The following is a 55,282-nucleotide window of genomic DNA, read 5'->3' as shown; positions in this document are numbered from 1 at the left end:
CCGGCCACGATGACCACCGCGCCCTCGTCCAGCGCGCCCTTGAGGCGGCCCGGGGTGACGTCGATGATCCGCGCCCTGCCGTGCACCGAGGTGGTGATCACGCCGGCCTGCGAGCCGGTGAACGAGCGGGCCTCGTACCCCAGGTTGTGGATGGCCATGGCGAGCAGCGCCATGGAGATCCGCTCCCCGGCGGTGAGCAGCATGTCCAGCTCGCGGCCGGGCGGCAGCGGGCTGACCTGGTTGGCCAGGTCGAGCAGCTCGTCGGTGGTGTCCCCCATCGCGGAGACCACCACCACCACGTCGTCGCCGGCCTTGCGGGCGGCGACGATGCGCTCCGCCACCCGCTTGATCCGCTCGGCATTGGCGACGGAGGACCCGCCGTACTTCTGCACCACGAGTGCCACGACGGTGCACTCCCTCCCAGCGACCCTGAGCGTGCCGACGCCGCCGGGATCCGGTCCGGCGGCGCGTGTCAGACCTCACCAGGGTATCCGGCGGCGCGCGACACCGGGTCGGGTGATCCCACCATCCGGCCCGGCGGGGGCCGGCCCACCAGGGCCGGACCGGCCGGCGGGCGGGCGGTGCGACACGCCGGAACGGCAGCCGTACGGCGGGCTCCCCGCACCCCTCGCCACACCGCAGAATGTCCCGGTGCACGCTCATTTCCGCGCGGCCCGGCGACTGACCGGCGTCCTGGCGCTCACCCTGCCGGCGCTCCTCGCCGCCTGCGCCGCCGACCCGCCGGCGCCGGCTCCACTCGCCACCGCCGACCCGGTGCCCGCCGGGATGGACGCGGCGCGCGACGAGCTGGCCGCGCTGGCCGCCGCCGCGCAGGACCGCCACCTCACCGCGCGGTACACGTTCGGCACCGCCGACGTCCCGGTCCGGACGATCGTGGTGACCAGCGCGAACGACGGCACCTGGCGGGTCGACGTGCCGGCGTGGGGACTGGGCGGCACGGTGGACGTCTCGCTCGCCGCCACCGCGGACGGGCTCTTCCAGTGCGCCCTGCCGTCGGCCGGCCGGCCGGAGCCGGCCACCTGCGTACGCCTCGGCGATCCCGACGAGGCCGTGCCCCGGCGGTTCGACCCCCGGGTGCAGCACCCGTTCACCGACTGGCTGGAGGTGCTCACCGACCGGCGGGCCCCCCTCGCCGTCTCGCCCGCCACGGCGCCGCCCGGGGCCACCGACCAGTGCTACTCGGTCGAGTCGACCTCCGCCTCGCTGAACGCCCCGCTGGACGTGGGCATCTACTGCTACCGGGAGGACGGGACCCCGACGGCCGTCCGCGCCGACTTCGGCACCCTGAAGCTGGCCGGCGAGCCCGGCCCGGCGCCGGCCACCGTGCAACTCGCCGGGCCGGTGGTGGACGGCGACCCGGTCGGCCTGACCGCGCCGTCCCCGTCCGACACCCCGAGCGCAGGAACGCCCTGACCCTGGGTCACGTTACGGGTGCTCTTCGCCACATCGGTCCGGGCCGCATCGCGGGGCGAATCCCCCATAGGGGACTCTTATCCCATGGCCGACCTCACCCCGCTGCTCGCCTTCCGCTGGAGCCCCCGGTCCTTCGACCCGGACGCCGAGCTGGCCGGCGACGAGGCGTCCTCGCTGCTCGAAGCCGCCCGCTGGGCACCGTCGGCGGGCAACGCCCAGCCGTGGCGGTTCGCCCTCGGGCACCGGCAGGACGAGACCTGGAAGCGGATCCTGGTCAGCCTCACCGCCGACGACCAGCGTTGGGCCCGGCACGCCTCCGCCCTGGTGGTCGGCGCGCACATCGGCGGTGACGCCGAACGGGCCGCGTACGACCTGGGCCAGGCGATCGCCCACCTGACCGTGCAGGCCACCGCCCTCGGCCTGCACGTGCACCAGCTCACCCGGTTCGACCGGGCCGGACTCGCCGCCGAGCTGGACCTGGCACCGGAGGTCCGACCGCTGGTGGTGGCCGCCGTCGGGCGACTCGGCGACCCGTCCGCCCTGCCCGAGGAGCTGCGCTGCCGGGAGACCTGGCTTCGTCGTCGCCAACCGGTCGCCGCCCTCCTCCTCCGCTGACCCGCCCCGCGCCCGGTATCGGCGCCGGGTCACTCCCCCCGGCTGGCCCGGAGCAGGACGGCGGCGGCCTCGGTTCCCCGGTAGAGGACGTGCCGGCCCTGCCGGGACCGGGAGACCAGACCGGCGGCGTGCAGGGCGGAGAGGTGCTGGGAGACGTTCCCGCAGGACATCCCCGCCCGCCGGGCCAGGTCGGTGGTGGTGGCCGCCGTGTCGAGCAGGTTGAGCAGCGCGGCCCGCCCCGATCCGAGCACCCGGGCCAGCGGGTCACCCGCCGCCGCCGGGGGCGTCTCCCAGAGGGTGGCCACGGCCCGCACCGGGTACGTGCCGCCGGGCGGGGAGTCCTCCAGCAGGTTCCACAGCACCCGCTGCGGGGTGAAGATCCCCGGGTTCAGCGCCAGCCCACGGCCCCCCAGGTCGAAGTCGAGCCGCCAGGGATCGTCGCTGACCACGCGGTCACCCGCCCAACGCACGGTCGGGTGGAGCGTGCCGAGGGCCCACCCGGCGCCACCCTCGGCGAACTGGCTGGCCCGGTGGGCGATGTCCGCCTCCAGCAACGCCCGCATCCGCGGCCAGTCCGGGGCGATCGCCGCGTCGTGCCACACCCGTACGGCGGTGACCAGCAGGGGCAGCATGGCCTTCGGGTCCCTGCGCAGGGCGTCCCCGAACGGGCCGAGCGGCCCCCGGCGGGTGGTGGCGAGCAGGTCACGGACCACCACCTCCGGCGCCGTGCCGGCGATCTGCTCGAGCTGTTCCTCGAACTCCGCGTCCGGTCCGGGCGGCGGCGGGGTCAGGAAGTCGGGCAGCCACCGCTGGGGGCGGGTCAGCTCACGGAGCGGGCCGACCGCGGCCGCGACGTCGGGCCGCCGGATCACCTGCCGGGCGCGGTCGATCCAGGGCAGGTGGACGGCGTTGCGCACGGGAGACCGCAGCGTCCAGAGACTGGACACCGTGTCCCAGGCCGCGGAGACGCCGAACCGGAGCCCCGCGACGTCGGACACGCCGAACCGCAGCTGCGACAACCCTCACCCCCGTCGAAAGATTCGCTTGAGCCTAAAAGGCTCGACCCGGCGGTGGGGGGGCAGGTTTGCTTGGCGGCATGGGGACCAGGGACACCATCCGCACCGCCGTCCGGGACGTCGTACCGCCGGCCGGGCTGACCCGCGCCCTGGCCGTGCAGGCCATGGTGTACGCGGTCGGCCACGGCCTCTTCATGGCCGGCAGCGCGGTCTTCTTCACCCGGGCGCTCGGCCTCAGCCCCGCCCAGGTCGGGCTCGGGCTGTCGATCGCCGCCGGGGTCTCCCTGCTCGGGACGGTCCCGCTCGGCGCGTTGACCGACCGGTACGGCGCGCAGCGGGTGTGGCTGGTCGGCATGTTCGCCGAGGCGGTGCTCTTCGCGGCGTACCCCTTCGTGGGTGGCTTCGCCGGCTTCCTGGCCGTGGTGGTGGCGCTGGCCGTGGTGGACGCGACGACCGGGGTGGCCCGGCAGGTCTACTCGATCAACGTGCTGGCGCCGGAGGAGCGGGTGACCGCGCTGGCGTACCAGCGCTCGGCGTTGAACGTCGGATTCGGGCTCGGCGCGGTGATCAGCGGCGTGGTGCTGGCCGTGGACACGATGGCCGCGTACCGGGGAATGGTCTGGTTCAACGCCCTCATGCTGCTGGTCACCGCGGTCTTCGTGTACCGGCTGCCCCGGGTCCCGGTCGCGGCGGCGCCGGCGCGACGGACCAGCCGGCTGGCGGTGTTCCGCGACCGGCCGTTCCTGGCGGTGTCGCTGCTGGCCGGGCTGCTCAGCTCGCACGGCACGCTCTACCTGGTGGTGCTGCCGCTCTGGGTGCTCAGCCACACCGACGCCCCGCGCACCCTGATCGCCGCACTGGTGCTGCTCAACACGATCCTCGCGGTGCTGCTCCAGGTCCGGGCCAGCCGGGGCGCCGACACGGTGGCCGGCGCCGGCCGGGCGCTGCGGAACGGAGGGCTGCTGATCGCGCTGTTCTGCCTGATCCTGCCGGTGTCGGCGCTGACCGGCGGGGTGGCGACCATCGGGGTGCTGGTCGGCGCGGCGGTGGTGCTCACCCTCGCCGAGCTGGTCCAGTCCGCCGGCGCCTGGGGGATCTCCAGCACCCTGCCGCCGGCCGCGCACCGGGGCGCGTACGTCGGCGCGTTCCGGCTCGGCGGGCAGCTCCAGAACCTGGCCGCGCCGGCCGGGCTGACCGCCCTCGGGGTGAGCACCGGCGGCTGGGGGTGGCTGCCGATGGCCGTGCTCTTCATCGCCGCCGCCCTCGCGGCCGGGCCGATGGTCGCCTGGGCCGACCGTCGCCCCCGCCTCGGCGAGACCGTCCCGATGAGCGAGACCGTCCCGACGAGCGAGGCCGTCCCGGCGGGCGACACCGTCCCGGCGGCCGAACCGGCCGAGGGTCAGCGGCCGCGGGCGGCCCGGGCCATGTCCAGCGCGACCGGGAGCGGCACGCTGGACAGGTAGAACGCCTCACCGGTGGCCTTGTCGACGGCGACCGGGCCGATCCCGGGCGGCGGCGCGTCGTCGGGGGAACCGGAGGCCATCGCCCGCCGGGTGGTCCACTGGAGCACCCAGCACCAGCCCTGGTCCTCGGCCCCGCCGCTGAGGACGGCGTCCGGAACGCCGGGCGGGGACGCGGCGAGCAGCCGGGTGGCGGCGTCGCGGGCCTGCGTCACGTCCATCGTGGTGATCCTCAATTCGTCCGCATGAACTGGAACCCGGAGTAGTTCTCCAGGTACGCGTAACCGCCGGTCTGTCCGTCGATGAAGTGGACCGTACCGTTGCGGTTCACCGCGTTGAAGACGTGACCCGCGACCGGGTTGCCGTTGGCGTCGACCCGCATGCCGTGCACGATGCCGCGCGCGCCGTCCCCGGCGTTCTCCAGCTCGCTGGCGATGTCGTCATATCCGCCGGCCGAGCGGAGCGGGTTGTTGCCGCCGAGCGCCTGGTTGACCCCGTGCGGCCAGTCGAACCGCGGATCATTGATCAGATTCCCGTTGGCGTCCTGGTAGAAGCGACGGGGCACCGCGGAGGTGGCGTTGCCGGCGAGCGAGCGGTCGGTGGCGGTGACGCAGCTCTGGCAGTTGATGCCGAAGGCCGGGTCCTTGCCGAAGTTGGGGTTCACCCCGTGGGACAGCTCGGGGAACTCCTTGGCGAAGTCGGCGGGCGAGGAGTTGCCGTAGTGCCGGGTCCGGGCCATCACGTCCTGCGCGGCCTTGGCACCCGGCTTCGCCCCCTTGCGGGCGAGCTTGCCCTCCACCCGCTTGAGGAGCTGCTTCGCCTGCGCGAAGAGGCGCTTCAGCTCCCCCTCGACCTTGTGCACAGCCTGTTTGATCAACTGGCGGCAGGCGACCCGGGCGGCCGCGACCAGGCCGGGAACCGCTGCCGCAGCCGCGCCGAAGGTGGCCGCCGCCGCGGCCAGCGCCTCCGCCACCGAGATGGCCAGCATGATCAGCTGAACCATGAAAGCGATCTTCAACGCCAACGTCACGGCCGCGAAGATGATCAAAGCGCAGCCGATGATCTCGGCGGCGGTGATGTCCTCCAGGAGCCGCAGCCGGGGCCCGTCGTCCCGCTCCCACCAGCGGCGGAACGCGTCGGCCGTCGCGCCGAAGTTGTACGACCCGACGGCGCCCGCAGCGCCCTCGGCGCCCTGCGCCACCGTCCGCAGCGTGCCGGCGAACGCGAGCCACTGCTGACCGGCGGCGAAGAGCAGTTCCTCGTCGGCCTCCGGCCAGGTCAGCCCGACCCAGCTCAGCGGCTCGGTCAACCAGTCCGGCAGTTCCAGGCCCATGTCAGCGGGTCGCCTCCGCCCGGAGCCGGACGGTCGTGGCGTGGACCGGCACGCCGCACCTCCCAGATGATCACTTTCGGGACGGGCAGAGCCTAGCGGCCCGGAAACGGTCGCGGGGGGCGCGACGGGGCTGGGATTCGGGTCTCACCTGATGGACCCGGCTACCACGGGCCCCCGTGATCACGTAGGGTCACCCTGTCATGTGGCAGGCGTACCTTCTTCTTGGCTGCCGCGGCGAGGCCTGACGGCCGGCACCTCGCCGCGGAGTTGAACCGCGCCGTCCAGCAGATCCGAACCTCACCTCGGCACCGCCCGGGCACCGTGGCCCGGCAGCACCGCCGACACCTTCCGATTGCTGACGCCACATGTTCCCAGGGAGCACTCCGCCATGGCTCAACCCGCCACTGACGCCGAGACCGATCCGATCGCCCGCCAGCGCCCCAGCCGGATGCCGTTCCAGCGCTACCTGCCCTACCACCAGCAGTTCCGGCTCGACCTGCCGGACCGCGGCTGGCCGACCCGCCGGGTCGAGACCGCCCCACGCTGGTGCGCGGTCGATCTCCGCGACGGCAACCAGGCGCTGATCGACCCGATGTCGCCGGAGCGCAAGCGCCGGATGTTCCAGCTGCTGGTGCAGATGGGCTACAAGGAGATCGAGGTCGGCTTCCCGTCGGCCAGCCAGACGGACTTCGACTTCGTCCGGCAGCTGATCGAGCAGGACCTCATCCCGGAGGACGTCACCATCCAGGTGCTGACCCAGTGCCGGGAACACCTGATCGAGCGGACCTTCGAGTCGCTGCGCGGCGCCCGCCGGGCCATCGTGCACTTCTACAACTCGACCTCGACGCTGCAGCGCCGGGTGGTCTTCGGCCTGGACCGGGACGGCATCACCGACATCGCCACCCAGGGCGCCCGGCTCTGCCAGAAGTACGCCGAGATCCACACCCCGGACACCGACATCCACTACGAGTACTCGCCGGAGTCGTACACGGGCACCGAGCTGGAGTACGCGCTGGAGGTCTGCGCCAAGGTCATCGAGGTGGTCGACCCGACCCCGGACCGCAAGCTGATCATCAACCTGCCGGCCACGGTCGAGATGGCCATGCCGAACGTGTACGCCGACTCGATCGAGTGGATGCACCGGCACCTGCCCCGGCGCGACAGCCTGGTGCTGAGCCTGCACCCGCACAACGACCGGGGCACCGGGGTGGCCGCCGCCGAGCTGGGGCTGCTGGCCGGCGCGGACCGGATCGAGGGCTGCCTGTTCGGCAACGGCGAGCGGACCGGCAACGTCGACCTGGTGACCCTGGGGCTCAACCTGTTCTCCCAGGGCATCGACCCGATGATCGACTTCTCGAACATCGACGAGGTCAAGCGGGCCGTCGAGTACTGCAACCAGCTCCCGGTGCACGAGCGCCACCCGTACGCGGGCGACCTGGTCTACACCGCCTTCTCGGGCTCCCACCAGGACGCGATCAAGAAGGGCTTCGACGCCCTGCACGTCGACGCGGCGGCGGCCGGGGTGCCGGTCGACCAGTTCACCTGGGCGGTCCCCTACCTGCCGATCGACCCGAAGGACCTGGGCCGCACCTACGAGGCCGTCATCCGGGTCAACTCGCAGTCCGGCAAGGGCGGCGTCGCGTACATCATGAAGAGCGAGCACCAGCTCGACCTGCCGCGCCGGCTCCAGATCGAGTTCTCCGGCGTGGTGCAGCAGGTCACCGACCACGACGGCGGCGAGGTCGACCCGGGCACCATGTGGGAGATCTTCGCCCGCAACTACCTGGTCGACCACCAGGTCGACCCGGCGGTCAGCCTGGCCGGCTACGCCATCGGCACCGCCGACGGCAAGGTCGAGATCGAGGCCGAGGTCGGTTTCGGCGGCGAGGCCCGCTCGCTCGCCGCGGTCGGCAACGGTCCGATCGACGCGTACGTCAACGCGCTGCAGTCCCTCGGCGTGGCGGTACGGGTGCTCGACTACCACGAGCACGCGCTCTCCTCCGGTGGGGACGCCCAGGCCGCCGCGTACGTCGAGTGCGAGGTGGACGGCCGGACCGTCTGGGGCGTCGGGACGGACGCCAACATCGTGACCGCCTCGGTGAAGGCGGTCACCAGCGCGGTCAACCGCGCGCGGAGCTGAGCCCGCGGCGGCGTCCGGCACCCCGCCGGGCGCCGCCCGGGCACCGTCCGCCCCGGCCGGTCAGCCGCGCCGGGCCGCCAGCGGTGCCAGGCGGTCCGCCGTGCCAGGATCGGTCGGCCGGGCCGGCGGCCGGTCAGCCGTCGGTGCGGGGCACGCCCTGACTGGTGAGCCGCTCCACGACGGCCCGCTCCTGCTCCGGACCGGCGATCGGGGCCCGCACCGCCACCGGCGACCCGGTGTCCCGGACCAGCCGGTCCAGGTAGGACCGGAGCAGCGGGTCGGCGGGGCGCAGCGCCACCGCCGCCGGATCGGCCACCTCGACCACGATCACCGACTGGCCGTACGGGTCCCGGCCGTACCGCCAGCCGGTGACGTCGGCCCAGGCCACCGCGGCGTCGTACGCCGGGTCGGCCGGTTCGCCGGTGCGCCGCTCGCGGAGGCTCGGCACCCGGTACCGGACCCGGACGCCGTCGGCCGAGAGCTCGGCCATCGGCAGCCCGACGCTGTCGTCGCGGCCGGCGCGGCGGCGGTGTTCCAGGGGCGCCCCCGGCAGCAGGGCGAAGAACACCACGAACAGGAAGGTGCAGACGGCGCCACCGATCGCGGCGACCGGTGACCGGGACCAGAGCAGCACCACCACCAGCACGGCCAGCAGCGCGGCCACACCGAGGCCGACCGGCACCAGCCAGCCGTACACCGGATGGCCGGGCCGGCGGGGCGCCCGGACGACCAGCCGCTCACCGGCCCGGGCCGGAGTCAGCTCGATCATCCGGCCAGGTCCCGACGGAGAGCGGCGAGGTTCTGCTCGATGTCGGCGGCCCGCTGGGAGAACTGCGCCATGGTCGCCTTCAGCTCCGGGCCGACGCCGAAGTCGCGCAGCAGCTGTTCCGGGTCGACCGGCGGACGCGCCGTCGCCTCCTGGACCCCCTCGGCCCAGTTCGCGGTCGCCGCGCGGATGGCGGCGAGGATCGAGTCCCGCAGGGTGTGGCTGTCCAGCCGCATGGCCCGGGGGTTGATCTCCAGGTCCTGCACCACGCCGCCCGCGCCGACCCGGGCGGTGATCAGACCGTCCTCGCTGGTCCCCTCGCCCACCGTTTCGGCGAGCACGGTGCGCTGCTGCTCGAACGCGTCCAGCCGTTCCCGCACCTGCCGCATGGCCTGCTGGATCTGGGCCTCGAAGCCGCTCATCGACGCTACCTTCCTCGGTCAGGCGGAGTGCCAGGCGATCTTGAGTTGTCGCAGGTCGGGCGTGCCGTCGCCCTGCTCGTCGAAGGTCTGCACCGCGGCGAACTCCTTGACCACCCCGGAGAGCAGGGTGACGGCTGCGGTGGCGACCGTGATCACGGTGCCGGTGGCGGTCAGCCAGGAGGCGCTGGCGGCCGCGCCGAGCGCCTGGATGATCGGCTGGAGCACCAGGGCCTGCGGGCCGATCGAGGAGAGCGTCAGGTCGAGGATCACCACGAAGAACTCGGCGGTGAAGGCGATGAAGGCCAGCCAGAATCCGGTGAGCAGGCCGGCCACGGCCAGCAGGGACGACGACAGCGCGCTGAGCGCCTTCTGCACCTGCCCCAGCTCCCGGCTCACCTGGGCGACGACGTCGCGGTACTCGACCACGCTGCCGTCGACCCAGCCGGCGGTCGCGCCGGTGGCGTACCCGTCGAACTTCTTGATGACCGAGCCCTCCAGGGTGGCCGCCACCGCGCCCAGCTCCCGGGCCGCCTCGATGACGGAGAAGCCGTTGGCGACCATGGCCGCCGCCGTGATCGGCGCGGGGAGGTAGTCCGGGGCCATGGCCGCGGTGGCGATCCCGAGGCCGACGAACATGGTCTGGCTGGCGACCGTCAGCGCCTCGGCGGCGCCGTCACCCAGCCCGTCGATCCCGCCGAGCGGGTCGGTGAAGAGGCGGGGGAAGCCGGCGTCACCGAGCCCGCCGAGGTAGCCGTCCGGATCGGCGGCGGCGGGCGCCAGCAGCATCTCGACGTTGGCCTGCTCGGCGGCGTGGTAGTTGGCCACGGTCCGGCGGAGGCCGGCGGCGACCGACCGGACGACCTCCGCCGCCGTCTCCAGGTTGCTGAGCTGGTAGTCGGCGACGGAGTTGTAGTAGGCCTCGGCGAACGACAGCAGCGCACCCAGGCCGGGCGGGTCGAGCCGGTACGCGTCGGCCGTCCGCCGGGCCGCGTCCGTCAGGTCCGGCGCGACGAAGTCGTCCAGCCCGCGCGCGGCGTTGGTCAACTGGCCCGGATTGATCTCGATCTGAGTCAACGGTCCTCCGGTCGGTGGCTGGCCGCCCGGCCACGCACGGTGGCCGCCGCCACACCCTACCGAGTGGACGCTCGCCCGTCAGGCCCCGCGACGGCGGCGGTCGTCGGGCGGGGTCGACGCGGGCAGCGACGGGCACGGCTGGGCGCCGGGCGCCTCCCGGGACGGCCGGTGGATCAGCAGCGCGGCCATCGCCGCGCCGGCCAGCAGCAGCCCGGCGCACCAGAGCAGCGCCCCACGGTAGGCGCCGGTCAGCGCCGACTTCTGCTCGTAGCCGGCGCCGGAGAGGCCGACCAGCAGCGGCAGCGCCGCCACCGCCAGCAGGCTCCCGGCCCGGGACGCCGCGTTGTTGAACCCGCTCGCCACCCCGGCGAAGCGGTCGGCCACGGCGGCCAGCACCGAGGCGGTCAGCGGCGCCACCACCAGGGTCAGGCCCGCCCCGAACAGGAGCACCCCGGGCAGGACGTCCGTCAGGTACGACGCGCCCGGCCCGACCCGACGCAGCAGCAGCAGGCCGACGGCGGCGACCACCGGGCCGACGGTGAGCGGCAGCCGGGGGCCGATCCGGGCGGAGAGCGCGCCCGCCCGGGACGAGCCGACCGCCAGCAGCACCGTAAGCGGCACGGTGGCCAGCCCGGTGAGCAGCGCCGACCAGCCCACCACGTTCTGCAGGTAGACGGCGAGGAAGAAGCTGAAGCCGCCGAGGGCCGCGTACACCGCCACGGTGAAGACGTTGAGCACGGAGAAGAGCCGGCTGGTGAAGAGGCCGGTGGGCAGCATCGCGGTGTCCCCGCGGCGCCGCTCCACCAGCAGGAAGACCACCGCGGCGGCCACGCCGACCAGCACCGAGACCAGCACCGGCAGGGAGCGCACGCCGCGGGCCGGGGCGTCGATCAGGGCGTACGTGACGCCGCCGAGGCCGAGCGCGCCGAGCAGCGCGCCCGCCACGTCGAACCGGCGCCGCCCCGCAGCCGTACGCGAGACGTTCTCGTCCCGACTCTCCGGCACCCAGCGCGTCGCGGCGAGCACCACCGCCACGGCCAGCGGCAGGTTGATGAAGAAGATCCACCGCCAGGAGAGCGCGTCGATCAGCCAGCCGCCGAGAAGCGGACCGAGCGCAGTGGAGACGCCGGAGAGCCCGGCCCAGGTGCCGATCGCCCTGCCTCGGTCGTCCGGGTGAAAGCTGGCCTGGAGCACGGAGAGCGACCCCGGAGTGAGCAGCGCCCCGCCGGCGCCCTGAAGGAACCGGGCCGCGATCAGCCAACCGGTGCCCTGGGACAGCCCGCAGAAGACGGAGGCGACGGCGAACCACACCACCCCGAGCAGGAAGACCCGCCGGCGGCCGAACCGATCGCCGAGCGCCCCGCCGAGCAGCACGAACGCGGCCAGCATCAGCAGGTATCCGTTCACCGTCCACTGGAGATCCGCGACGGTCGCGTGGAGTTCGGCACCGAGGCGGGGCAGCGCCACGTTGACCACCGTGGTGTCGAGGAACACCATGCCGGAGGCGAGGACGGCGGCGAGCAGGGTGCCCCGCCCGGCGGCGGTGCCCATCCGGAGCGCGGGCGCGGGTGCGGTCATGGCTAACAATCTGCCCGCGATCCGATCCGGACGCCACGAATCACGGAAACCGGCCCGGGGTACTGTGCGGGATCGCCCGGAGCCCGCAAGCTGGAGAGGTGTCGTCTGTGCGTACCAGATCAGGAGCTCGCGCCGCGGCGGCGGTCGCGCTCGCCGCGGCGATCGCCCTCGGCGCGGCCGGCTGCGTGCCACCTGCGGAGCCGGAGCCCACGCCGAGCAGCGCCGGGAACGTGAGCAAGCAGCTCGGTGAGCTGACCGTCGCGAGTGCCGGGTCGATGAAGGGCTACAGCCGCTCCCGGTTCCCGCACTGGCGGGGCACCGGGAAGAACTGCGACGTGCGGGACAGCGTCCTGCAGCGCGACGGGGAGAGCATCAAGCTCTCCGGCTGCAACGTGGTGGGAGGGCGCTGGGAGAGCGCCTACGACGGCCGGGTGTTCACCGACCCGGCAGATGTGGACATCGACCACGTCGTGCCGCTGGCCAACGCGTGGCGCTCCGGCGCGGACGAGTGGGACGACTCGAAACGCGGGGACTTCGCCAACGACCTGACCCGGCCGCAGCTCATCGCGGTTTCCCTGACCTCCAACCGGGCAAAGGGTGACCAGGACCCGTCCCAGTGGAAGCCGGCGAACCGGTCGTACTGGTGCCAGTACGCCGCGGACTGGGTGACGGTCAAGCACTACTGGCGGCTGACGGTGACCAGTGCCGAGAAGGCCGCCCTCACCGACATGTTGGAGGGCTGCACATGGGCGAGCAAGCCGTGACCGGGGCGGGAGCGACACCCGCGCCCGAACAGATGCCGGACGCCGATGGCGGGGCCGCCGCCGCGGCCGCCGGCGGCGGCACCGGACCGACCACGGCCGGGATGACCGTGGACGGCGCCCCGGCGGCACCGGCCGACGTCTCCGGGGCGGGCATGTCCGCCGACGCCAACCCCGCCGCGCCCGCCGCGCCGGCCACCCCGGCCGAGGGGGCCACGGCCGGCGGCGGGGCGCAGCAGCGGACCGCGGACATCACGGCCGGACCGGGCGGGGTGATGACCGACGAGGCGGGCGTGGTGACCGGGGAGCTGACCCTGCGTACCGAGTACGCAGACGGCCAGGTGACCCTGCGGGTGCAGTACAAGGACGCAGACGAGTGGTACGCGGTGACCGGCGGCAGGGTCGCGTTGGCCGACCCGGCCGGCCTGGACGCCGTGCATGGCATCGCGGTCGCCCTGCTCAACCGCCCCGAGGGCTGACCCGGAACCGACGAGACCCCTTCTCCGACGCGGGGAAGGGGCCTCGTGCGGTCGTCACGGGGTCGGGATCAGCTCACCGGTGTCACCCGGCGCCCCGCCGTCGTCCGGGCGGACCAGCTCCGGCTCCACCTCGTGCGGGCGGATCCGCCCGGCCGCGATCTCTTCGGCGAAGTGGCAGGCCACCCGGTGCCCGCCGAGCACCTCGCGCAGCGCCGGCCGCTCGTCGGCGCAGCGGGTCGGCTGGGCCCACGGGCACCGGGTGTGGAAGCGACATCCGGCCGGTGGGTTGGTCGGCGAGGGGAGGTCACCGGCGAGCAGGATCCGCTCACGGCGGTCCTCCACCAGCGGGTCCGGCACCGGGACCGCCGACATCAACGCCTTCGTGTACGGGTGCATCGGCTCCCGGTAGAGGTCGTCGCTGGACGCCTCCTCCACCAGGCCACCCAGGTACATCACGCCGACCGTGTCGGCGATGTGCCGGACCACCGCCAGGTCGTGCGCGATGATCAGGTACGTCAGCCCGCGCTCGTTCTGCAGGTCCTCCAGCAGGTTGAGCACCTGCGCCTGGATCGACACGTCGAGCGCCGAGACGGGCTCGTCGGCGACGATGAGCTCCGGGTTGAGCACCAGCGCACGGGCGATGCCGATCCGCTGCCGCTGGCCGCCGGAGAACTCGTGCGGGTACTTGCTCAGCGCCGAGGCGGGCAGGCCGACCGCGTCCAGGGTCTCCCGGAGCCGCTTGCCGGTGGCCGCCTTGTCGTCGGCCAGGCCGTGCGCCTTGAGCCCTTCGACCAGCAGGGACTCCACCGACTGCCGGGGGTCCAGGCTGGACAGCGGGTCCTGGAAGATCATCTGCATCCGGCGGCGGGCCCGGCGCAGCGACTCGCCCTTGAGCGAGCGGACGTCGGTGCCGTCGAAGACGATCTCCCCGTCGGTCGGCTCGACCAGCCGCAGCAGGCCACGTCCCAGCGTGGACTTGCCGCAACCCGACTCGCCGACCAGCCCGTAGGTCTCACCCGCGTTGATCGACAACGAGACGCCGTCGACCGCGTAGACGTACCCCACGGTGCGGTCGACGAGCAGACCGCTCTTGATCGGGAAGTGGACCTTGACGTCGCGCAGTTCGACCAATGGTTCCGTACGCTCAGTCACGGCACCGTCACCTCCACCGGAACGGGGTTGTTGCATCGCAGGTCGCCGCCGGTCGCGGTCGGCTCCAGCGGGGGTGCGCCCTCCAGACAGGCGTCCACCACGTGGTCGCAGCGGGGCGCGAAGGCGCACCCCTCGGTCCATGGGATGTTGTCGGCCACCGAGCCCCGGATGGCGTGCAGCCGCTCACCGCGCACCGAGTCCAGCCTCGGCACGGAGTTCAACAGACCGTGCGTGTACGGATGTCTGGGCCGGGCGAACAGCTCGTGCCGGGCCGCCCGCTCCACCACCTTGCCGCCGTAGAGCACGTTGACGGTGTCGCAGAGGCCGGCCACCACACCGAGGTCGTGCGTGATCATGATGAGCGCGGTGCCGGTCTCGTCGACGAGCTGCTTGAGCAGGGTGAGGATCTGCGCCTGGATGGTCACGTCCAACGCGGTGGTCGGCTCGTCGGCGATCAGCAGCCGCGGCTTGCAGGCCAGCGCGATGGCGATCAGCGCGCGCTGGCGCATCCCGCCGGAGATCTGGTGCGGGTACTCCTTGAGCCGGCGTTCCGGGTCCGGGATGCCGACCGCGTCAAGCAGCTGCCGCGCCTCCCGCAGGGCCTTCTTCCGGTCCATCCCCTGGTGCCGTTCGAGCACCTCGGCGACCTGCACCCCGATCGGGATCACCGGGTTCAGCGAGGAGAGCGGGTCCTGGAAGATCATGCCGATGTCCCGGCCGCGCCGGTCCCGCATGTCGTCCGGGCGCAGCTTGAGCAGGTTGGCGCCCTCGAAGAGCACCTCACCGGTGACCTTGTTGCCCCGCTTCGGCAGCAGGCCCATGATCGCCAGGCTGGTCACGCTCTTACCGCAGCCGGACTCGCCGACCAGACCGACGGTCTGCCCCGGCTCCACGCTGAAGCTCACCTTGTCGACCGCGGTGAACGGCCGCTCACCGCGGCGCTGGAACACCACGCTCAGATCGCGTACGTCGAGCAGGCTCATCGGGTCACTTCCTCACGGTGCTGGTACTTCGCTCGCGACTGCGGGGCTCGCAACCTCACTCCTCGCGCTCGCCGCCGGCGTCCGCCGGCCGTGCTGGTCCGTCGCATCGCCGTCACCGCCGGTTCTTCGGGTCGATCGCCTCGCGCATCGCCTCACCGAGCAGGGTGAAGCCGAGCGCGACCACGATGATCGCGAGCGCCGGGTAGTAGGCAAGTTCGGGACGGACCTCGAAATAGCGCTGACCGTCCACACCGAGCATCAGACCCCACTCAGCGCGGTTGATGTCCGGGTCGCCGAGCCCGAGGAAGGAGAGCGAGGCCGCCTCCAGGATGGCGGTGGACAGGGTCAACGTGGCCTGCACGATCACCGCGGTCATCGCGTTGGGCAGCATGTGCCGGAGCACGATGTTGCGTTGCTTCACGCCCAGCGCCCGGGCGGCCAGCACGTGGTCGCTCTCCCGCTGGGCCAGCATCGAACCACGCAGCAGCCGGGCGAAGATCGGCACGTTGACGATGGCCACCGCGAAGATGACCGTCCACTGGCTGGACCGGCTGGCCATGGCCACCAGGCTGATCGCCAGCAGCAGGGCGGGCAGGGCCAGCATCACGTCGGTGAAGCGCATCAGGATGTTGTCGACCCAGCCGCCGAAGGCGCCGGCGATCGCCCCGACGAGCACGCCGAGGCTCAGCCCGATCAGGGTGGCGACCACGCCGACGAAGAGGGTCTGCCGAGCCCCGTAGATCATGCGGGAGAGGAAGTCCCGACCGAGTGGGTCGGATCCGAGCGGGAACTCGCTGCTGGCGCCGGGAATGTTGTCGACGGTCAGGTTCTTCGTGAGCTCGTCGAAGCGCTGCGCCGGGTCGTGTGGCGCGAGCAGCGGCGCGAAGATCGCCACCAGGACGAAGAGCGCGACGATCGACGCACCGACGATGGCAACCGGGTTGCGCCGCAGCCGACGGAACGCGTCCCGGACGAGGCTCACGCCGCCCTTGTCGGCGCTCGCGCGGGCCAGTTCGTCCAGTCGCGCCTTCTTGCGCTCGCCGAGCAGGCCGATGCCGCGCTCGCTCATGCCCGGACGACGCTCGTCGGTGCCGGGTTGGTCTGCGCCGTCGCGGGGGGCGGCCACGCCGGGCCGGGTGATCGGGTCACTCATCGCACACGCACCCTCGGGTCGATGAAGGCGTAGGAGAGGTCGACCAGGAGGTTGACCACCACGAAGACCAGCGCGGCCAGCAGGATCAGCGCCTGGAGCACCGGATAGTCGCGACCGCCGCTGATCGAGTCCGTGATCAGCGTGCCGAGGCCGCCCCAGTTGTAGACCTTCTCGGTGAGCACCGCGCCGGAGAGCAGCGCGCCGGTCTGCAGGCCGATGGTGGTGACCACCGGCAGCAGGGCGTTGCGCAGGATGTGCCGGCCCCGGATGACGCGGTGCCGCAGGCCCTTGGCCTCGGCGGTACGGACGTAGTCCTCGTTGAGCACGTCCAGCACGCTGGCCCGGGTGATCCGGACGATCACCGCCAGCGGGATGGTGGCCAGGGTGAACGCCGGCAGGATGAGGTGCCAGAGCGCATCGGCGGTGGCGTCGAACTCCCGGGTGAGCAGTCCGTCGAGGACGAAGAAGCCGGTGACCTCGGTGTTGTCCACGCCGGTGCTGAGCCGCCCGGAGGGCGGGAACCAGTGGATGTTCTGGGTGAAGACGTCCTTGAGCAGGTAGCCCAGGAAGAAGATGGGGATCGAGATGCCGAGCAGGGTGCCCGCGATGCTCAGATTGTCCAGCAGCCGGCCGCGGTGCCGGGCGGCGAGGTAGCCGAGCGGCACGCCGAGCCCGACCGCGATGATCAGAGCGGCCACGGCCAGCTCGATGGTGGCCGGGAAGGCGCGGCCGATCACCGCGGTGACCGCGTCACCGGTCCGGATCGAGTTGCCCAGGTCGCCGGTCACGACCCGCTGCATGAACTTGGCGTACTGCACCAGGATCGGCTGGTCGTAGCCGAGCGCCTTGGTCAGCAGCACGCGCCGCTCGGGGGTGGCCCGCTCACCGAGCAGCGCATCGATCGGGCCACCGGGAAGGTTCCGCAGCCAGATGAAGATGAGCGCGGACAGCGCTATCAGGGTCACCACCAGCTGGAGCAGGCGGCGGACTATGACTCGCAACATCTCTCACACCAGATTCTCGATATCAGCGGTTCGGCCCGGGCCGGGGCGTATGCCCGGCCCGGGCCGATTCCGCGTACGGCGTCAGCGGTTCAGCGGCGTGCTCAGCCGACGCTGACGGTGTTGAATCGCTCGTCGGTCAGCGGGCTGGCGACCAGACCCTTGACGTCCTTGGTGACGACGATGGCCGGCGGGGCGTGCCAGATCGGGACGGCCGGCAGCCACTTGGCGGCGATGTCGCGGTTGACCTGCTCCCAGGCGGCCTTCTTGCCGGCCTCGTCGACCGTGCCGTCGGCCTTGGTGATGGCGTCGAACATGTCGGTCACCGCCGCGTCACCGAACTCGGTCTTGGCGCGACCGAAGAAGGTGCCGACGAAGTTGCCCGGGTCGTTGTAGTCACCCGTCCAGCCGAGGATGTGCAGGTCCTGCTTGCCGAACTGCTGCACGTCGTCCTTGTAGCCACCGTTCCACGGGCGGGCCACACCGTTGACCTTGATGCCGACGGCCTGCAGGTCGTTGGCGAGGACGGTGAAGATCTCCTGCGGGTTCGGCATGTACGGCCGGGAGACGTCGGTCGGGTAGTAGAAGTTGAGCGTCAGGTTCTGGACGCCCGCGTCCTTGAGCAGCTGCTTGGCCTTCTCCGGGTTGTACTCGTACTTCTGCACGTCCGAGGCATAGCCGAGCACGGTGTCCGGCATGAACTCGTCGGCGACCTTGGTGCCGCCCGGGCCCTTGGTCTGGACGAGCTGCTGACGGTTGAGGGCGTAGGCGATCGCCTGCCGCACCCGCAGGTCCTTCAGCTTCGGGTTCTTCTGGTTGAAGCCCAGGTAGAGGATGTTGAACGCCGGACGGTCGAGGACCTGGAAGCCCTCGCCGGAGAGCGCCTTGCGGTCGGCCGGGGCCGGGAAGTCGATGCCCTGGACGGTGCCGGCGCGCAGCTCCTGCTTACGGGTGTTCTCGTCCTTGATGACCTTGATGACGAGCTTGTCGACCTTGGCCTTCTCGCCCCAGTAGTCGGGGTTCCGGTTCAGGGTGATCTCACCCTTGGCCTTGTCCCAGCCGCCGAAGGTGAACGGGCCGGTGCCGACCGGGTGCTCGTTGGCGAACGCGCTGTACTCGAAGGAGTCGCCGTTCTGCTTGACCGTGTCGGCGTCGTACTTCTTCAGCGCGTCGGGGCTGGCGATCGACAGCGCGGTCAGCGCGAAGGCGCCGGGGAAGGCGCCCTTGTACTGGTTCATCGTGAGGACGGCGGTGCCGTCGTCCTTGGCCTCGCACTTGTTGTAGACCGACTTGCCGGCGTCCGGACTGTCGTTCTTGGCGAAGCCGCCGAAGACGTCCATGTAGTAGAGCATCTGCGACTGGGCGGCGGCGCCCTTCATGTTGTACCAGCGGTCGAAGTTGAAGCAGACCGCGGCCGCGTTGAAGGGGGTGCCGTCGTGGAACTTCACGCCCTTGCGCAGGTGGAAGGTCCAGACCTTGCCCTCGGCGTCGTGCTCCCAGCTCTCCGCCAGGGCGCCCTGCAGATCGGCCGTGCCCGGCTTGTTCTGGATGAGGGTGTCGTACATCTGCCGGACGGGACGGAAGGACTCACCGTCGTCGTTGAAGATCGGGTCGAAGTTCTTCGGGTCACCGGCCCCCGCGAAGACGAAGGTGCCGCCAGTCTTGGCGCCCCCGCTCTCACTGTCGCGCTCGCTCTTGGCGCAGCCGGACGCCCCGACCGCCAGAGCGGCAGCGGCCGCGAGGGCCACGGCCGCTTTAAGCCTGCCTGCCTGCATCTCTCACCTCTGTCATGCGCATGACCACGCCGAGTTGTGGCTCAGTCCGTGAGCGGGAGGCTATGACACGACACACAGAAGCGGAACGGCCGTTAGGCAATCGCTATCAAGCCGACACCAAGTAGCCGGGTCTGACAGTGCCGGATCTCCAGACAAACGGGGCTGTCACAGCAGGAGGCCTACCGTGAGATCGGGCGGATCGCCACAAACCGTCCAGTTGGCGGGACCCGCAACCGGGCACGTGGCGCTCGGCACTCGTCCCACATACCGGGTACGCGGACGAAGCTGGCCGGCACCCCGAGGAGGGTGCCGGCCAGGGTGGCCACGGCGTCGGTCAGACGGCCCGGCGTCCCTCGAACGCCCGGCCCAGGGTGATCTCGTCGGCGTACTCCAGGTCGCCGCCGACCGGCAGTCCGCTGGCCAGCCGGGTCACCGAGATCCCCATCGGCTTCACCATCAGGGCCAGGTACGTCGCGGTCGCCTCGCCCTCGGTGTTCGGGTCGGTGGCGAGGATCAGCTCGCGCACCGTGCCGCCGCTCAGCCGGGTCATCAGCTCACGGATCCGCAGGTTGTCCGGGCCGATCCCCTCCAGCGGGTTGATCGCCCCGCCGAGCACGTGGTACCGGCCGCGGAACTCACCGGTCCGCTCGATCGCCACCACGTCCTTCGGCTCCTCGACCACGCAGAGCACCTCGTCGGTGCGCCGCGCGTCGCGGCAGATCCGGCACTGCTCCGACTCGGCCACGTTGAAGCAGGTGGTGCAGAACCGCACCAGCTCCTTCACCTTGCGCAGCGCGCCGGCCAGCCGGTTCACGTCGGCGGGATCCGCCGACAGGACGTGGAAGGCGATCCGCTGGGCGCTCTTCGGGCCCACGCCCGGCAGCCGCCCCAGCTCGTCGATCAGGTCCTGGATGGCACCCTCGTACATCTGCCGGCTCAGAACCCGGGCAGGCCGAGGCCGCCCATGCCGCCCGCGACCGGGCCCATCTTCTGCTCGGTCAGCTCCCGGGCCGCCTCGGCGGCGTTGTGCACGGCCGCGACGACCAGGTCCTCCAGGGTCTCCACGTCCTCCGGGTCGACCGCCTTCGGGTCGATCTTGATGGACTTCAGCTCGCCGGTGCCGGCGACCGTCGCGGTGACCAGGCCGCCGCCCGCGGTGCCGGTCAGCTCCGCGTCGGCCAGCTCGGCCTGCGCCTTGGCGATCTGCTGCTGCATCTTCTGCGCCTGCTTCAGCATCTGCTGCATGTTCGGCTGTCCACCTGGGCGCACGGATGGCTCCTTCTCGCACTCGTCTGCTCGGCCGCCGCCCAGCCTAGTCGGGCGACGGCACACGTCCTCGGCGGCCGGCGCGCGCTCAGCGCGCGTCCACCTCGTCGATCTTCTCCGCCCCGAACGCCTCCCGGAGCAGCTGCACCGCCTGCTCCTCGCTGGACTGCCGGGCGGTCCGCTCGTCGATCACCTCGTCCAGCGGCTCGTCGCCCGGGTCGAAGCCCTCGTACGCCGGGGTCGCCGCGGCCGGGCGTCCGCCACCGCTGATCGGTCCGTCGTAGTCCGGGTCGTACGGGGGCTCGCCGGCCCAGTCGGCGTCCGCGGTCTTCCGCGCCGGCTGCCCGGCCCGGGCACCCTTGGCGGCGCCCGTCCCGGCCGCTGCCGCAGCCGCCCGGGCCGCCGCGATCGCGCCGCTCACCGGGGCCCTGGTCGCCGCCGGCCCGCCCTGCGGAGGGGTCTGCTCCGGTACGGCCGGCGCGGTCGCCGTGGCCATCGGGGCGGCCGGCGCGGGCGCCGTCGCGACGGAGGCGCTCGCCGTCGGCGCGGTGGTCGGGGCGGTCGCCGCGCCGCCCGGACGGGCCGGCTCCGGCCAGTCGTCCGCGCCGTCGGCGGCCGCCGGGCCGCCGGGGCGGGCGGGCTCCGGCCAGTCGGCGTCCCCGCCCGCGCCGCCACCGGGGCGCGCCGGCTCGGGCCAGTCCTCCTCGGCGGTGGCCGTCGGCGCACCGCCGGCCGGACCGTCCGACGCCGCGCCCTCCGGGCCGTCGACCTGCCCACCCGGGGTGGCCCGGCGCCCGGCCGGACCGTCGGAGCCACCGGCTGAGGCGGGCGACGTGGCGGCGTCGGACGGCGGGGCCGCCGGGCGGGCCGGGGCGGTGGCGCGCGGCGAGCCGCCGAGCGGCACCCCGCCCCGCTCGCCGGCCACCTCGCAGCGGATCTGCCAGCGACCGCCCAGCTCCTCGTAGAGCGCGTCGGTGAGCACCATGGCGTGGTCGGCCATCATCTTGGCCAGCACCGTCGACTTCACGGTCAGCACCAGCGTGTCGCCGTCCAGGTCCCGGACGACCGCGTCGCGCATCAGCGCCGCGATGCGCTTGTTGGTCCGGTTGACCTTGCCGACCACGTCCGGCCAGACCCGGCGTACCGCGACCGCGTCGAGAGCGCCGGACGCGGCGGCGCCGGGGCGGGGCGGCTCGGGGGTGGCCGGGTCGGCCAGCACGGCAGCCCGGGGGACCTGGCGGCGGGCGGGCGCGCCGGACGTCGGGGCGTCGGCCGCCGGGCCGGCCGGGGCGGAACCGCCCGGGGACGGCTCGGCCGGGTCAGCGCCCGAGGTGGGACGGGAGCCGGTGGCCGCGGCGGCGGCCCGGGCGGCGGCCACCCCGGTCGGCGCGCCGGCAGCCGCCGGCGGGCCGGCGGTCCCGGGGTGGGACGCGGCGGCAGCCGCGGTCGGGGCGGGAGGCTCCTGGCGTACGCCAGCGGTGGGAGTGACCGGCGCGGACCCGGCGGCGGCCGGCGGCAGCTCGCCACCGCCCAGGGTGAGCCGGCGCTCCATCCGCTCCAGGCGCTGGAGCAGGCCGCCGGTGGAATCGTCGGCGCCGGGCAGCAGCATCCGGGCGCAGATCAGCTCCAGCAGCAGCCGGGGCGCGGTGGTGCCGCGCATCTCGACCAGGCCGTTGTGCACGATATCGGCGCAGCGGGACAGGGTGGCCGGGCCGAGCCGCTGGGCCTGGGCGACCATCCGCTCGATCTGGTCGTCGGGGCCGTCGATCAGGCCCCTGGCGGCGGCGTCCGGCACCTGCTGCAGAACGATCAAATCGCGCAGCCGCTCCAGCAGGTCGGAGGCGAACCGGCGCAGGTCGTGCCCGGCCTCGGCGACCCGGTCGACGGTGGCGTACGCGGCCGCGCCGTCACCGGCGGCGAGCGCGTCGCACATCTCGTCGATCAGCGCGGAGTCGGTGACCCCGAGCAGCGCGGCGGCCCGGGCGTAGCTGACCCCCTCCGGGCCGGCGCCGGCGATGAGCTGGTCGAGCACGGAGAGGCTGTCCCGCATGCTGCCACCGCCGGCCCGGACCACCAGCGGAAAGACCGCCGGCTCGACCGTGACCCCCTCCGCCTCGCAGAGCTGCTCCAGATAGGGGCGGACCACCTTCGGCGGAAACAGCCGGAACGGGTAGTGGTGGGTCCGCGACTTGATCGTGCCGAGGACCTTCTCCGGCTCGGTCGTGGCGAAGATGAACTTGACGTACTCCGGCGGCTCCTCGACCAGCTTGAGCAGGGCGTTGAAGCCGGCCGACGAGACCATGTGCGCCTCGTCGATGATATAGATCTTGAACCGGCTGCGGGCCGGCGCGAAGAACGCCTTCTCACGCAGTTCGCGGGCGTCGTCGACGCCGCCGTGGCTGGCCGCGTCGATCTCGATGACGTCGATCGAGCCGGCGCCCTCGGCGGCCAGCGAACGGCACGACTCACACTGCCCGCACGGCTCGGGCGTGGGACCCTGCTCACAGTTGAGCGATCGGGCCAGGATCCGGGCGCTGGAGGTCTTGCCGCAACCCCGGGGGCCGGAGAAGAGGTACGCGTGGTTGAGCCGCCCGCTGCGCAACGCCTGCGACAACGGCTCGGTGACGTGCTCCTGCCCGATGAACTCGGCGAACGTACGGGGCCGGTACTTGCGGTAAAGGGCCAGTGCCACCCGTACCGCCTCCTCTCGACCGAGCCATTCTGCGCCGGTCAGGCGCGGGTGACCACCCACCACCCCGTGACCTGACCCGCAGGGACGTTACCGGGACCCGGAGACAAAAAGGCCCCCCGTGCACCCGGCAGAGCTCGCTTATCCTTGCTGCCTTCCGGCCCTGGGGAGGTTCACGAGATACCGCCGCACGGGAGGTAGGGCAAGCGTACCTGACCCGGCGTGGATCTTCAGGGGGTGGTGGGGTGGCCCACCCGTGACGGACCTGTATTCTGGCTCGCGGAGGATTCGCCTAGAGGCCTAGGGCGCACGCTTGGAAAGCGTGTTGGGTTAACACCCTCACGAGTTCGAATCTCGTATCCTCCGCTCTCCTGAGCAGGAAAAACGACAGGGCCGGCCCCCACGGGGACCGGCCCTGAGTCGTCTCTACGGTCGCTCTCGTCCCAGTGTCGTCTCACTTGCCCTGTTCCGGCCCGTCTGGCTGCCCGTCGCCGGACTCCCCCGGCCGCCGAACACACGTTCGACGTCCGGCTGCCGGCCGGCGGCTGCCGGCGTTGTCGGGTCTCAGGACGTCCGAGACAGATCAGTCTCGGGACGTGCGTGACACGTCCGGCTAGGAACGCGCTGAATTATGGCGTGGCTTCTGTACCTGTTTGTATTGATGTGAGATAATCTTTGCGTGCAGGGTGTGGAGCGTGCTGACCGGGAGTTGCTGGACGCGGCGGCCCTGGTGGGGCATCTGGTGCCGGCGGGCAGTACGTATGCGTTCCTGGCCGAGCATCGGGGTCGGGTGTTCCCGGACGAGTTGTTCGCGGATCTGTTCCCGTCGGCCAAGGGCCGCCCGTCGATCCCGGCGCCGGTGGCGGCGTCGATCCTGACGTTGCAGACGCTGTTGGACTACTCGGATGCGGAGACCGCCGAGGCCGCCCGGTGTGACCTGCGGTGGAAGGTGGCCTGCGGGTTGGCGTTGGACGACAAGGGGTTCCACCCCTCGACGTTGACGTACTGGCGGCGCCGGCTGGCCCGTTCGGATCGCCCACACCGGATCACTGACGCGGTCCGGCAGGTGGTCGAGGCGACCGGGGTGCTGCGGGGACGGCGTCGCCGGGCGGTGGATTCCACGATCCTGGCCGACGCGGTGGCTACCCAGGACACCATCACCCAGTTGATCAGCCAGATCCGCCGGGTGGCCCGGGTGGTGCCCGGCGCCGCGGAGCAGGTCGCGGCGGCGTGTACCGGGCATGACTACACCCGGCCGGGTAAGCCGGACATCGACTGGGACGACCCGACGGCCAAGGACGCCCTCGTTTCGGCGCTGGTCAACGACGCCACCGCCCTGCTCGGCGCGCTGGCCGGGGCGACGCTGGACGAGCCGGCCGCGCAGGCCCTCGCGCTGCTGGCGTTGGTGGCCGGCCAAGACGTGGAACCGGCCGAGGGCTCCGACGGCACCGACGGGCGGTGGCGCATCGCCCGTAAGGTGGCCGAGGACCGGATCGTCTCCACCGTGGACCCCGAGGCCCGGCACACCCGCAAATCGCCTGAGGCTCGCCGCGACGGCTACCGCGCCCACGTGGCCGCCGACCCGGATACCGGCATCGTCACCGACGAGCAGTTGACCAAAGCCGCCGGTAGCGACAACTCCGATCCGGCCGTGGCGGCCCGGTTCCTCGCCAACGACCTCGCCACCAGCGACGGCGACGGCGACGGCGACGGCGACGGCGGACCCAACACCACCAGTGCAGTCGGCACCCACACCGCCAGCGGCGCGGAGCACAGTGACGCCGAGGACGTGCCCGGCCGGGAATGGTACGGCGATTCCGCCTACGGCACCGGGGACCTACGCGATGCCCTCGGCCAGGCCGGCCACACCGCGATCATCAAACCCAAGCCGGTGCAGTCCCCGGTCGCCGGCGGGTTCACCATCGACGACTTCGCCGTGGACGAGGACGGCCAGACGGTCACCTGCCCGGCCGGGCACACCCGGCCGATCAGCCCGACCACCCGCACCGCCGCCTTCGGCGCGCTGTGCCGTACCTGCCCGCTGCGGGACCGGTGCACCAAATCCAAGACCGGCCGCAAGATCGTGCTGCACGAACACGACGCCCTGCTGCGCCAAGCCCGCCGGGACTGGACAACCGACCCGACCCTGCGGGAGCGGTACCGCCGGCACCGGCCCAACATCGAACGGGTCATCGCGCAGGTCGCCAGCCGCGGCGGACGCCGGCTGAAACTGCGCTACCGCGGCGTGGAACCCAACAACGCCTGGCTCAAACGACGCACCGCAGCGCTCAACCTCCGCAACCTGATCAACCGCGGCCTGCACTACACCAACGGATGGGCCCTGACCACCTGCTGAACCGGCTAACACCAGAGCCGAAAGACACCAGCACGACCTCATCCACCAGTCCACCAACGCCCAGACCCCCTACAACGTCACCACCTCGACCCGACCGCTTTCCAGCCGCTGGCAACCCGACCAAGCATCCACGCAGGGCATACCCCGAGGAACACCGAAATTCAGCACGTTCCTAGACGATCTTTTGACGTTGGGTAGTTCTTGAGGCCCGTCTGGCCCCTGGCCCTGACGGTTCGCTCCGCGAAGGGCCGGGATTCCCTGGTGGGTCAGATCCGTGGGGCGGGTAGCTCGGGCGCGCGGCCCCGCCCGCGCCAAGCGTCCGAGGCGACAATTCCGGCCAGTACCGCAGCGGCGGCACCGCCGACGGCCAGGGGTGGCAGATACCACGTGGCCGGGATCAGGAGGCCCAGGGCGAGGAGGCCGGCCAGCCGCGACCGGGAGATTCGGCTGAAGACCTGCAGCTCGAAAAGTGACCGCCCGGCCAGGAACAGCGCAGGCCCGCCGAGGATGACGATGAGCCACTTCGGTTCCGGCCGGCCGAGCGGCTCCATGATGTAGAGCGCGAAGCCGACACCGGCCAGGAAGACGCCGGTGACCATGAGCAGGTGAGTCCCGGCTACCGCCACCGCCTCCTGGATTGGCATCCGGGCGCTCGTGATGGCCAGCGGCAGGACAGCGCCGGCCCGGTAGAAATAGACCCGCCAGAGCAGCACGATGGCGACGAACGCCAGCCCGAACCCGCGCGCATGCGGGGTGCCCAAGTTGCTGCCGCTGAGCGCCTCGCCGGACCTGAGGACCGCCTCACCCAACGTGATCAGATAGAACTGCTGCAATCGCTCGGCCATGTGCTCCCCGCGATCGGTCCGCCAGCCGATTGTTGAAAGCCCTTCGTGAACCCGATGTAGCTGATGGCCAGCGCGAGGGTCCAGAGCATGGCGCGGAGACCCTCGCCGTGCGCCAGCGCGCCCACGATCCACAGCACCAAGCTCACGGCAATCGAGAGCAACCCCGGGGTGGCGACCAATCGACGGCCGAAGACCAGGAGGAGGAGCAGCAGGCGGCCCACCCGGGTCGCCACGTAGGCGCCGGCGAAGGCGAGAGCCCACTGCTCGAACCCCTGCGGTACCGCGACGGCCATCACCACCGCGCCGGCCATCGACATGAACACCACGATCTGGATCACCAGCGAATCCGGGCTTCGCCGACTGGTCAACGCGACCGTCGACAGCCACAGGACCCAGAACGCCAGGAACAGCAGGAAAGTTTCCCCCACCTCGCCGAACCATCGCTGACGCCCAGCGCCGAGGTCATGGCTCAGCCGCAAGCTGACCTGATTGAGCGCGAACACGAAGACAAGATCGAAGAGCAACTCCAAGACGCTCGCCCGCCGCCAGCCGGCTTTTTCGCGCATGAGCCGCTCGCCGCCCGGCTCACCCATCCGCCATCAGCCCGGCGCAGCGTCCCACCCTAACCGCGGCGTTTCCTCTCGTATCAGTGATCACTTCATACAAACGAGCCAGGAACGACGGAAGCCACTCGCCACGGCCTAGTGCGATCTTGGGAAGCCACACTCGGCGGATGCTCGCTCGCCTCGGGACACTGAGGCGGTGCAGGCTGTGTGTCAATTGGCCGAGCGGCACGGCCTGGTCATCTACGACCCTGAGGGCAACGAGGTCACCGGCCTGCGTCGTGACTACCGGACCACGACACCACTGGGTGACCAACCGAGTGACGATCGGCCCGGACGCGGCCGGACGTCAGCGGACAACGACGGACGTGAGCGCCAGGTAGGACTTGGGTTGCGGCAGGTAGACGCGTCCTGATCGTTGCTCCATGGCTGGTGCAGCTCGGACACGACGACTCCGAAGGATGCTCTTGGGCCATCGCTGGGCCGTCGCTGAGCCGTTTGGGCCGTGCGGAAGTAGCGAACGCGACGGACGCAGTCCGACGGCAGCGGGCAGTCACGGCAGTCAGGGCAACAGGGAGACGGGATGACCAAGCCGCGCCGGCGGCCGGGCCCGGCGGTAGCTGGCCGGGTTGAACCCCCCGCGGCACGGCCGGGTGTTGCGGTAGAACTGTGGAGTGAACCGACGTCGGCTGGAGGAATTCTGTGATGCCGTCTTCGCGGTCACGATCACGCTACTCGCGCTGAACCTGGCGGTGGCCGGCCCGGGTCATGGCCCGCTCATGCATCAAGTCGCGGACCACTGGCCTTCATTTGTCACCTACCTGATCAGCTTCGCCACGATCGGGCTCATCTGGGTCAACCATCACGCCCTCATCCTGAACGTCGCCGTCGTCGACCGGACCCTGGCCCTCCTCAACCTCGTCCTGCTGCTGTTCGTCGTCCTCATCCCCGTAGACACGGCGACGGTGGCCAAGTACCTCGCGCTGGGCGGGCAGGACGCCCGGGTGGCGGTGATTCTGTATGCGGCTGCCTTCCTGGGGATGGGGTTGAGCTTCGCCGGGATCTTCGAGTGGACCTTGCGCTCGGGGCGGCTCCCGCAGCCGTTGCCGGAGCGGGCCCGTTGGATGGCGCGGCTGCGATTCGGGGCAGCGTCGATCCTGTATCTGGCCGCGGTCGCCGTCGCCTTCGTCAGCCCGCCGGTGGCACTGGCCATCATCGGCGCCGTCCCCGTTTACTACATCTTCGAACACCTCCCGACGGTCGGCTCTCCTGCGGGCGGGCGGCAGTAATGAGCCGGAGGGTCCAGCCCGGATTACGCGTCCGGAGTTAACCCCCGGTCAGCCGGTCAACGTGGGGATCAGTTTCCGCACCACGTCCATCAGCAGGTCGATGTCCGCTTCCGTGGTGCGCCAGTTGACGATCGCCGGCCGCAAGGCCACCCTGCCGCCGTAGACGGTGGTATCGGCGTAAAACCGGCCGTCGTCGAGCAGGGCTGCGTCGAGGCGCCGGTTGAGGTCGTTGAGCGTTTCCTCCGGCACACCGGGCTGACGGTGCGGGGGCCGGCTCCGAGCGGAGCCGGCCCCTTTCCGGGTACGGAGGGAATTGGGATGATCTGCGGTACGGCGTCCCGGGCAGCAGCGGCGGATCCGTCGTACACATGTTCCATCCACAGCCTGTGGACGGCGAGAGGATCGGATGAGTTACCAGCTCAGCGCGGTCGTGGCCGATGTCGAGCTGCTGCGCGAGCAGACCGCCGGCCTGGACCACGCGGTACTCGCCGCGCTCCGTCAGGATTTCGCCCTGCTCCCGGTCACCCCGCAGCTGGTGGAGGAGCTCACCGGCGCGCTGCCGGACTTCGCAACCGGGGAGCCGTCCGGGGCGCAGCCGTTCCACCTCGTTCTCTCGCCCACGCTGGCGGGGCTGCTGGCCCGCTGGTCGCGGCAGGGTCCGGTGGCGTACCTGGAGGCCCAGTTCGCCGGCGGGTCGGGACACCAGTCGTCGGTCGTGTGGTCGGGCGGCGAGGTGAGCTGGGGGCCGCACTTCGACGACGCCCTGGACCGGCCGCGAGCCGAGTGGCCGATCAACGCGGCGCTCGCCCGGCTGGGCGCGGAACCGGGACCGTGGATCGATCCGTTCGCCGAGCTGGGGCTGCACCTGGAGAGCGACACCGCCGGCTGGCTGGCGCACGGCCGGCGGGGACTCACCGCGGACTACTGGGACGAGCTGGCCGAGGAGTGGGAAGTCAGGCAATCCGGCCGGTACCAGCAACCTGATGACCCCGGTCCCGTTGGGGACTGAGGGATTGCATGAAACTGCGACAATTCGGATTCATCGCCGCGCTGCTGGCGGCCGCCTCGATCGCCGGCAGCGGTGTCCGTCCACAGGGGCCGGACGTGCCGGCCCGGCCGGTCGGGGCGACCGAGGTGGTCAGCCTCGACGGCCTGCGCAACGCCGAGTTCGGTGACACCGAGGAGGAACTGACCCGGCGCGGGGTGCTGCGTACCGAGATGGACGGGTGCGGTCCGACGCTGGCGGGGCACGACTCGGTCAGCCCGATCTTCGTCGACGACCGCCTCGTGCTGCTCTGGCTCGGCGACCGGATGAGCACACCCGAGGGGGTCACCGTCGGCAGCCCGGTCACCGAGGTCCGCGCCACCTATCCGTCGGCGGTCGACCTGGACGCCCCACAGGGGACGTACCGGTTCGACGGGCGGCTCGCCCGCGACGGCGACCGGGCGTACCTCTTCCTCCACGACGGGACGACCGTCCACAAGATCATCGCCGGGTGCGCGGACTGGGCCCGACGCCTCTTCGACGAGGGCCACGGCCCCTGCTGACCGCCGACGTCGTACTGCCGGCAAGCCCGTCACGGGCTGGTCAGGGCCTCAGTGGGCGCGAGCCGTGCGGCCCGGACCGCAGGATAGATGCCGGCAAGTCCCCCCACCACCAGGGTTGCCCCCACGGCGCCCAACGACGCCCAGGCGGGCACCACGGTCGGCCAGTTCTGGGTCCAGGCGTAGACGGCGGTGGTGATGATGCCGAGCACGGCCCCCGCCACGCCGCCGAGCCCGGAGAGGAGCAGCGACTCGGTCAGAAACTGCAACCTGAGCTGGCTACGGCGGGCACCGAGCGATCGGCGCAGACCGATCTCCATGCGCCGTTCCAGCACCGCGATCACCATCGTGTTCGCCACCCCGATGCCGCCCACCAGCAGCCCCACCCCGCCGAGGCCGAGGAGCAGGCCGGCGAGCGCGCGGTCGGCGGCAACCTTGGCGACCAGGGCGTCCGAGGGGCGTGAGACGCGTACCTCCGCCGGATGTTCGGGGTTGGCCGTGGGAGCGAGGACGGCACGGACCGCGGGGACGGACCGCTCGCGCGCCCGCACGTACACAGTTGACGGGTGGCGGTCGAAGCCCAGGAGGTCGGTCGCCGCCGGCCAGCCGACGAGTGCGGCCGCGTCGAGTTCCTCGGCGAGCAGCGCCGGCGAGAGGATTCCGATCACCGTGAACCAGTGACCACCGAGCCATACCTGCACGCCGGGCCTGCTGACACCCAGCCACTCCGCGGCTCTCGCGCCGAGCACGACCGTGGGAAACCGGCCCGTCGCCTCCGTCAACCAGACCCCGGCGCTGATCGAGGCCCCGACCACCTCGGGCAGGTCGAGCCGGGCAGCCTGGACGGCGATGCCGTTCGACTCAGCTTCGGGAACGTGGTCGTTGCGGTAGACCTTGGCGGCTGTCTGGCCCACCGCGGACACGGCGGTGACCGGCTTGAGCCGGGCGACCATCACTTCCGCCTCCGCCGGCAACTGCGCCTGCCCGCCCATCGGCTGCTGCCCCGGCGCGACCCGTAGCAGGTTGGTGCCGATCCGGGCCAGCGTCCGATCCAGCTCAGCCCGTCCCGAGCTGGTGATGCCCACCACCGCGACCATCGCCGCGATCCCGATCGCGATCCCGAGGGCCGACAGGGCCGCGCGCAGTGGCCTCCTGCTCAACCCGCCGACCGCGACCCGCACCAGGTCGGCGGGGTGCAGCCGGCGCGGTACCGGCCCGCTCACGGCGTGGCCTCCACCGTCGAGACGTCGCCGACGACCCTGCCGTCCCGCATCACGATCTGCCGCGGGACGCCGCGGGCGATGTCGTGGTCATGGGTGACGATCACGACGGCTGTACCGGACCCGTGCAGTTCGTGGAGGATGTCGAGCACCACGGCGCCGGCGACGCTGTCCAGGTTGCCGGTGGGTTCATCCGCGAGCAGGAGCCGGGGCTGCCCGACGATGGCGCGCGCGATGGCGACCCGCTGGCGTTCCCCGCCCGACAGCTCGTGCGGGGCGTGGCGGAGACGGTGGCCGAGGCCGACCCGCTCCAGCGCCTGCTCCGCCAGGGCCAGCCGACGCGGCCGCCGTACACCCGCGTAGAGCAGCCCCTCAGCGACGTTCTCGAGCGCCGAAACCCGCTGGGCCAGGTGGAACTGCTGGAAGACGAATCCGATCGAATCGGCCCGCAGCGCGGACAGTTCGGCATCGGACATCGCGCTGCTGTCGTGCCCGCACACCCGCAACAGGCCGCTGGTCGGTCGGTCAAGCGTGCCGGCCAACTGCAGCAGGGTGGTCTTTCCCGAACCCGACGGGCCGAGCAGGGCGACCATCTCGCCGTCCGCGATCGCCAACGTGGCGTCACTGAGCGCGGCCACCCCACCCGGATAGATCTTCGAAACCTCCCGCAGCTCGACGGCCCAGCTCATGCTGGGACCACCACCTGAGCACCCTGGACGATCCCGGCCCCGTTGATCTCCACCTGGCCATCGGCGAAGAGCCCGACCTGCACCGCGACCACCCGCGACTCGGCACCGTCCAAGAGTTCCACGCCATAGCCGCCCTCGCGCAGCGCGAGCAACGCGGTGACCGGGACGGTCAACACATCCTTGCGTTCGTCGAGCATGAAACGGACGTCCACACCCGACTCATCCAGCTTCGCCACCTTGGCCTGATCGGCGATCGATACCGTGACGAGCGCCTCCTCAGGACCGCTGCCCTGCCCGGCGGGCGCCCGCACCACCGACGAGACGCGCCCCGCGACCACCTCGCCACCGGGCAGTCCGACCGTCACCGCCCGTCCCGTCTTCGCCAGCACCTGGTCGGCCGCCGGGAGTTTCAGGGTGACCGCCCGGTCGGTGCCGGTGACCGCCAGAGCCGGACCCGGGGCCCGGTCACCCGCACCCCCGAGGTGCGCGGCGATCCGCAGCGGACCGGTGGCATACACGATCCGGCCGAGTTCGACCCGGCCGGTGTCGGGTACGCCCAGGTGGCGCTGCCACCGGCGAACGGTGCTCGCCGTCGACGCGGTGTACGACTCGTCCGCGGTCAACGTCCGGTAGCCCAGCGCCACCAGGTTGGACTCCAACTGGGCGACGTCCCTGCCGCGCGCGCCGGGCCCCAGCGGACGCCACATCGGCCGCTTGCCGTAGGCCAGCACAACCGGCTCGTCATCGATCCGGAACAGTGCGCCGCCGCGCCGCACCGTGGTCCCGACAGGTGCGAGTTCGGTGATGGTGCCGGCAAGAGTGGCGGCGACAGCCGTCTGCGTACCGAAGTCGAGCGTTCCCTTGATCGAACGAGTCGAGACGAGATCCCCCCGCCTGATCGGCACACCGCGAACCCCCGGGGCACCCTCGGACCGGGTCTCCGCACCACCGCGGCGGATGCCCAGCGTGGAAGTGGCCGCCGCGGCGACCGCTCCCACGGCGGCCAGGGCGATCAGGGCCCGACGCCCGTACCGAGCACCGCGCGTGCGGCTGCCCCCCGCGTCAGTCGGCACGCTCACACCGTCCGCCCCTCATGTGCACGTGGCCTCCAGACGCAGGACGACGACGGCGACGACGGAGTCCAACGACACGAGCCCGAGCCGACGTGAGTCGAGGCTTCGCGCGTTGTCGCCTCGCACCAGGATGTAGCCCAGCGGAACGCGGTCTCCGTCGAAAGTATGGCGGAATTCCGCGGGCACGCTGTCCCCCGCCACCGCAGCGACCCGCTTGACCAGATGAGCGAGGTCATCCCCGGCGTCCCTCCGGAAGACCACCACGTCACCGACCCGGCAACGTCGGCGCCAGCCGAGCAACCGGTCGCCGTCGCAGAGGTTCGGCGTCATGCTGTGGCCGACCACGCGAACCACCAGCGCCCTCCTGAGGAGCAGCGGCACAGCACCGACGACGGCGGCGGCCACCAGGCTGTAGATCAGCGGCTGCACGGCAGGTCACTTGGCCGAAGCGCTACGCGCGCAATCGTTGAAGTGCGTCCACACCTCAGGGGCCGAGTACTCGGGAGTGTTGGGAAGTTTGATCGAGCCGTCGGACGCGGGGTCGGGCCACTCGGGGTACCCGTTCTGCCGCATGCACTTCGCCACCGCTCGCCGCTGGGCCAGCTGCTCCGGTGACTCGTTCTCGAGGTTGCCGGCGTCGGGCCGGTACTTGGCACAGGCTTCCACCGCCGCCCTGATGGTGGACACCTCCGACGTGGGCCCCGGGCCTGCGGTCGCTGCCGCCATCCCGCCTTCCACGCCCTTGTCCCGCAGGCACTGGTCGTACTGCCGCATGGCACCGGCGAAATCGGGGGTCGGGGAGGCGCTCGCACCCGCACCGTTGGCCGTGGCGATGCCGTCATCCTCTGGAGAGGTGCAGCCCGCTGCCGCGAGCAACCCGATCATCGCCGCAACGGTCCATAACCGCCGATGAGTGGCCATAGTCATCCCATTTCACTCTCAGGGCTTCGGGGCAGCGTGCGCATGTCGCCGGGCATCACGCGGATGGGCACAGCTGCGCCGGACCCGCTGGGCGCGAGCGGCGGCTCGCCCGCCCGGGCGCCAGGGACGCCGACCTGCCGCCGCACGAGGTCGTCCTGATATCCCGACGCCTGCGCGCTGAACATGGACGCGTAGAGCCCGCCACCGGCCATCAGCTCGTCGTGCGCGCCGAATTCGGCACGACGCCCATCTTCGAGCACAACAATCGCATCGGCGTCCCGGATCGCGTTCAGCCGGTGCGAAATCAAGAGGGTGGTCCGACCGCGGGCGTGCTCCCGCATGGTCCGATGCAGCCGGGCCTCCGCCAGGGCATCCAGGCCGGCACTCGGCTCATCGAGCACCAGAAGGTCGGCGTCAGCCCGCATCAACGACCGGGCGAGGGCAACCCGTTGGCCCTGCCCACCCGACAACGCCACTCCTTGATCGCGTTGTCCGCCGTCGAAGAAGATCCGACTGATGAGCGTGTCGTAGCCTCGAGGGAGGGCTTCTATCAGCTCGTCAGCGCCGGCCATCCTGGCGGCAGCTTGAATCCTCGCCCGATCGGCCAGGTGGGCCACCGCGCCGACGCCGATGTTCTCCGCAGCGGTCAGGTCATAGGTCATGTAATCCTGAAACGTGACGCCGATGCGGCTCCTCAGCGTTGACGCCCTCAGTTGGCGCAGGTCGACACCATCCCAGGTGATCCGTCCCCGCTCGGGGTCATAGAACCGGCACAACAGTTTGACCAGGGTGCTCTTTCCCGCGCCATTGACACCGACGAGGGCCACGGCAGCGCCGGCCGGAATCCGAAGATTGACACCGCGCAGGACCCAGTCGCTGGCCGGGCTGTATCGGAACCACACGTCACGGAATTCAATGGCGTCAGTCAGCGGGCCGGGGTCACGTTCGCCGTCGCAAAGGTCCGGGGGATCCGTGACAACCGCTCTGAAGTGGTAGAACATCCTCACCGCAGCCACCATCGCTCCAAGTTGGCCGATGGTTCCGTTGAACGCTCCCTGGATTCCGATCGTCGCTGTGACGAACAGTACAACATCACCGGCGGACGCCAGGCCCTGCGAGGCGCGTACGGCGACCATCGCCGCACCCACCGTCGCGATGGCGGCGGAGAGCAGAACGAACAGACTCTGCATCGCTGCCGTCCGCCGAGCGACCGCCAGTTCCCGCCCGCTCGCCTCGGCCAGGCCGCTCAAGATCCGATCACGGAACAGACTGCCCAGCCCGAACAGCCTGACCTCCTTCACCGCGGTCGGGTTGGTGAGGAGTGACTGGTAGGAGAAACGGCGTCGCTGCACGCTGACGGTGGCCTCGACCGTGGCCGCCTCGAGCCGGGTCAACCGGAGCTGTCCCCACAGGGTGGGCAGCAAGGCCAAGGCGAGCAGTATCGCCATGGGCCACCACACCGCGATGAGCACTCCGAGGAACCCACCGACCGTGACGATGGTTCGGATGACGGCAAGCAGAAAACCGTTCACCGCGTTCGGTGCGTCGGTGGCCGACTGCTGCGCCAGGCGCAGCCGATCCTGGAAGTCGGGATTCTCGATCCGCGCCAACCCCAACTGACGGTTCACCGCACCGTAGAGCGCCGCCTCGGCGTGCAGTGCGACCGCCCGCTGCCGCGCCGCATCCGCGAGGCTCGACGCGTACCCGAGGACCGCGCCGACTCCGGTGAGCAGCACCACCGCCACCGCCAGGCCGACCAACAGGCGAGGTGAGGCCGACGAATCCGACACGCCGTCGACGAGCAGCTTGCTCGACCAGGCCGCCACCGCCGGCGTCGCGCTTGCCACCGCCATCGCTCCGGCGGCAACGACGGACAGGAGTCTCGACGAGCGCCAGCCCAACACCACCGCCTGCCAGGTCAGGGCCCCGAATGCTCGGATGCTCACTCCTGCCAGCGGCTCGGAATTCACCCAGCCACCTCGGCAGCGTGGGCTTGCCGGGCCTCCACCCGGCTGGCGGCCATCTCCACGACACCGTTGACGAGCTTCATCACGGTGGGAAATGCGGTCACACCGAAGGCGGAGAAGAGGTCACCGGCAGCTGAGGCGACCAGCACCCGCGCGCGATCCGGCAGCGAGCCGACGATCTTCTGAGTCTCCGGGTTCGCCGCGTCGCCGGCCACGAAGACCATCAACTGCCCCTGCTGCGGCGACAGTCCGTGCAGCGCCGACCGCACCTCTTCGCACGGACCGCAACCGGGCATGAGGAAGGCCGCGAAGGTCACGCCCTCAAGGAGGTCCTGGTTCGTGAGGGTCGTTCCATCGAGATCGACGGCGGCGAACCGGCCGACCCGGGTGCCACGAGCCGGAAACGGATCGCCATGGCGGGATCCGCCTGAATTTTCCAGTTCCTTCATCCGGCGTGCCAGCGCCAGTGTGAGAACAACATTGCCCGCCAGCACGATGCCGACGACCGCCACGATTGCAGACAGCATCAATGCACCCCTTCTATCGGTGGAGTACGAGATACCGACCCGCCGGCACAAGGGAACCACGTGCCAGCGGGTCGGATTCGAACATGCGGTCGGGTCACCCGATTGCGATGATCAGCAGAAGGTGCTGCTCTCCTTGCACCTGCCGTAGCAGTCGACCCGCACCTTGTAGCAGGTGTACCAGCAGTTGTGCGGATCGCACAGGCGGTAGCAGTTGCAGTAGCACAGACTGCCGTTCTCAGGAACGCAGGCACCCGCGTTCGCCTTCGGGGTCAGGACCGAGATAGCATCGGCCAGCGCCCGCCGCAGTGGACGGGCTTCGAGGAGTCGGCTCACCATGCTCTCCTTTGGTGTGTCGAGTAGCTGTGGCTCCGGCGCCCACCGCCGGAGCCACAGCGCCTGGTGCCGGGAACCGTATTCGGCCGGGTAGACCAGGGTCAATGCAGGTCGGCCACTCTGGCGGACACCCGCCACGAACACCTCTCACGTGCCGGCCTTCACGGCGTGTGCTGCTTCCGGTACCCTCGGCCAAGCAGGGCACTGCTCTACACACCGCTACGGGGAGGTCGAGTGGAGCTGCGGTCTACGCGGGACGATGGCGGACTGCCGGGGATGAATGGGCTTCTTGCCATCCTGTCGTTGCTTTCCGAGGGGGCGACGGACGAGGCCACGGCACGATCGTTGAACATCAGTTGCCGCACGGTGGAACGACGTTTAGGTAATCTCGCCACGATGCTCGGTGCGACAAGTCGATTTCAGTTGGGATGTCTCTGTTCGCACTACGGACTGGTGTCGATAACTGCACCGGAGCCGCCCGTACAGTTGCCTAAACCGCCATACCCCGCGGTTGGCAGATGGCCTCTATCGAATCGGCATGCGCCATGACGGCCTACGTTTACGCCGGCGGTCGCGCAGCCGTCGCGGTTATCTTCGCGGTCGCGCTCGTCGGTAAGTTCCGGACCCGCGCCGGTCTGGCCGACTTTCGTGACTCGCTCTCGCGCCTCAACTGGCTTCCGGACAGTCTTCGTACGACGGCGGTGGCCGGGGTCTTCGTGACCGAGTTTGCCGTGGTGGCTCTGGTCGCGCATCCACGAACGGCACCGATCGGACTGGCCACCGCCATTGCCGCGCTTGCCGTCTTCACTGTCGTCGCGGCTGCCGCGATGAAGTCCGGAACGGGTCTCCAGTGTCGGTGTTTCGGCTCGGACGCAGGTGAGATGGGTGCCTCTCATCTCCTGCGGAACCTGGGGATCATCGTGATCGCCGGCAGCGCATTGGCCGTGGGGGTGACCGCGGACACGGCGGTGGCGCTGACTCCCGCCGGCACGGTCGCCGGGCTGTGCGGAGCGTTCCTCGGCTTCATCCTCACGCGGTGGGACGACATCGCGTACCTGGTTTCGCGCGGATGAGCCGAGCCGGTCACGGACCGGTGAACTCGATATGCACGGCAACGTGGGTCGCAGCCGACGGTGACGGAGGCCGAACGCGGAACGCCCGGCCGGTCCTGCTGGACCGGCCGGGCGTTCTCGCATCTCACGAGCGGTGGCGGCGGGATTTGAACCCGCGGAGGGCGTAAACCCTCACACGCTTTCGAGGCGTGCTCCTTAGGCCACTCGGACACGCCACCGCCGAGTAGGGTACAGGACCCTGGGTATGGACGCCGAACCGGTATCCCCGGGCCGGGCCTGGCAGGATCTTTGCCATGAGTACGCACATCGGCGCTGAGCCGGGAGAGATCGCCGAGCGGGTCCTGATGCCGGGTGACCCGCTGCGGGCCAAGTGGATCGCGGAGACCTACCTCGAGGGCACCCGCTGCTACTCGACCGTCCGCGGCATGCTGGGCTTCACCGGTCGCTGGAACGGCGTCGAGGTCTCCGTCCAGGGCTCCGGCATGGGCATGCCCTCCGCCTCCATCTACGCCCACGAACTGATCAACGAGTACGGCGTGAGGACCCTGATCCGGGTCGGCTCCTGCGGCGCCCTCAGCGAGGACCTCCAACTGCGGGACGTGGTCGCCGCCATCGGGTCGTCAACCGACTCGAACATGAACCGGATGCGCTTCGACGGGCTGATCGACTACGCCCCGGTGGCCGACTTCGGGCTGCTGCGCACCTCGGTCGAAGTGGCCGAGCGGCGCGGTATCACCATGCACGTCGGGCCGATCCTGGCCGCCGACGCCTTCTACACCGACCGGCCGGACCTCTACGACACCCTCGCCGACTACGGCGTGCTGGCCGTGGAGATGGAGTCCGCCGCGCTGTACACGATCGCCGCCCGGTTCAAGGCGCGGGCGCTGACCATCCTGACCGTCAGCGACCACATCAAGACCGGCGAGAAGACCACCTCCGCCGAGCGCGAGCAGACCTTCAGCCAGATGGTCGAGATCGCCCTCGACACCGCCATCGCCTGATCCTTCCACAGCCCGACCGCCCCGCCACCGCCCGGTGGCGGGGCGGTGTGCGTTCCACGTCACACAAATAAACACGACCGGTCGTGCTTATTTGTCGGTACGCTGCCGGCGTGACCCTGGACGGCCGCGTGGCACGCGGCGAACGCACCCGGACCGCCGCGCTGGACGCCGCGGTGGTCCTGGCCACCGAGGCCGGCCTGCACGGACTGTCCCTCGCGCAGCTCGCCGACACCCTCGGCGTGAGCAAGTCCGGCCTCTTCGCGCACTGGCGGTCCAAGGAGGCCCTCCAACTCGCGACCGTCGACCGGGCCGTACAGCAGTGGCAGGAGCGCATCATCGGCCCGGCCCTGCGCGCCCCGCGGGGCGTACGGCGGCTCTGGGCGTTGCACGAGGCCCGGATCGACTTCTACGCCGCCCGGGTGCTTCCCGGCGGCTGCTTCTTCACCAACACCGAGTTCGAGTACAACGCCCGACCCGGCCCCGTCCGGGACCGGCTGGCCGAGGCGTTCGCCCGCTGGACCGCGTTCCTCGAACGCCTCGTCCAGGAGGCGGTCGACCTCGGCGAACTCCCCGCCGGCGCGGACGTCCAGCAGCTGGCGTACGAGATCGACGCGCTCGGGGTCAACGCCGTGATGCGGTCCCGGCTGCTGGACCCGGACACCACCTACCGGCACGCCCGCCAGGGCCTGCTGAACCGCCTACGGGCCCTGTGCCCGGATCCGACCCTGCTACCGGAAGGCCTGTCATGAGCCACGCCACCGTCGACCAGCCCGCCGTCGAGTTCGGTCACGTCGAGCACGTCACGGTGCACTTCGACGACCTCGACGCCATGGGCATCCTGCACAACGCCCGGTACGCGGTGCTGCTCGAACGGGCCCTGACCGCCTACTGGTCCGGTCGTGGCTTCTCCTACCGGGGCGGGAAGCTGAGCGCCCCCGACGTGTTCCACGCGGTACGCGAGTTCACCGTCACCTACCGGGCCCCGATCACCGGGACCGGGCCGGTGGCGGTGCACTTCTGGCTCGACCACTTCGGCACCAGCAGCGCGCAGTACGCCTTCGAGTTCCGCTCGTCCGACGGCAGCACCCTGTACGCGGCCGGCACTCGGGCGGTCGTCCGACTCGACCCGGAAACCCTGCGACCCACGGCTTGGACCGAGGCTGCGCGGGCGGTCGCCGCGAACCTGCTGTGCCCCGCGACGGCGCCCGCCTGATCCGGCGGGACGGGCGCCGAGCGGGACCGGTCAGCGGAAGAAGGCGCGGAGCACGGCGGCGTTCTCCGCCTCCAGCACCCCGCCGTACACCTCGGGGCGGTGGACGGCGCGGCGGTCGCGCAGCACGTCCCAGAGCGACCCGACCGCGCCGGTCTTGGGCTCCCACGCCCCGAACACCACGGTGGATACCCGGGCCAGGGCGATCGCGCCCGCGCACATCGTGCAGGGTTCCAACGTCACCACCAGGGTGCAGCCCTCCAGCCGCCAGCGGCCCAGCCGCTCGGCGGCCCGGCGCAGCGCCAGCACCTCGGCGTGCGCGGTCGGGTCCCCGGTCAGCTCGCGCTCGTTGCGGCCGACGGCCAACTCGGCGCCGTCCGGGCCGTAGACCACCGCGCCGACCGGGATGTCCGCGAGCGCCTCGGCGTCGGCGGGCTCCGCCGCAGGGCCAGCCAGCTCCGCTCCGGCGCCGGCGGGCTCCCCCTCGGGGCCGGCCGCACCGCCACCGTCCGGTCCGGTGACCGCGACCTCCAGCGCCCGGCGCATCCACAGTTCGTGCCGCTGCCGGCGACCCACCTCGCCGAGGTCGGCCAGGCCCTCGTCCGCGCCCGGGCCGACCCGACCCACCGAACCCGGGGTCGGCTGCCCCGGCCGGACGGTCTCCAGCGCCGGGTCGGTGGCGTCGGCCGGCTCCACGCCGCCGGGCCGCACCGACCCGGACGGATCAGACCTCACGCAGCTCCTCGATCTCGTCCGCGCAGCCGAGCACCTGGCAGATCTCCGCGGTCACGTCCGCCGGCAGCATCCCGTCGTGCCCGCAGAGGGCGAGCAGCTTCTGGGCGGAGATGCCCAGGTCGGCGAGGATGTCCGCGTCGCCCACCGGGTCGGCCTCCGGGTCCACCGCGGGCTGCTCGGTGTCCTCGTCCCCACCGGTCGCGGCCGCGCGCGGCTCGTCGCCGTCCTCGACGCCGGTGACCGAGGTCTTCAGGTCGCCGACCAGCAGGGCGCCCAGCCGGGACTCCTCGGCGTACGCCGAGTCGGAGCCGAAGACCCGCAGGTCCTCCCCCTCGTCCAGGCGCAGGATCACCAGGTACGCGTCGTCCGCCTCGACGAAGAGCAGCGACAGGTCCGCGTCCGGCTCGACGTCGCGCAGCCGGTCGGCGACCTCGTCGATGTCGGTGGCGCCCCGCAGGCTCACCTCGTCGGCGGACCAGCCGCCCTCGACGCGTACCGCGGCAGCGGCGAAGTACGACACGGTCCCCCCCAAATTGGCCTCGGCAGCACGCCGACTCGTCTCGCGTGCACGTTAACCGGTCGGGTCGGCAGGCGACCGGTCAACGCCCCGAAGGGCCGGTCAATCCTGGAGAAAGTCGGCTCAGCCGACGATCTGCTTGCGGGCCGCGATGAGCTGGCGCAGGCGCTCGGTCCGGGCCCGCTGCGGCCGTTCGCGCTGGCGTACCGTGCGGGCACCGGCCAACTCGGCGAGGAGTTGCAGGCGGCGGCGGCTCCGCTCAGGATCGAGCCGCGGGGTGGTCCAGGCCATACCGCCGAGGGTGAACCGTCACAGCGCGTACGTCAAGATGGCCTTCGCTCCGCAGCCGTGCGCTCACGGAATGTCACCAGAGCGGCCAGTCCCCGCTCTGTGCCCAGCGGACCGCGACAACCGCGGCGGCGATGCTCCACCCGCCGGCGGTGACGATCGCGACCCCGGTCGCGACCCCCCGGTCGCCGAAGCGCACCAGCACCGCGGCGGCCAGCCAGGCCAGCCCGCCGGCGACCACCGTCCACCACGCGTAGCCGGGCACGTCGCGGCCGAGCAGGCCGAACAGGAGCAGCCAGGCCGCCGCCGTGGCACCGCCGACCGCCACCCCGCCACCGGTGACCGGGTGCGGCTCCCGCCAGGTGGGCCGGGCCGGCGGCCCGGTGGGGAAGAGCCCCGACGGGGTGTGCGGCAGCGGGCGGCCGGCGTCCGGACGCAGCTCGCCGGGTACGGCGTTCCACCCGTTCATCGCCCCTGCTCCCTTCACGGACCGTAGGTGCCGCCCTCGGCGTACGAAGTTACGCAGCGCGACCGGACGGCAGGCGGCGGTCTCGGCGTTCGTCCCTACGGTAGTGGTCTGCCAGGATGACCGGATGCGCTCGCGATCGATCGGACGCCGCCCGCGTTCGGCGTACCCGGTCCTGCTGCTGCTCGCGCCGGCCCTCGCCGCCGGCTGCGCGGCCGGCACCCGTCCCACCGCGACACGGACGAACGTGTGGGACGGGCCGAGCGCCGTCGCGACGGCCGAGCAGCCGGCCGCGCCCGCCGCGACACCGACCCCCGGGCGGCCGTCGCCGTCACCCTCACCCACCCGCACCGACCTGCGGCACGTCTTCCCGGTACGCGCCGACAACGTCGACTACCACCCGACGCACGCCGCGTACCCGGGCACGGACATCTTCGCCGACTGCGGGGAACCGGTCGTCGCCGTCACCGACGGGCGGATCCTCGAGGTGAGCCGGGTGGACCGGTTCGACATGCGGGGTCCGCTGGGGCCGTACAACGGGGGCCTGTCGGTCTCGCTGCTTGGCGACGACGGGGTGCGCTACTACGGCTCGCACCTGAGCGCGATCTCCGCCGGCGTGGCCGCCGGGGTACGCGTCCGCGCCGGCCAGCAGCTCGGCCGGGTGGGCCACACGGGCAACGCGAACAATGTCTGCCACCTGCACTTCGGCATCTCTCCCGCGTGCCGGGGCCACGACGACTGGTGGATCCGGCGCGGGGTGATCTGGCCGGCCCGGTACCTGGACTCGTGGCGAGAGCGGGGCAACCGGGCGCCCGCCGCCGAGGTGGTGGCGTGGCAGCGCAAGCACGGCTGCCCGAAGGCGCCCACGACCACCAGCGGCGCGGGCTGAGCCGGTCCACTCGCGACATCCGCCGTCGGACGTCCGCGCCCGCGCACGCAGGCGCGTAGGTTGCAGGGCATGACTGCCCGGGATCCCATCGCCGACCTGCGCCGGATCGCGTTCCTGCTGGAACGGGCCAACGAGGCCACCTACCGGGTCCGGGCGTTCCGCTCGGCGGCCAAGGCCCTGGCCGCGCTGCCGGCCGACGAGGTGGCCGAGCGGGCCCGCGCCGGCACGCTCACCGAGCTGTCCGGGGTCGGGGACGTCACCGCCCGCTGCGTGGCCGAGTCGCTGGCCGGCGAGGACCCGGTCTACCTGCGCCGGCTGGTCGCCACCGAGGGCACCGACCTGGACGCCGCGGCGACCGAGCTGCGGACGGCGCTGCGCGGCGACTGCCACACCCACTCGGACTGGTCCGACGGCGGCTCACCGATCGAGGAGATGGCCCTCGCCGCGGTCGAGCTGGGCCACGAGTACCTGGTGTTGACCGACCACTCGCCCCGGCTCAAGGTGGCCCGCGGCCTCACCGCGGACCGGCTGCGCCGGCAGCTCGACCACGTGGCCGCGGTCAACGACGCGCTGCCGAAGGGGTTCCGCATCCTCACCGGCATCGAGGTGGACATCCTCGCCGACGGCTCGCTGGACCAGGAGGACGAGCTGCTGGCCCGTCTCGACGTGGTGGTCGGCTCGGTGCACAGCGGGCTGAACGACGAGCGGGGCAAGATGACCCGCCGGATGCTGGCGGCGATCGCCAACCCGCACCTCGACATTCTCGGCCACTGCACCGGCCGGATGGTGTCGTCCCGGCCGGCCGGGGTGAAGGGGCCGGGCGACCGGGCGCACCGGCCGCGTACCCGCGCCGAGAGTGACTTCGACGCGGACGCGGTCTTCGCCGCCTGCGCCGAGCGCGGCGTGGCGGTCGAGATCAACTCCCGCCCGGAGCGGCAGGACCCGCCGAAGCGGCTGATCCGCCGCGCCCTGGAAGCCGGCTGCCGGTTCGCCATCAACACCGACGCGCACGCCCCCGGCCAGCTCGACTGGCAGCGGTTCGGCTGCGAGCGGGCGGCCCTGTGCGGCGTCCCGGCGGACCGCGTGGTCAACACCTGGAAGGCCGACCGCCTGCTGCAGTGGGCCCGCACCCGCCGCTGACCGGGCCTTGGGCCACCCAGGGTCAGCTGCGGGCGGCCGGGACGGGCTCGGCGACCGGGACGGTGGCCCGGGGCGCCCGGCGGCCCAACACGCCCTGGGCGACCGCCACGCCGAGGAGCACGATCACCGCGCCGACCGGCTGGTGCCAGTTCAGCCGCTCGTCGAGCACCACCGCGCCGACCAGCACCGCGAAGACCGGGATCAGGTAGGTCACCGTGGAGGCGGTGCTCGCCCCGGCCACCCGGATGTTGCGCAGGTTGATCACGAACGCCAGCCCGGTGCCGAGCGCGCCGAGCGCGAGCACGCTGCCCACCACGTCGCCGGAGAGCGAGGTCGGCACCGGCGGCGCCCCGGCCACCAGCGGCGCGACGACGGCGAGCTGGAGCGCGGCGACCAGCAGCTGGGCGGCGGAGAGCGAGAGACCGGAGTACGAACTGCCGGCGATGAACTTCTTCTGGTACGGGATGGCGACGCCGTAGCAGGCGGCCGCCCCGAGGCACATGAGCTGGCCGGTGAAGTGCGCCCCGCCCACGCCCTCCCAGACGCCCAGCACCACGAGCACGCCGAGGAAGCCCAGCCCGAGCCCGACCGTGCGCCGGGTGGTCAACCGCTCGGTGCGGAAGACCAGCACCGCCAGCGGCAGCACGATCAGCGGCGTGGTGGCGTTCCAGATCCCGGCGAGCATCGACTCGACCCGCTGCTCACCGAAGCCGAACAGGGTGAACGGCACCGCCACGCCGAAGGCGGCGACCACGAACAGGTGCGCCCAGACCCGGGGCTCGCGGGGCAGCCGGTCGCGCAGCACGGCGAGCACCACCAGCAGGGTCAGCGCCCCGGTGGTGACCCGGTAGAGGGTGAGGTGCAGCGGGTGCAGCTCCTCGATGCCGACCTTGATGAACAGGAAGCTCGAACCCCAGATCGCGGCGAGCGCCAGGAAGCCGGGCAGCCAGCTGCGAACGGCGGCCCGGTCAGGAGTGGTAGCGGCGGTCACCCCTGACACTCTGCAGTAGGGGTACGACGAAGTCCCGCGCTTTTCGGACGTCGTGTCCACCGCCACAACAGTCGGCCCGAACTGCCGCTCTGAACACGGCAAACAGGGTCGACACGGAGGCACCAGGGTCACGTAGGGTCGCACCGTGGGACGAATCGATGACCTCGCGAACCGGTACGTGACCGACTGGGCCCCGCTCAGCCCGACCGGCGCCACCTACGTCGGCATCGCCGGCTACGACGACCAGCTCGACGACCTGTCTCCGGACGGGTACGCGGCCCGCGCCGAGCTGACCCGGCGCACCCTGGCCGACCTTGACGTGACCGAGCCGGACTCGGAGTCGGAGCGGACCGCGAAGGAGGCGATGCAGGAGCGCCTCGGTCTGGAGCTCGCCCGGCACGAGGCCGGCGAGACCACCAGCGAGGTCAACGTGATCGCCAGCGGGCTGCACGAGATCCGCATGGTCTTCGACCTGATGCCGACCGAGGGCGACGACGCCAAGGCGAACATCGCCGCCCGGCTCAACCGGTTCGCCGGCGCGCTGGAGGGCTACAAGACGACCCTGCGCGAGGCGGCGGCCGCCGGCCGGGTCAGCTCGCGGGTACAGCTGACCGAGGTCGCCAAGCAGTGCGACGTGTGGACCGATCCGGAGGGGGACAACTTCTTCCACGGGCTGGTCGAGCGGCTCGGCGCGGACGGCGTGCTCGGCGCGGAGCTGCGCCGGGGTGCGGCCGCAGCCACCGCCGCCACCGCGGAGTTCGGCCAGTTCCTCCGTACCGAGCTGGCCCCGCAGGGGCGGGAGAAGCAGGCCGCCGGCCGGGAGCGGTACGAGCTGGCCTCGCAGTACTTCCTCGGCGCGAAGGTCGACCTCGACGAGACGTACGCCTGGGGCTTCGCGGAGCTGGCCCGCCTGGAGGGCGAGATGCGGGCGGTGGCCGCCCGGATCGCCGGGCCGGGCGCGACCGTCGACGAGGCGGTGGCGAAGCTGGACGCCGACCCGGCCCGGACCATCAAGGGCAAGGAGGCGTTCCGGGACTGGATGCAGGCGCTCGCCGACAAGGCGATCAGCGAGCTGCACGGCACCCACTTCGACATCCCGGAGCAGGTCCGCCGGATCGAGTGCTGCCTGGCCCCGACCAGCGACGGCGCGATCTACTACACCGGCCCGAGCGAGGACTTCTCCCGCCCGGGGCGGATGTGGTGGGCGGTGCCGCAGGGCATCACCGACTTCTCCACCTGGCGCGAGGTGACCACCGTCTACCACGAGGGCGTGCCGGGTCACCACCTCCAGGTCGCGCAGACCGCCGTCCGGGCCGAGCTGCTCAACCGCTGGCAGCGGCTGCTCTGCTGGGTCTCCGGGCACGGCGAGGGCTGGGCGCTCTACTCGGAACGGCTGATGGACGACCTGGGTTACCTGGAGGACCCGGGCGACAAGCTCGGCATGCTGGACGGGCAGGCGTTCCGGGCCGCCCGGGTGATCGTCGACATCGGCATGCACCTGGAGCTGGAGATCCCGAAGGACAACCCGTTCGGCTTCCACCCGGGCGAGCGGTGGACGCCCGAGCTGGGCTGGGAGTTCATGCGGGCGCACTGCCGGGTGCCGGACGAGAACCTGCGCTTCGAGCTGAACCGTTACCTGGGCTGGCCCGGGCAGGCCCCCTCGTACAAGGTGGGCGAGCGGATCTGGCTCCAGGCCCGGGAGGAGGCGAAGGCCCGCAAGGGCGCCGACTTCGACCTCAAGGAGTTCCACCGCCAGGCGCTCGACCTGGGCTCGCTCGGTCTCGACCCGCTGCGTCGGGCGCTGGCCCGGCTGTAGCAACGACGACGGCCGGGAGTCGGAGGATCTTTCCTCCGGCTCCCGGCCGTTTGCGCGTACCGGGTCGGCTCAGGCCAGGTCGAGCTTGAGCGTCGGCTTGGCGGTGAGCGTGTTGCTGGCGACGAACGCCAGGTCGACCACCGGGTCGGTGAAGGTGATCGGCAGCGGCGAGCAGACCGGGATGCCGTCCGGCAACGGCAGGTCCGGGGTGAGTGTGATCCTGATGCCGGCCAGCCGCCCAGAGAATCGGGTCGCGTAGAACGCGACGTCGCCCTGCACGGTCAGCCGGTCGGTCACGAACCGCATCGTCTTGTTGGCCGGGCCGTCGGCCTGTAGCACGAAGTCGTCCGTCACGGCCTTGTCCATGGTGAACTTCAGCGCCCTGAGCGTGCCGTCCCCGTGCGGCAGGTCGACGATCCCCTTGAAACACAGCGCGGTCATCGTGGTCTGCGAGCCGGTGAGCTTGGAGGGGTTGGCAACGCGGGGCTGGCCCGGCTCGGCGGCGAGTCGGGGCAGGGGCTTGCCGGCCTCGACCGGCTGCGGCTTGGTCGGCGCCGGAGTGATGCAGGTGGAGCTGTCGGCGCCGGGCTTCACCGGCGCCGACGAGCTGGCGCTCGGCTTCGGCGCCGCGCTGGTGGTGGTGCTCTCGGTGGGCGTGGCGCCCGTGGTGCCGGTGGACGTCTCGGTGGCCACCGGCTCGGCCGCGGCCACCGCCGGGGCGGTCGCCGCGGTGCTCGGCTCCGGGGTGGGCGACGGCTGGGTGCCGCCGTCGGAGTCCCCGCCGGTGAAGAGGCTGGTGATGCCGTCGACGATCTCGGTCAGCAGGTTGCCGTCCGAGGTCGGGGTGGGGGTCGGGGTCGGGCTGGCCGAGGCGGAGACCGTCGGGCTCGGCGCGACCTTGGTGGGAGTCGCGGTCGGGCAGGCCGCCGGGGCGGCGAGCGCCGGCTCCTCACTGCGCAGCGCGAGCAGACCGGCCATGGAGACGCTGGCGAGCACCAGCAGGATCGCGTACAGCTTCGGGTCGCGGTGCGCGGATCCCGGGGTGTCGTCGCGGCCGACCGCCGGCAGCACCTGCGTGGTGTCGGCGCCCGCTCGGGGCTCCGACTCCGTCGGCGCCGGCTCCCGCAGCGGGTTGCGCGGCTCGGGCAGCGCGTCGGTGAGGGGGCCGGTGGCCGCCTCCTCCCGCTGCCGCGGCAGCAGCTCGTCGACGAGCTCGGGCCGGTCGTCGTCGACCCGGTCACCGTCGACCGGTCCGGTCTCGTCGACCGGCTCGTCCGGGGTGACGACGGCCGGCGGGGTCTTGGCGGGCACCCAGGCGAAGCCGAGGGCGCTGCCCACCATGCCGAACAGCAGGCCGAGGAAGAAGCCGCCGAGGTTCACCCCGATCAGGGAGTAGACCGCGGTGACGGCGGCGACGATGGCGTAGAAGAGACGCTGCTGCGGACTGAACCACATCAGCATCCCGCAGGCGAACAGGATGACCGGGATCAGCCAGGACAGGAAGCCGGTCGGCCCCATCTGGAAGGTCAGGCCACCGAGGCTCATCTGCGTGGTGGCGAAGATCTCCAGGCCGGCCAGCGCGGTGAAGAGCCCACCCCAGAACGGACGCGCCCGCCGCCAGTGGCGGAAACCGCGCCACGCCTGGCCGAACCGGCCGGACCCGGCGTGCTGCGTCTCGGCGGTTGTCACGTGCTCCTCCTGGCGGTGCTGACGGGGTCGGAACAGGGTAAAGGCCCGCGGAGGGCACCCTCCGCGGGCCTCGACATCAGATCAGAAGCATTCCTTGGCGTCCGCACCCACGTTGACCTTCAGCTTCAGGCCGTTGAGGGTGAAGGTGCCGGCGCTGGTGGAGCGGGCCACCTGCTCCAGGTCGGTGATGACGACCTTGTCGGCGCTCTGGCCGAAGGACTTCTTGGTGGCGCCGGCGTTCAGGTCGGTCGCGTCGCGGCCGATCTGGATGTTGGTGAACGTCGCGTTGCCCTCGAGGGAGTCCATGTCGATCAGCAGGCCGTCGGCGGTGGCCGGGTTGCCGCCGCCACCGGCGTTGATGGTCAGCACGATCGGCAGGTCCGGCACCTTGACGGACTGGCACAGGTCGTAGAGCTTGGCGTCGGCGATCTCGGAGACGGCCACCGGGTGGGCGGTGCCGTCCTTCTCCTTGACGAAGCCGCCGTACTGCTTGAAGCCGTTGCCGTCCAGCTTGGAGGCACCGACCTTGAAGGTCTGGCCCGAGACCGCGAACGAGGCCGCGATGGCGCCGTTCGCCATACCGAAGACGATGGCGCCGGCGACGGCGGTGGCGGGCACCATCATCGCGGCGAAACGACGCCACCGGGTCCCGCCAGTCTGCTGACGGTCTACCGATTCACTCACGAGGTCCTCCTCGACGGGGGGTGTCATCACCGATCGCGGGTCGCGACTCGGGACGGGAGAGCTACGGGCGCTGCGGGTGCCGTTGTGCCGACGGCCACGCAGTACGCGGATTGGATGCTCTCGCGAAGCGACACACCTCACAAGTCCCTTGCTACTGGCCGGTAACACACTCGTGGTAACAAGATTGCCAACGGTCACCGACGGTTAACGTGTCGGGAGCGGAAAGGCGCGGGCAAACCGTCGTTATTACGACACGACGACATGCAGGTTTCACCTGAGGTAGCGATCGTGGCCCGACATCACAGTTCGGTAACGGCGGGCTGACAGACCGCTGTGGGTGATGTCACTGTCACCCTTCCGGCGGATGCCGATGGACGTCCGGCGTCCGCTCAGCGCCGCTGGGTCAGCCACGAGCCGAGCAGATGGCGGTCGATCGAGTCGACCCGGCCCAGCGGGCGGCCCCGCGCCACCCGGTCCCGCAACTCGTCCCGGGTGAACCAGCGCGCCGCCACCAACTCCTCGCCGTCCACCCGCACGTCCGTCGAAGCCGCGGTGGCCCGGAACCCCACCATCAGCCCGGCCGGGAAGGGCCACGCCTGCGAGCCCTGGTACGCCAGGTCGACCACGGTCACCCCGACCTCCTCGGCCATCTCCCGGCGGACCGCGTCCTCGAGGCTCTCGCCCACCTCCACGAAGCCCGCCAGCGTCGACCACGAGTCCTCCGGCGCGCCCCGGTGCCGGGCCAGCAGACAGCGCTCCGGCTCGCCGGGCGCTTCCACCAGCACGATGATCGCCGGCTCGATCCGGGGGAAGAGGAGCCGCCCGCAGCCGGACCCCGTGCAGGACCGGGTGTGCCCGCCGTCCCCGGCCACCGTGGCAGCGCCACAGCCGCCGCAGTACCGCTGCCCCCGGTGCCAGTGCAGCAACCCCCGGGCGTACGCCTGTACCGCCGCCTCAGCCGGCCCCAGGCCGCCCACCAGCGCCCGCACGTCCACCGCCTCGGCCGCCCCCGCCAGCTCCCGCGCCTCCGGCTCGGCGCGGGCGGAGAGGTCCACGGCGAAGACCGCCGAGTCGGCGTCCAGGCCGAGGAAGACCGTCTCGTCGGCCGCGGCGAGGAGCGCGGCGGCGTCGGCGACGCCGCGCCGCAGCGGCGTCTGGTCCGGCCCGACCAGGCAACGGTCCCGCCAGAGCGGCAGCACCACGCTCGCCCGGTCGGCCAACCGGGCGGCGACCCACCCCGGGTCCGCCCGCAGGGCCCCCGCCCGGTCCAGCCACCCACCGCCGTACGCCATGATCCGCTCGTCGGTCTGCACCCGGACACCGTCCCACGGGCCGCCCGGCGGGTGGCGACCGGCCGTGGGTGACGCCGGCGACAGTCTGCGCCGGACGGCCCACCCACGGCCCCGGTGACGCCCGGGCGGGACACTCCCGGCCGGCTCGAGCGTTGGTTACCGTAGTTGTCTTCCGGGTGGGGGAAGGGCTCCCCACGTGGTACTTCCGATCGAGGTAGCTGTGACGCTGTACGGCGATAAACCCCCACCCGCCGACGACCGGCCCACTGTGCAGGTCACCGCGGTGAGCTGGCCGGGCGACGAGCCGCCACCGGGGACTCCGGCCACCGGCCGGCCCGGCGGCGGGTCCCGCACCCGGCGCGGACGGCTCCTGCTCGCCGGCGGGCTGACCGCGGCCGTGCTGGCCGCCGTGGCGGGCGCCGGCGCCTACGCGTACGCCGGGGACGTCCCGCGCGGCACCACCGTGCTCGGCGCCGAACTCGGCGGCCGCAGCCGGACGGACGCGGCGCGCGAGCTGCGGGCGGCGTTGGAGCGCCGCTCGGCGCAGCTGAGCGCCCCCGTCCGGGTCACGGTGGGGGAGCGGACCGCCGAGATCAAGCCGGCCGACGTCGGCCTCGCGGTGGACGTGGAGGCCACCGTGGCGGCGGCCGCCGACGCCGACGCGCACCCGGTCAGCCGCCTCGTCGGCTCCCGCACCGTCGACCCGGTGGTGACCGTCGACGTCGACCGGCTCGACGCGGCGCTGCGCGGCGTGGTGGGAGACCAGGGCCGGGAGATGACCATGCCGGCGATCATCTTCACCGGCACCACGCCGAAGCCGGTCTACCCGAAGCCCAGCCTGACCCTCGACCCGCCACGCTCCGCCGAGGTGGTCAAGGCGGCCTGGCTCAACGACCGGCCGGCCACCGTCCCGCTGGTGGAGAAGCACCCGGCGACCACCCGCGAGGAGGTCGACCGGCTGGTCGACGAGCTGGCGAAACCGGCCGTCGCCGCCCCGGTCACCCTGACCACCGCGAAGGGCTCCCTCACCGTCCCACCGAGCGCGATCGCCCGCAGCCTGCGCTTCTCCGCCGACGAGTCGGGGAAGCTGGCCCCGCGGGTGGACGTGAAGCGGCTGCGGACCGCACTCGGGGAGCAGCTCGCCCGGATCGAGGTGGAGCCGAAGGACGCCGGGCTGACCATCGCCGGCGGCAAGCCCAAGGTGATGCCCGGTCGGGCCGGCCAGCAGCTGGACGCGGCGGCACTCAGCCGCGACCTGCTCGCCGTCCTGCGGAAAGCGGACGGCCGGACGGTCACCGCGCAGCTCATGCCGGCCCAGCCGGAGCTGACCGAGGCGAAGCTGGCCGAGTTGGGCATCAAGGAGCAGGTCTCCACCTTCACCACCCGGTTCCCGGGCGGCCTCTCCTCGCCCCGCAGCCAGAACATCGTCCAGGCCGCCAAGGACGTCGACGGCACGATCGTGCAGCCGGGCGAGACGTTCTCGCTGAACGGCCACACCGGCGAGCGCGGCTACGACCAGGGCTACCAGGACGCCCCGGTGATCGTGGACGGCAAGCTGGTGCCCGGGGTCGGCGGCGGCGTCTCCCAGTTCACCACGACGCTCTTCAACGCCACCTACTACGCCGGAATGGAGGACGTCGAGCACAAGCCGCACTCGTACTGGTTCGACCGGTACCCGGCGGTGATCGAGTCGACGATCTTCTGGCCGGACCTGGACTTCAAGTTCCGCAACAACAGCGGACACGGGGTCCTGATCGACACGTCGTACACGTCCAGCACGATCACGGTCTCGATCTGGAGCACCAAGGTCTACGACAGCGTCAAGACCGAGTACGGCCCCCGCCGCAACATCACCACGCCGAAGACCATCCACCTGGAGCCGGGCCCGAAGTGCATCGCCAGCAACGGGATCGACGGCTTCAGCCAGGACGCCTTCCGCGTCATCCGCAAGGACGGCAAGGTGATCAAGCGGGAAAAGTTCAGCTGGACCTACCAGGCTGAGCCGAAGTACGTCTGCGGCCCCGAGCCGTCCTGACCCGCCAGGAAGAGGAAAGCCCCGCCGGCTCCGTCGCCGGCGGGGCTCTCTTCGTCGTACGACCTCAGGGCCGCGCCTCGGCCAGGCCCTTCCGTACGCCCTCGGCGTCACGGTCGGTGCCGTAGACCGGGGTGTCGGGCTGCTGCCGCCAGCTCTCGTCCAGCGTGCCCGCGTCGACCGGGTCGAAGCCCAGCTCGTCCACCAGCTCCATGACCACCCGTTTGGCGTCGGCGTCGTCCCCGGCCACCGGCAGGGCGATCCGGTCGGGCGCACCGGCCGGCTTGCCACTGTCCATCAGTTGCGCGGCGTGGATGTTGTTGAACGCCTTCACCACCCGGGCGCCCTTGAGGTGCTCCGCGGTCCACCGGCTGGAGCTGAGGCTGCGGTCGAGCAGCTCGGCGATGTCGCCGTCCCGCTGGGGGTAGTAGTTGTCGGCGTCGACGGCCAGCTTCCCGTCGAACAGCGCCGCAGGCAGGTCCGGCACCGCCTTCACGGGAATGGCGACGACGACCAGCTCCGCCCCCTGCACCGTATCCTCGAGCGTGCCGGCGGTGGCGCCGGTCTCCGCGGCGAGTTCGGTGAGGCTCTGCGGGCCCCGCGAGTTGGTCACGGTCACGTCGTGCCCCAGCGCGCGCAGCCGACGGGTGAGGGTGCCGCCGATGTGCCCCGACCCGACAATTCCGATCTTCATGACCACTCCTGCCTCCGCCAACGCCTGACGGTCAGTTCCGGCCGAACCATCAGCAGGTACCCCGGCCGGTCCGCCCCGATAGCGGACGAGGCGTACGCCACGTCCCGCTTCCGCCACGATGGCGGGGGACCCGTCGCGGGCGGTCCCGGCACCGACGGTACGAGACGGGACAGGCAGTTCGGGCTGATTCACCGAACGCCGGTGACACCCGTCGGGCGAGGAGTTGGAGAGCAGCAGGAAACGCAGATGAGGCCACCCCGAAGGGTGGCCTCATCTGGAATGTTTGTCCGGCGGCGTCCTACTCTCCCACACCCTCCCGAGTGCAGTACCATCGGCGCTGGAGGGCTTAGCTTCCGGGTTCGGAATGTTACCGGGCGTTTCCCCTCCGCCATGACCGCCGTAACTCTATCGACATGTCAAACAACACCACCACACGTGGTCTGTTGTTCGTTTGTCGGGAGTTGCACAGTGGACGCGTAGCAGCTTGGTAGTCAAGTCCTCGGCCTATTAGTACCGGTCAACTGAACCCGTTACCGGGCTTACATTTCCGGCCTATCAACCCAGTCGTCTAGCTGGGGGCCTTACCCCACAAAGTGGGTGGGATACCTCATCTTGAAGCGAGCTTCCCGCTTAGATGCTTTCAGCGGTTATCCCTTCCGAACGTAGCTAACCAGCCGTGCCCCTGGCGGGACAACTGGCACACCAGAGGTTCGTCCGTCCCGGTCCTCTCGTACTAGGGACAGCCCTTCTCAAGTATCCTACGCGCACGGCGGATAGGGACCGAACTGTCTCACGACGTTCTAAACCCAGCTCGCGTACCGCTTTAATGGGCGAACAGCCCAACCCTTGGGACCTGCTACAGCCCCAGGATGCGACGAGCCGACATCGAGGTGCCAAACCATCCCGTCGATATGGACTCTTGGGGAAGATCAGCCTGTTATCCCCGGGGTACCTTTTATCCGTTGAGCGACACCGCTTCCACATGCCAGTGCCGGATCACTAGTCCCGACTTTCGTCCCTGCTCGACCTGTCAGTCTCACAGTCAAGCTCCCTTGTGCACTTGCACTCAACACCTGATTGCCAACCAGGCTGAGGGAACCTTTGGGCGCCTCCGTTACCCTTTAGGAGGCAACCGCCCCAGTTAAACTACCCACCAGACACTGTCCCTGAACCGGATAACGGTCCGAAGTTAGATACCCAAATCAACCAGAGTGGTATTTCAAGATTGCCTCCACCCATACTGGCGTATGGACTTCACCGGCTCCCACCTATCCTACACAAGCTAATTCGAATACCAATGTCAAGCTATAGTAAAGGTCCCGGGGTCTTTCCGTCCTGCCGCGCGTAACGAGCATCTTTACTCGTAATGCAATTTCGCCGGGCCTGTGGTTGAGACAGTGGGGAAGTCGTTACGCCATTCGTGCAGGTCGGAACTTACCCGACAAGGAATTTCGCTACCTTAGGATGGTTATAGTTACCACCGCCGTTTACTGGCGCTTAAGTTCTCCGCTTCGCCCCGAAGAGCTAACAGGTCCCCTTAACGTTCCAGCACCGGGCAGGCGTCAGTCCATATACATCGAATTACTTCTTCGCATGGACCTGTGTTTTTAGTAAACAGTCGCTTCCCCCTGCTCTCTGCGGCCATACAACGCTCCACCCGCGCGGGGCTTCACGTCTCCGGCCCCCCTTCTCCCTAAGTTACGGGGGCAATTTGCCGAGTTCCTTAACCACAGTTCGCCCGATCGCCTCGGTATTCTCTACCTGACCACCTGTGTCGGTTTGGGGTACGGGCCGCTAAGAACTCGCTAGAGGCTTTTCTCGGCAGCATAGGATCACTGACTTCACCTGAATCGGCTCGGCATCACGTCTCAGCCTATATGCACCGCGGATTTGCCTACGGCACGGCCTACACGCTTACCCCGGCACAACCACCGGCCGGGCTCAGCTACCTTCCTGCGTCACCCCATCGCTTGACTACTACCCGCCAGGTTCCCACGCTCACCGCGTTTGGTCCGAAGACCGCCCACAGATCGGGTGGTTAGCACAACGAGGTTCGTCAGGGTCGCTCTTTCGCGGGTACGGGAATATCAACCCGTTGTCCATCGACTACGCCTCTCGGCCTCGCCTTAGGTCCCGACTCACCCAGGGCGGATTAGCCTGGCCCTGGAACCCTTGGTCATCCGGCGGAAGGGTTTCTCACCCTTCTTTCGCTACTCATGCCTGCATTCTCACTCGTGCCGCGTCCACAACTGGGTCACCCCGTTGCTTCACCCCCGGCACGACGCTCCCCTACCCATCCACACACCTGCACAAGGAATCAAGTCCAAGCGAGGTTGAAAT

General features: G+C 71.3%; 55 protein-coding genes, 2 tRNA genes, 2 rRNA genes, 1 other RNA gene and 1 pseudogene (2 of these 61 running past the window's edge). 21 read left to right on the top strand and 40 right to left on the bottom strand.

Translation table 11 applies throughout. The features are described 5' to 3' along the window. Positions 1-404, bottom strand: the beginning of a protein-coding gene (locus OG799_RS30155; protein ID WP_406039886.1) for an aspartate kinase. 862 nt of this gene lie to the left of the window's left edge; only the first 404 of its 1,266 coding nucleotides appear in the window; the start codon lies at positions 402-404; the stop codon falls past the left edge of the window. 247 nt (positions 405-651) lie between these two features. Here OG799_RS30155 and OG799_RS30150 point away from each other — a divergent pair, with 247 nt between their 5' ends. Together OG799_RS30150 and OG799_RS30145 are read left to right on the top strand one after the other, a co-directional pair. Then, entirely contained in the window at positions 652-1,434 is a 783-nt protein-coding gene (locus OG799_RS30150; protein ID WP_406039884.1) for a hypothetical protein, read from the top strand. Positions 1,435-1,518: 84 nt separating this feature from the next. Next, the gene (locus OG799_RS30145) at positions 1,519-2,049 is read left to right on the top strand and encodes a nitroreductase family protein (RefSeq protein WP_406039882.1); all 531 of its coding nucleotides are present in this window, start codon (positions 1,519-1,521) and stop codon (positions 2,047-2,049) included. A 29-nt stretch (positions 2,050-2,078) separates the two neighbouring features. Here OG799_RS30145 and OG799_RS30140 read toward each other — a convergent pair whose 3' ends face one another. Next, positions 2,079-3,047, bottom strand: coding sequence for an ArsR/SmtB family transcription factor (locus OG799_RS30140; RefSeq protein WP_406039880.1), 969 nt, complete (start codon positions 3,045-3,047; stop codon positions 2,079-2,081). Positions 3,048-3,145: 98 nt separating this feature from the next. On the opposite strand from OG799_RS30140, the gene OG799_RS30135 reads away from it, so the two are divergent. Continuing rightward, on the top strand, positions 3,146-4,528 hold the full coding sequence (locus OG799_RS30135; RefSeq protein WP_406039878.1) for an MFS transporter: 1,383 nt from the start codon (positions 3,146-3,148) through the stop codon (positions 4,526-4,528). Here OG799_RS30135 and OG799_RS30130 read toward each other — a convergent pair. After that, positions 4,465-4,746 carry a hypothetical protein gene (locus OG799_RS30130; protein ID WP_406039876.1) on the bottom strand — a complete coding sequence of 94 codons (282 nt, stop codon included), beginning with the start codon at positions 4,744-4,746 and terminating at the stop codon, positions 4,465-4,467. The genes OG799_RS30135 and OG799_RS30130 overlap by 64 nt on opposite strands. A gap of 11 nt (positions 4,747-4,757) precedes the next feature. After that, positions 4,758-5,858, bottom strand: a complete 1,101-nt coding sequence (locus OG799_RS30125; protein ID WP_406039874.1) for a toxin glutamine deamidase domain-containing protein — start codon at positions 5,856-5,858, stop codon at positions 4,758-4,760. 388 nt (positions 5,859-6,246) lie between these two features. Between OG799_RS30125 and leuA the strand changes: the two genes are divergently transcribed. After that, positions 6,247-7,998: a 2-isopropylmalate synthase gene (gene leuA, locus OG799_RS30120; protein WP_406039872.1), complete on the top strand. Its 1,752-nt coding sequence runs from the start codon at positions 6,247-6,249 to the stop codon at positions 7,996-7,998. A 133-nt stretch (positions 7,999-8,131) separates the two neighbouring features. On the opposite strand, the gene OG799_RS30115 is transcribed toward leuA, so the two are convergent. From OG799_RS30115 to OG799_RS30100, 4 genes are all read right to left on the bottom strand, one after another. Beyond that, entirely contained in the window at positions 8,132-8,767 is a 636-nt protein-coding gene (locus OG799_RS30115; RefSeq protein WP_406039870.1) for a hypothetical protein, read from the bottom strand. Beyond that, the gene (locus tag OG799_RS30110; protein WP_406039868.1) at positions 8,764-9,186 is read right to left on the bottom strand and encodes a YbaB/EbfC family nucleoid-associated protein; all 423 of its coding nucleotides are present in this window, start codon (positions 9,184-9,186) and stop codon (positions 8,764-8,766) included. The genes OG799_RS30115 and OG799_RS30110 overlap by 4 nt, the downstream gene beginning before the upstream one ends. Positions 9,187-9,204: 18 nt before the next feature. Continuing rightward, positions 9,205-10,260, bottom strand: a complete 1,056-nt coding sequence (locus OG799_RS30105) for a hypothetical protein (protein ID WP_406039866.1) — start codon at positions 10,258-10,260, stop codon at positions 9,205-9,207. A 78-nt stretch (positions 10,261-10,338) separates the two neighbouring features. Beyond that, the gene (locus OG799_RS30100) at positions 10,339-11,838 is read right to left on the bottom strand and encodes an MFS transporter (protein ID WP_406039864.1); all 1,500 of its coding nucleotides are present in this window, start codon (positions 11,836-11,838) and stop codon (positions 10,339-10,341) included. 107 nt (positions 11,839-11,945) lie between these two features. Here OG799_RS30100 and OG799_RS30095 point away from each other — a divergent pair, with 107 nt between their 5' ends. Next, the gene (locus tag OG799_RS30095; RefSeq protein WP_406039862.1) at positions 11,946-12,602 is read left to right on the top strand and encodes an HNH endonuclease family protein; all 657 of its coding nucleotides are present in this window, start codon (positions 11,946-11,948) and stop codon (positions 12,600-12,602) included. Beyond that, positions 12,584-13,078, top strand: a complete 495-nt coding sequence (locus tag OG799_RS30090) for a hypothetical protein (protein ID WP_406039860.1) — start codon at positions 12,584-12,586, stop codon at positions 13,076-13,078. Before OG799_RS30095 ends, OG799_RS30090 begins: the two co-directional genes overlap by 19 nt. Before the next feature lie 54 nt (positions 13,079-13,132). On the opposite strand, the gene OG799_RS30085 is transcribed toward OG799_RS30090, so the two are convergent. The 9 genes from OG799_RS30085 to ffs all read right to left on the bottom strand — a co-directional run bounded on the left by OG799_RS30085 (position 13,133) and on the right by ffs (position 23,297). Beyond that, a complete protein-coding gene (locus OG799_RS30085) occupies positions 13,133-14,266 on the bottom strand; it encodes an ABC transporter ATP-binding protein (RefSeq protein WP_406039858.1) in 1,134 nt (377 codons plus the stop codon). Further along, positions 14,227-15,213, bottom strand: coding sequence for an ABC transporter ATP-binding protein (locus tag OG799_RS30080; protein ID WP_406039856.1), 987 nt, complete (start codon positions 15,211-15,213; stop codon positions 14,227-14,229). Before OG799_RS30080 ends, OG799_RS30085 begins: the two co-directional genes overlap by 40 nt. A 112-nt stretch (positions 15,214-15,325) precedes the next feature. Continuing rightward, complete coding sequence (locus OG799_RS30075; RefSeq protein ID WP_406046453.1) at positions 15,326-16,282, bottom strand: ABC transporter permease; 957 nt, start codon at positions 16,280-16,282, stop codon at positions 15,326-15,328. 80 nt (positions 16,283-16,362) lie between these two features. Next, complete coding sequence (locus OG799_RS30070) at positions 16,363-17,370, bottom strand: ABC transporter permease (protein ID WP_406039854.1); 1,008 nt, start codon at positions 17,368-17,370, stop codon at positions 16,363-16,365. 101 nt (positions 17,371-17,471) lie between these two features. Next, entirely contained in the window at positions 17,472-19,142 is a 1,671-nt protein-coding gene (locus tag OG799_RS30065; RefSeq protein WP_406039852.1) for an ABC transporter substrate-binding protein, read from the bottom strand. 334 nt (positions 19,143-19,476) lie between these two features. Next, positions 19,477-20,070, bottom strand: a complete 594-nt coding sequence (gene recR / locus OG799_RS30060) for a recombination mediator RecR (RefSeq protein ID WP_406039850.1) — start codon at positions 20,068-20,070, stop codon at positions 19,477-19,479. Positions 20,071-20,078: 8 nt separating this feature from the next. After that, positions 20,079-20,387 (bottom strand): YbaB/EbfC family nucleoid-associated protein, encoded by a 309-nt coding sequence (locus tag OG799_RS30055; RefSeq protein WP_231929814.1) that lies wholly within the window; start codon positions 20,385-20,387, stop codon positions 20,079-20,081. 109 nt (positions 20,388-20,496) lie between these two features. Further along, a complete protein-coding gene (locus OG799_RS30050) occupies positions 20,497-23,100 on the bottom strand; it encodes a DNA polymerase III subunit gamma and tau (protein ID WP_406039848.1) in 2,604 nt (867 codons plus the stop codon). A 107-nt stretch (positions 23,101-23,207) separates the two neighbouring features. Next, positions 23,208-23,297: signal recognition particle sRNA small type (gene ffs, locus OG799_RS30045), an RNA gene on the bottom strand. Between the two features lie 81 nt (positions 23,298-23,378). Between ffs and OG799_RS30040 the strand changes: the two genes are divergently transcribed. From OG799_RS30040 to OG799_RS30030, 3 genes and pseudogenes are all read left to right on the top strand, one after another. Beyond that, positions 23,379-23,463 (top strand) — tRNA-Ser (locus tag OG799_RS30040). 313 nt (positions 23,464-23,776) lie between these two features. Then, positions 23,777-24,775: pseudogene (locus tag OG799_RS30035) on the top strand (transposase); the annotation flags it as partial. Continuing rightward, on the top strand, positions 24,749-25,453 hold the full coding sequence (locus OG799_RS30030) for a transposase (protein WP_406046452.1): 705 nt from the start codon (positions 24,749-24,751) through the stop codon (positions 25,451-25,453). The pseudogene OG799_RS30035 and the gene OG799_RS30030, both read left to right, overlap by 27 nt. Before the next feature lie 266 nt (positions 25,454-25,719). On the opposite strand, the gene OG799_RS30025 is transcribed toward OG799_RS30030, so the two are convergent. Further along, on the bottom strand, positions 25,720-26,298 hold the full coding sequence (locus tag OG799_RS30025) for a low temperature requirement protein A (protein ID WP_406039846.1): 579 nt from the start codon (positions 26,296-26,298) through the stop codon (positions 25,720-25,722). Further along, positions 26,268-26,891 carry a low temperature requirement protein A gene (locus tag OG799_RS30020; protein ID WP_406039844.1) on the bottom strand — a complete coding sequence of 208 codons (624 nt, stop codon included), beginning with the start codon at positions 26,889-26,891 and terminating at the stop codon, positions 26,268-26,270. The genes OG799_RS30025 and OG799_RS30020 overlap by 31 nt, the downstream gene beginning before the upstream one ends. Positions 26,892-27,535: 644 nt before the next feature. Between OG799_RS30020 and OG799_RS30015 the strand changes: the two genes are divergently transcribed. Beyond that, a complete protein-coding gene (locus tag OG799_RS30015) occupies positions 27,536-28,150 on the top strand; it encodes a TMEM175 family protein (protein WP_406039842.1) in 615 nt (204 codons plus the stop codon). 48 nt (positions 28,151-28,198) lie between these two features. Here OG799_RS30015 and OG799_RS30010 read toward each other — a convergent pair whose 3' ends face one another. Then, on the bottom strand, positions 28,199-28,399 hold the full coding sequence (locus tag OG799_RS30010; protein ID WP_406039840.1) for a hypothetical protein: 201 nt from the start codon (positions 28,397-28,399) through the stop codon (positions 28,199-28,201). Positions 28,400-28,556: 157 nt separating this feature from the next. Here OG799_RS30010 and OG799_RS30005 point away from each other — a divergent pair, with 157 nt between their 5' ends. Continuing rightward, a complete protein-coding gene (locus OG799_RS30005; protein WP_406039839.1) occupies positions 28,557-29,159 on the top strand; it encodes a hypothetical protein in 603 nt (200 codons plus the stop codon). Positions 29,160-29,203: 44 nt separating this feature from the next. Then, positions 29,204-29,698: a hypothetical protein gene (locus tag OG799_RS30000; RefSeq protein WP_406046451.1), complete on the top strand. Its 495-nt coding sequence runs from the start codon at positions 29,204-29,206 to the stop codon at positions 29,696-29,698. A 29-nt stretch (positions 29,699-29,727) separates the two neighbouring features. Here OG799_RS30000 and OG799_RS29995 read toward each other — a convergent pair whose 3' ends face one another. The 8 genes from OG799_RS29995 to OG799_RS29960 all read right to left on the bottom strand — a co-directional run bounded on the left by OG799_RS29995 (position 29,728) and on the right by OG799_RS29960 (position 36,428). Then, complete coding sequence (locus OG799_RS29995) at positions 29,728-30,918, bottom strand: ABC transporter permease (RefSeq protein WP_406039837.1); 1,191 nt, start codon at positions 30,916-30,918, stop codon at positions 29,728-29,730. Beyond that, entirely contained in the window at positions 30,915-31,604 is a 690-nt protein-coding gene (locus OG799_RS29990; RefSeq protein WP_406039835.1) for an ABC transporter ATP-binding protein, read from the bottom strand. The genes OG799_RS29995 and OG799_RS29990 overlap by 4 nt, the downstream gene beginning before the upstream one ends. Further along, positions 31,601-32,509: a peptidoglycan-binding protein gene (locus OG799_RS29985; protein WP_406039833.1), complete on the bottom strand. Its 909-nt coding sequence runs from the start codon at positions 32,507-32,509 to the stop codon at positions 31,601-31,603. The genes OG799_RS29990 and OG799_RS29985 overlap by 4 nt, the downstream gene beginning before the upstream one ends. 186 nt (positions 32,510-32,695) lie before the next feature. Next, positions 32,696-33,106 carry a S26 family signal peptidase gene (locus OG799_RS29980; protein ID WP_406039831.1) on the bottom strand — a complete coding sequence of 137 codons (411 nt, stop codon included), beginning with the start codon at positions 33,104-33,106 and terminating at the stop codon, positions 32,696-32,698. Between the two features lie 6 nt (positions 33,107-33,112). Beyond that, positions 33,113-33,562 carry a hypothetical protein gene (locus OG799_RS29975; RefSeq protein WP_406039829.1) on the bottom strand — a complete coding sequence of 150 codons (450 nt, stop codon included), beginning with the start codon at positions 33,560-33,562 and terminating at the stop codon, positions 33,113-33,115. 38 nt (positions 33,563-33,600) lie between these two features. Next, positions 33,601-35,568 carry an ABC transporter ATP-binding protein gene (locus OG799_RS29970; protein WP_406039827.1) on the bottom strand — a complete coding sequence of 656 codons (1,968 nt, stop codon included), beginning with the start codon at positions 35,566-35,568 and terminating at the stop codon, positions 33,601-33,603. Then, positions 35,565-36,092 carry a TlpA family protein disulfide reductase gene (locus OG799_RS29965; protein WP_406039825.1) on the bottom strand — a complete coding sequence of 176 codons (528 nt, stop codon included), beginning with the start codon at positions 36,090-36,092 and terminating at the stop codon, positions 35,565-35,567. Before OG799_RS29965 ends, OG799_RS29970 begins: the two co-directional genes overlap by 4 nt. Positions 36,093-36,203: 111 nt before the next feature. Then, the gene (locus tag OG799_RS29960) at positions 36,204-36,428 is read right to left on the bottom strand and encodes a hypothetical protein (protein ID WP_406039823.1); all 225 of its coding nucleotides are present in this window, start codon (positions 36,426-36,428) and stop codon (positions 36,204-36,206) included. Between the two features lie 273 nt (positions 36,429-36,701). Between OG799_RS29960 and OG799_RS29955 the strand changes: the two genes are divergently transcribed. Both OG799_RS29955 and OG799_RS29950 read left to right on the top strand, forming a co-directional pair. After that, the gene (locus OG799_RS29955; RefSeq protein ID WP_406046450.1) at positions 36,702-36,974 is read left to right on the top strand and encodes a helix-turn-helix transcriptional regulator; all 273 of its coding nucleotides are present in this window, start codon (positions 36,702-36,704) and stop codon (positions 36,972-36,974) included. Continuing rightward, on the top strand, positions 36,944-37,498 hold the full coding sequence (locus OG799_RS29950; RefSeq protein ID WP_406039821.1) for a MauE/DoxX family redox-associated membrane protein: 555 nt from the start codon (positions 36,944-36,946) through the stop codon (positions 37,496-37,498). The genes OG799_RS29955 and OG799_RS29950 overlap by 31 nt, the downstream gene beginning before the upstream one ends. Positions 37,499-37,629: 131 nt before the next feature. On the opposite strand, the gene OG799_RS29945 is transcribed toward OG799_RS29950, so the two are convergent. Beyond that, a tRNA-Ser gene (locus OG799_RS29945) sits at positions 37,630-37,716 on the bottom strand. A 75-nt stretch (positions 37,717-37,791) separates the two neighbouring features. Between OG799_RS29945 and deoD the strand changes: the two genes are divergently transcribed. From deoD to OG799_RS29930, 3 genes are all read left to right on the top strand, one after another. After that, on the top strand, positions 37,792-38,499 hold the full coding sequence (deoD, locus tag OG799_RS29940) for a purine-nucleoside phosphorylase (RefSeq protein ID WP_406039819.1): 708 nt from the start codon (positions 37,792-37,794) through the stop codon (positions 38,497-38,499). Positions 38,500-38,609: 110 nt separating this feature from the next. Beyond that, positions 38,610-39,248: a TetR/AcrR family transcriptional regulator gene (locus tag OG799_RS29935; protein ID WP_406039817.1), complete on the top strand. Its 639-nt coding sequence runs from the start codon at positions 38,610-38,612 to the stop codon at positions 39,246-39,248. Beyond that, a complete protein-coding gene (locus OG799_RS29930; RefSeq protein ID WP_406039815.1) occupies positions 39,245-39,712 on the top strand; it encodes an acyl-CoA thioesterase in 468 nt (155 codons plus the stop codon). The genes OG799_RS29935 and OG799_RS29930 overlap by 4 nt, the downstream gene beginning before the upstream one ends. Positions 39,713-39,742: 30 nt before the next feature. Here the strand turns inward: OG799_RS29930 and OG799_RS29925 are convergent, their stop codons facing one another. The 4 genes from OG799_RS29925 to OG799_RS29910 form a co-directional block, all read right to left on the bottom strand. After that, positions 39,743-40,444, bottom strand: a complete 702-nt coding sequence (locus OG799_RS29925; RefSeq protein WP_406039813.1) for a nucleoside deaminase — start codon at positions 40,442-40,444, stop codon at positions 39,743-39,745. Next, positions 40,434-40,964: a tRNA adenosine deaminase-associated protein gene (locus OG799_RS29920; protein ID WP_406039811.1), complete on the bottom strand. Its 531-nt coding sequence runs from the start codon at positions 40,962-40,964 to the stop codon at positions 40,434-40,436. The genes OG799_RS29925 and OG799_RS29920 overlap by 11 nt, the downstream gene beginning before the upstream one ends. A gap of 120 nt (positions 40,965-41,084) precedes the next feature. Further along, entirely contained in the window at positions 41,085-41,252 is a 168-nt protein-coding gene (locus OG799_RS29915) for a hypothetical protein (protein ID WP_406039809.1), read from the bottom strand. 73 nt (positions 41,253-41,325) lie between these two features. Next, positions 41,326-41,718: a hypothetical protein gene (locus OG799_RS29910; protein WP_406039807.1), complete on the bottom strand. Its 393-nt coding sequence runs from the start codon at positions 41,716-41,718 to the stop codon at positions 41,326-41,328. Between the two features lie 124 nt (positions 41,719-41,842). Between OG799_RS29910 and OG799_RS29905 the strand changes: the two genes are divergently transcribed. Both OG799_RS29905 and OG799_RS29900 read left to right on the top strand, forming a co-directional pair. Beyond that, on the top strand, positions 41,843-42,604 hold the full coding sequence (locus OG799_RS29905; protein WP_406039805.1) for a M23 family metallopeptidase: 762 nt from the start codon (positions 41,843-41,845) through the stop codon (positions 42,602-42,604). Between the two features lie 69 nt (positions 42,605-42,673). Further along, positions 42,674-43,744: a PHP domain-containing protein gene (locus OG799_RS29900; RefSeq protein WP_406039803.1), complete on the top strand. Its 1,071-nt coding sequence runs from the start codon at positions 42,674-42,676 to the stop codon at positions 43,742-43,744. A 22-nt stretch (positions 43,745-43,766) separates the two neighbouring features. Here OG799_RS29900 and OG799_RS29895 read toward each other — a convergent pair whose 3' ends face one another. Then, the gene (locus tag OG799_RS29895; RefSeq protein WP_406039801.1) at positions 43,767-44,735 is read right to left on the bottom strand and encodes a DMT family transporter; all 969 of its coding nucleotides are present in this window, start codon (positions 44,733-44,735) and stop codon (positions 43,767-43,769) included. 145 nt (positions 44,736-44,880) lie between these two features. On the opposite strand from OG799_RS29895, the gene OG799_RS29890 reads away from it, so the two are divergent. Continuing rightward, positions 44,881-46,551: a DUF885 domain-containing protein gene (locus tag OG799_RS29890; RefSeq protein WP_406039799.1), complete on the top strand. Its 1,671-nt coding sequence runs from the start codon at positions 44,881-44,883 to the stop codon at positions 46,549-46,551. Between the two features lie 69 nt (positions 46,552-46,620). On the opposite strand, the gene OG799_RS29885 is transcribed toward OG799_RS29890, so the two are convergent. From OG799_RS29885 to nudC, 3 genes are all read right to left on the bottom strand, one after another. Then, the gene (locus OG799_RS29885; RefSeq protein WP_406039797.1) at positions 46,621-48,240 is read right to left on the bottom strand and encodes a DUF6114 domain-containing protein; all 1,620 of its coding nucleotides are present in this window, start codon (positions 48,238-48,240) and stop codon (positions 46,621-46,623) included. Between the two features lie 81 nt (positions 48,241-48,321). After that, complete coding sequence (locus OG799_RS29880; protein WP_406039795.1) at positions 48,322-48,951, bottom strand: DUF6230 family protein; 630 nt, start codon at positions 48,949-48,951, stop codon at positions 48,322-48,324. A gap of 362 nt (positions 48,952-49,313) precedes the next feature. Next, positions 49,314-50,237, bottom strand: coding sequence for an NAD(+) diphosphatase (gene nudC / locus OG799_RS29875; protein WP_406039793.1), 924 nt, complete (start codon positions 50,235-50,237; stop codon positions 49,314-49,316). Between the two features lie 199 nt (positions 50,238-50,436). Here nudC and OG799_RS29870 point away from each other — a divergent pair, with 199 nt between their 5' ends. Then, positions 50,437-52,251 (top strand): VanW family protein, encoded by a 1,815-nt coding sequence (locus tag OG799_RS29870; RefSeq protein WP_406039791.1) that lies wholly within the window; start codon positions 50,437-50,439, stop codon positions 52,249-52,251. Positions 52,252-52,315: 64 nt separating this feature from the next. Here the strand turns inward: OG799_RS29870 and OG799_RS29865 are convergent, their stop codons facing one another. The 3 genes from OG799_RS29865 to OG799_RS29855 all read right to left on the bottom strand — a co-directional run. After that, positions 52,316-52,942, bottom strand: a complete 627-nt coding sequence (locus OG799_RS29865; RefSeq protein ID WP_406039789.1) for an NADPH-dependent F420 reductase — start codon at positions 52,940-52,942, stop codon at positions 52,316-52,318. Positions 52,943-53,227: 285 nt separating this feature from the next. After that, positions 53,228-53,344 (bottom strand): 5S ribosomal RNA (gene rrf / locus OG799_RS29860). Positions 53,345-53,429: 85 nt separating this feature from the next. Beyond that, positions 53,430-55,282, bottom strand: a 23S ribosomal RNA gene (locus OG799_RS29855); it runs 1,255 nt beyond the window's last position.

Origin of the sequence: Micromonospora sp. NBC_00898 (assembly GCF_045207895.1) — a bacterium.
Lineage (GTDB): Bacteria > Actinomycetota > Actinomycetes > Mycobacteriales > Micromonosporaceae > Micromonospora.
Note: the sequence above shows the minus strand (reverse complement) of the source record. Positions and strands in the feature narration are given on the sequence as shown.

What these genes read in the sequence shown, in the direction of transcription:
- OG799_RS30145 (WP_406039882.1), top strand. Translation starts at nt 1,519, where the DNA reads ATGGCCGACCTCACCCCGCTGCTCGCCTTCCGCTGGAGCCCCCGGTCC.
- OG799_RS30135 (WP_406039878.1), top strand. Translation starts at nt 3,146, where the DNA reads ATGGGGACCAGGGACACCATCCGCACCGCCGTCCGGGACGTCGTACCG.
- OG799_RS30130 (WP_406039876.1), bottom strand. Translation starts at nt 4,746, where the DNA reads ATGGACGTGACGCAGGCCCGCGACGCCGCCACCCGGCTGCTCGCCGCG.
- OG799_RS30125 (WP_406039874.1), bottom strand. Translation starts at nt 5,858, where the DNA reads ATGGGCCTGGAACTGCCGGACTGGTTGACCGAGCCGCTGAGCTGGGTC.
- leuA (WP_406039872.1), top strand. Translation starts at nt 6,247, where the DNA reads ATGGCTCAACCCGCCACTGACGCCGAGACCGATCCGATCGCCCGCCAG.
- OG799_RS30115 (WP_406039870.1), bottom strand. Translation starts at nt 8,767, where the DNA reads ATGATCGAGCTGACTCCGGCCCGGGCCGGTGAGCGGCTGGTCGTCCGG.
- OG799_RS30110 (WP_406039868.1), bottom strand. Translation starts at nt 9,186, where the DNA reads ATGAGCGGCTTCGAGGCCCAGATCCAGCAGGCCATGCGGCAGGTGCGG.
- OG799_RS30100 (WP_406039864.1), bottom strand. Translation starts at nt 11,838, where the DNA reads ATGACCGCACCCGCGCCCGCGCTCCGGATGGGCACCGCCGCCGGGCGG.
- OG799_RS30090 (WP_406039860.1), top strand. Translation starts at nt 12,584, where the DNA reads ATGGGCGAGCAAGCCGTGACCGGGGCGGGAGCGACACCCGCGCCCGAA.
- OG799_RS30085 (WP_406039858.1), bottom strand. Translation starts at nt 14,266, where the DNA reads ATGCAACAACCCCGTTCCGGTGGAGGTGACGGTGCCGTGACTGAGCGT.
- OG799_RS30080 (WP_406039856.1), bottom strand. Translation starts at nt 15,213, where the DNA reads ATGAGCCTGCTCGACGTACGCGATCTGAGCGTGGTGTTCCAGCGCCGC.
- OG799_RS30075 (WP_406046453.1), bottom strand. Translation starts at nt 16,282, where the DNA reads ATGAGCGAGCGCGGCATCGGCCTGCTCGGCGAGCGCAAGAAGGCGCGA.
- OG799_RS30070 (WP_406039854.1), bottom strand. Translation starts at nt 17,370, where the DNA reads ATGTTGCGAGTCATAGTCCGCCGCCTGCTCCAGCTGGTGGTGACCCTG.
- OG799_RS30065 (WP_406039852.1), bottom strand. Translation starts at nt 19,142, where the DNA reads ATGCAGGCAGGCAGGCTTAAAGCGGCCGTGGCCCTCGCGGCCGCTGCC.
- recR (WP_406039850.1), bottom strand. Translation starts at nt 20,070, where the DNA reads ATGTACGAGGGTGCCATCCAGGACCTGATCGACGAGCTGGGGCGGCTG.
- OG799_RS30055 (WP_231929814.1), bottom strand. Translation starts at nt 20,387, where the DNA reads ATGCAGCAGATGCTGAAGCAGGCGCAGAAGATGCAGCAGCAGATCGCC.
- OG799_RS30025 (WP_406039846.1), bottom strand. Translation starts at nt 26,298, where the DNA reads ATGGCCGAGCGATTGCAGCAGTTCTATCTGATCACGTTGGGTGAGGCG.
- OG799_RS30020 (WP_406039844.1), bottom strand. Translation starts at nt 26,891, where the DNA reads ATGGGTGAGCCGGGCGGCGAGCGGCTCATGCGCGAAAAAGCCGGCTGG.
- OG799_RS30005 (WP_406039839.1), top strand. Translation starts at nt 28,557, where the DNA reads ATGAGTTACCAGCTCAGCGCGGTCGTGGCCGATGTCGAGCTGCTGCGC.
- OG799_RS29990 (WP_406039835.1), bottom strand. Translation starts at nt 31,604, where the DNA reads ATGAGCTGGGCCGTCGAGCTGCGGGAGGTTTCGAAGATCTATCCGGGT.
- OG799_RS29975 (WP_406039829.1), bottom strand. Translation starts at nt 33,562, where the DNA reads ATGATCGGGTTGCTCGCGGCAGCGGGCTGCACCTCTCCAGAGGATGAC.
- OG799_RS29965 (WP_406039825.1), bottom strand. Translation starts at nt 36,092, where the DNA reads ATGCTGTCTGCAATCGTGGCGGTCGTCGGCATCGTGCTGGCGGGCAAT.
- OG799_RS29960 (WP_406039823.1), bottom strand. Translation starts at nt 36,428, where the DNA reads ATGGTGAGCCGACTCCTCGAAGCCCGTCCACTGCGGCGGGCGCTGGCC.
- OG799_RS29955 (WP_406046450.1), top strand. Translation starts at nt 36,702, where the DNA reads ATGAATGGGCTTCTTGCCATCCTGTCGTTGCTTTCCGAGGGGGCGACG.
- OG799_RS29950 (WP_406039821.1), top strand. Translation starts at nt 36,944, where the DNA reads ATGGCCTCTATCGAATCGGCATGCGCCATGACGGCCTACGTTTACGCC.
- deoD (WP_406039819.1), top strand. Translation starts at nt 37,792, where the DNA reads ATGAGTACGCACATCGGCGCTGAGCCGGGAGAGATCGCCGAGCGGGTC.
- OG799_RS29930 (WP_406039815.1), top strand. Translation starts at nt 39,245, where the DNA reads ATGAGCCACGCCACCGTCGACCAGCCCGCCGTCGAGTTCGGTCACGTC.
- OG799_RS29915 (WP_406039809.1), bottom strand. Translation starts at nt 41,252, where the DNA reads ATGGCCTGGACCACCCCGCGGCTCGATCCTGAGCGGAGCCGCCGCCGC.
- OG799_RS29910 (WP_406039807.1), bottom strand. Translation starts at nt 41,718, where the DNA reads ATGAACGGGTGGAACGCCGTACCCGGCGAGCTGCGTCCGGACGCCGGC.
- OG799_RS29905 (WP_406039805.1), top strand. Translation starts at nt 41,843, where the DNA reads ATGCGCTCGCGATCGATCGGACGCCGCCCGCGTTCGGCGTACCCGGTC.
- OG799_RS29900 (WP_406039803.1), top strand. Translation starts at nt 42,674, where the DNA reads ATGACTGCCCGGGATCCCATCGCCGACCTGCGCCGGATCGCGTTCCTG.
- OG799_RS29880 (WP_406039795.1), bottom strand. Translation starts at nt 48,951, where the DNA reads ATGACACCCCCCGTCGAGGAGGACCTCGTGAGTGAATCGGTAGACCGT.
- OG799_RS29865 (WP_406039789.1), bottom strand. Translation starts at nt 52,942, where the DNA reads ATGAAGATCGGAATTGTCGGGTCGGGGCACATCGGCGGCACCCTCACC.